This is a genomic window from Mesorhizobium sp. WSM4906 (assembly GCF_029674625.1).
In the GTDB taxonomy this organism is placed as follows: domain Bacteria; phylum Pseudomonadota; class Alphaproteobacteria; order Rhizobiales; family Rhizobiaceae; genus Mesorhizobium.
Genome location: NZ_CP121355.1, coordinates 899,555 through 954,179 on the forward strand (window position 1 = coordinate 899,555; position 54,625 = coordinate 954,179).

Sequence of the window (54,625 nt, forward strand, 5' to 3'; positions counted from 1 at the left end):
CCGACGACAGCGTCCCTCTCCCCGTCACTATACGGGGAGAGGATGCCGGCAGGCAGGTGAGGGGCAGCGCCAGCAGTCCGGCAAGTTGCTCCTGTATCCGACCTTGCGGCATCGACGTCATGCTCACTTGACCGGCAGGCCGGTCGCCGAGGCGATCTGGCTGGCAGCGTCGTCGAGCGCGGCCTTGGCATCGGCGTAGCCGCCGGCCAGATATTTGGTCTGCACGGCGCGGACGATGATCTCGGCGTCGCTCTGGAACTGGGTGCCGCGGCTCGGAACAACCTTCGGCAGCGTGGCGAGGATGTCCTTCCACACCGCCTGGTCGCCCCAGTAGGGCTGCCCCTGCGCGACGTAGGGATCGTCGAGCGCCGAGATCAGCGACGGCACCAGGCCGAAATCCTTCAGCATGGTGATCTGGCCCTCATTCGTCTCCAGCGTGTATTTCAGATAGGCGTAGGCGGCTTCCTTGTTCTTGCTGGCCGAAGTGATGGCCAGGGAGGAGCCGCCGAGATTGGCGGCGCGCGGGCCGTCGGCAGTCAGGCTCGGCATCAGATAGACGCCCCATTTGCCGCTTTCCTTCGGCGATTCGGTGCGGATGGTGCCCTCATACCAGCCGCCATAGACCTGGGTGGCGACGGTGCCGGCCGTGTTGTTGGTGATCTTGGTCGACCAGTCGGCCGAGGAGACGATGCCGGCGTCCTTCATCTCCTTCACCTTGGTCATGGCGTCGACGCATTTCGGCTGGTTGACCGTGATCGACTGGCCGTCCTCGGCGAAATAGGCGCAGCCCTGCTCGTTGGAGATCATGCGGAAGAATTCGGTGTCGCCGTTGAAGTCGGCATTGGTCATGGAGACGCCGGGATTGGCGGCCTGGATCTTCTTGCCGGCGGCGATGAAATCGTCCCAGGTCTTGATCGAGGCGGGATCGACGCCGGCCTTCTCGTAGAAGTCGCGGCGATAGAAGACGGCGACCGGGCCGGAATCCCAGGGCATCGCATAGGCCTTGTCGCCGACCTCGAGCTCGGTGCGCTTGAAGTCGGGGAATTTCTTCTGATCCTCGGCGGTGTAGCCCAGCGTGTGCAGGTCGACGAAGCAGTCGGGGAACTGGCTCCAGTAGTTCTCGGCCTCGCCGTTCTCGATCGAGACGATGTCGGGCAGGCCGACGCCGCCGGCGGCGCAGCCGGCGATCGACTTGTCGTAGGTCGGCTGGTTGCCGAGGTCCTGAACCGTGACCTTGATGTCGGGGTATTTCTTGTTGAAGCCCTCGACGGTCGACTTCAGCGACGAAGCGGCGATGTTCCAGCTCCAGATCGTGAGTTCGCCGGATTGCGCGAGGGCCGGGCCGGAGCCCAGGGCAAGCAAAAGCGCGGCGCAGGTCAGTGTGGTGCGCATTGAAATCCTCCCATTTCGTTTGCTCTCTCACCGTGAGCATGGGTAGATTATGCGGCGCGGAAGGCTTGTCCCCGACAAAGGGAATAAGAAGTTGGCGGAAAGTAAGATGCCCGGGCGTCCGTTCTACCAGCCAGGCGCGAGCAGCGTCGAAGGCCTGCCGCTGGCTTTGCAGATGTTCCACAACCATCCGTTGATGATGCTGAAGCCGCACTGGCACGCCCAGGTCGAGGTGAATTTCATCGTGCGCGGCAGCGTGCATTACCGCATGGCCGAGCATGAGATCGCGCTGTCGGCCGGCGAGATGTGCCTGTTCTGGGGCGGGCTGCCGCACCAGATGGACGACCTGACCGACGACGCCATCTATGCCGGCGCGCATCTGCCGCTGGTGCATTTCTTCCGGCTGCATCTGCCGGCCGATGTCCGGCATCGGCTGATGACCGGCGCGACGCTGGTGACGAATGCCACCGACCAGTCCGACAACGACAATTTCAAGCGCTGGAACGATTATGCGCGCTCGGGCGATGCGGCCAAGGCCGAACATGCCGTCAACGAGCTGCTGCTTCGGCTCGAGCGGGTGCGCTTCGAGCCCTACCGGCTGGTGCCGGAGACCGCGTCGGGGCACGGGGCGGGCAGCCCCTTCGACCAGCAATCCTCGCGCAATGTCGGGCGCATGTGCGATTTCATCGCCGAGAATTTCCTCTACGACATCGACTGCGTGAACATAGCGGCGGCGGCCGACATCCATCCCAAATACGCCATGAGCCTGTTCAAGAAATCGACGGGCATGACGCTCAACGAATATGTCAATCTGCTGCGGCTGAGCTATGCGCAGGCGCTTTTGATGCATGAGGGCGCCAACGTGCTGAAGGTCGCAATGGACTCGGGCTTCGGCTCGCTCAGCGCCTTCAACAAGTCGTTCCGCAAGCTTGCCGGCATGTCGCCTTCCGACTTTCGCAAGGCGGGCGTCGCGCGGTAAAACTGATCAACGGTCGCCCACCCGTCGTCATTCTAGGGCGGAGCGGGAAGCGAAGCGTACCGCGTAGACCCTAGAATCCATGCCATGACTTCCGCCAGGGAGCGCAACCGTGCAGAATATTCTGTAACCGCTGCAACGCCTTAACGTCACGGCATGGATTCTAGGGTCTGCGCGCGTCGCTCCGCTCCTTGCTCCGCCCTAGAATGACGATGTTGGGGCGCCTGCAACCTTTCAAAATTCCTGTGTCGGGGAACTGTCTCAGGCTTCTGGGTCTCGCACAGCCGGAAAGCTGACGGTCACGCCGAGACCCGGATTGCGGTCCTCGAGCGTTATCGCGGCGCCATGCAGGTCGGCGACGGCCTTGACGAGGCTGAGGCCAAGGCCGCTGCCCGGCGTCGTACGGCTGGTATCCAGACGGTAGAGCCGCTGGAAGACCTTTTCGCGCTCCCCGGCCGGAATGCCGGGGCCGTTGTCGCTCACGTGGACGAGGATGCGGTCGTCCTGCCGCGTCACCGACAGCTCGATCGCCGTGCCCGCAGGGCAATGCCTAAGTGCGTTCTCGACAAGATTGGCCAGCATCTGCATCAGCAGGTCGCGGTCGCCGTGGATATACCATTTCGTATCCGGAACAAGCTTCGTCGACAGCGACTTTCCGTCGTCCTCGGCAACGTCGGCATAGACGTCGCCGATGGTGTCGACGACAGTGCCGACATCGAGATCGACGAAGCGCGCCTTGCGCGCGCCGGCCTCGATCTGGGCGATGCGCAGAAGCGCGTCGAAGGTCTCGTTGATCTGCGAGCTTTCGGCGCGCGCGTCGGCGAGCTCGTCGGTCACATCCTCGCCCGAAACGGTCTTGTCGGCGGCCTGCTCGAGGATCATCTGCAGGCGGTTGAGCGGCGTCTTCAGGTCATGCGCGATGTTGGCGCTAACCTCCCGCATGCCGTCGACCAGCGCCGACAGGCGGTCGAGCGCGGCGTTCACCTGGGTGGATACGGCATCGATGTCGTCGCCGTTGCCGGTCAGCGCGATACGCGTGTCGAGCCGTCCGTGCGAGACGTCGACCATGGTGGCGGCGATGCCGTCGAGCCGCCGCTGGACGCGCGAGGCAAGCAGGGCGCCGCCGGCGATCGCGAGGCCGGTGATGAACAGCGTCCCCCAGCCGAAGCTCATCAGCACGATGGTCTCCAGCTCGTCGGTCTCGGCGAGCGAGGCGGCGACCGTCAGGCTGTTGCCGCCAACCTCGCCGGTATAGGCGCGATACATCGTGTCGGGCGGCACGCCCGGCAGTCTGGCGGCGAACATCGAGAAACCGTCGGGCAGGCCTGAAGCGGTGAAGTTTCCCGCCAGATGGTTGCCGTCGGGATCGGTCAGCGAGAAAAGTTGATCCTTGTCGGGGCTGAGGTCGGCGTTGTTGTTGACCGAGGCGATGAGATCTTCCTTCTCGTTTCCCGCATAGGTCAGAGCCACGACCGTATAGGTCTCCTTGATGGATTGATCGAGCCGTCTCGCCAGGTCGGCGCTCATCAGCTGGTAGACGACCGCCCCGGACAGGATGAAGGCAAGCACGAACAGGAAGGCAAAGGCCAGCGCCAGCCGGAACGGCGTGCTGCGCAGCAGGCTAGGGGGCTTGTCCTTCATCGCACCAATTCCCTAGCACAGAAATTTTGGCCGGTCGGATGTGTTTGCCTTGGCAGGTCGCATCCCTTGGAGATCGACCACTGACGCCCCTCGCTTCGTCATCCTCGGGCGGAGCAAGGAGCGAAGCGACGCAGCGCAGACCCGAGGATCCATTCCGTTACATATGAGCGCTGCGGCGGTGCAGAATTCTGCTCCGCTGCACCCTACGATCAAAGTCACGGAATGGATCCCCAGGGTCTCCGCGACGGAGCTTCGCTCCTGCTTCGCCATGGGATTGACGAGGTTGGAGGGCCTCCGCCACTTGCAAACGCTTATGATGGTTCGGCGAGACGAACAATAAGGCTACCTGCCGACAAGCCTGCAACCTTTCAAAGTCCTTGTGTCGGGAGCTAGACGGACTTCGGCCATAACAGCCACAGCAGCGCCAGCGCCGCCGCTATCCAGACCGCGATCATGAAGATCAGGCCGGTCCGGCTGACCGGCCTGGTGCTGCGCGTGGCAGTGTCGCGGAATTCCTGCATGAGGCCGGGCGGAACCAGTTTGACCGCAAGCAGGATGCCGAGCGGAACGATAACAAGGTCGTCCAGATAGCCGACGATCGGAATGAAATCCGGAATGAGGTCGACGGGGCTGAGCGCATAGGCTGCAACCGCGCCGGCCATGACCTTCGCGTACCAGGGAACGCGTGGATCGCGGGCAGCGAGCCACAGGGCCACAACGTCGCGCTTCATGCGACGCGCCCATTGCCTTGCGGAGTCCAGCATCGACATGTCGCTCATATACGGACAGCCGGCCGGAGACGCGAGATGCGGTTGGGCATGGATCGTCAACCCGGCACGTGCAGGCTGTAGCCGGTGTTGCGCACCGTGTGGATGAGCGCCACGTCGAACGGCCTGTCGACCTTGGCCCGCAGCCGGCTGATATGGGTCTCGACGACGCTGGTCTTGGGATCGAAATGGAAATCCCAGACGCGTTCCAGAAGCATGGTGCGGGTAATCACCCGGCCCTCGCCGCGCATCAGCACCTCGAGCAGGCTGAATTCCCGGGGCTGCAGGTCGATCGCCTGTCCCTGCCTGGTCACACGGCGCATGATCAGGTCCATCTCGAGGTCGGCGACGCGCAGACTGGTTTTCTGTTCCTGCGCCGCCGGCCGGCGGCCGAGCGCGTTGATGCGGGCCAGCAGCTCGGAGAAGGCGAAGGGCTTGACCAGATAATCGTCGCCGCCGGCCTCCAGTCCTTCGACCCGGTCGTCGACGCCGCCGATCGAGGTCAGGAATATGGCCGGGGTCTTGATCCCCGCGGCGCGCACCGCCTTGATCATCGACAGGCCGTCGAGGCCCGGAACCATGCGGTCGGCCACGATGACGTCATAGGCATCGCGGGTCGCCGCAACGAGCGCGTCATGGCCGTTGCGCAGCAGGTCGCAGGCGTGCCCGGCCTCGCTCAGCCCCCTGACGATGTAGTCGGCGGTCCTTGGATCATCTTCAACCAGCAGAAGTCGCATTTTCGCGTTTTGTCCGGGCTCCATTGCGAACGCCATGCTAACATCGGCGGTGCACCATTCCCACAAGCCGGGGCTTACCCAGGCCTGTCCCGGTCCTTACAAATTCGTAAGAATGACCGAAAATACTCTTCAGGCCTCGCAATCCCACAGGAGAGAGGCTAGAGCGTGGCGTCCCTGACTGGGCCGGAGTGACTGAACCCGAATGGCTTACACATCGCTCAAATCAGCGCCGAAAGCGTTCGACCAGCACAAGCGCCTGATCGTCGTCCAGGTCGCCGCGGTGGTGGCCATCGTCCTGCTCTTGTTTTCCAAGCCGTTTCTCGGCGAAGGCTCGAGCGGGCACGAGCTGGTGGAGACGGCCGGCTTCGGCTTCGTGCTCGTCTGCTTCCTTGGCCGGCTGTGGAGCATCCTCTATGTCGGCGGCAAGAAGAACGACGAGCTGATCGTTTCGGGTCCGTTCTCGATGACCCGCAACCCGCTCTATTTCTTCTCGACCATCGGCGCGGTCGGCATCGGGCTGATGTTCGGATCGGCGCTGGCGGCCGCGATACTGGGTCTGGCAAGCTTCCTCGTCTTCCGGTTCACGGCCAATCGAGAGGCCGAGTACCTGTTCGGCAAGTTCGGCGCCGTCTACACGGCCTATGCCGGGCGGACGCCGCGTTTCTGGCCGAACCCGATGCTCTACCGCGACCAGGACCAGCTGGTCTTTTCCACCAGCGCGCTGAAAAGCACGTTCCGGGACGGGCTCTATTTCCTGGCGCTGTTTCCACTCATCGAGACGGTGGAGTATTTCCGCGCGGCCGGCGTGCTGCCGACCTTGTTCACCGTCTACTGATCAGTTCCTGGAACCACCGCCCATGCGCGGCGCGGCGCGTGCTTTCCAGAAAGATCGCCAGGCAGCCGTCTGGATCCGGATCGATTGACGGTCTGTATCCGGTCGCGTTCCGTTGAATAGCCGCGCGGCCTTGACTATTTGCCTTGCGCAATTCCGAAGCGGAAAGCCGTCGTATGCTCTTCCCGGCATTGCGTCGGAGCAACACAAGAGTTCGAGCGGCTCAGCGGGCCGCTCCGAACCGGAACGGAGCACATGAAAAAGATCGGGTTTCTGTCGTTCGGGCATTGGTCGCCCTCGCCGCAATCGGGCACGCGCTCGAGCGCCGACGCGCTCTTGCAGTCGATCGACCTCGCGGTCGCGGCCGAGGAGCTCGGCGCCGACGGCGCCTATTTCCGCGTCCACCATTTCGCCCGCCAGCTCGGCTCGCCCTTCCCGCTGCTTGCGGCGGCCGGAGCCAAAACCAAGCGCATCGAGCTCGGCACTGCCGTCATCGACATGCGTTACGAGAACCCGCTCTACATGGCCGAGGATGCCGGCGCCGCCGACCTCATCGCCGGCGGGCGGCTGCAGCTCGGCATCAGCCGCGGTTCGCCCGAGCAGGTGATCGACGGCTGGCGCTATTTCGGCTACGTGCCGGAAGAGGGCAAGACCGACGCCGACATGGCGCGCCGCCACGCCGAGATATTCCTCGATCTCTTGCGCGGCGAAGGGTTCGCCCAGCCCAATCCGCGGCCGATGTTTCCCAACCCGCCCGGCCTGCTCAGGCTGGAACCCTTCTCTGCCGGCTTGCGTGAGCGGATCTGGTGGGGCGCCGCTACTGACGGCACCGCGGTGTGGGCGGCCAAGCTCGGCATGAACCTGCAGAGCTCGACGCTCAAATTCGACGAGAGCGGCGAGCCGCTCCACGTCCAGCAGGCCAAGCAGATAAGAGCCTTCCGCGCCGCCTGGAAGGAAGCCGGCCACGCCCGGGAGCCGCGCGTCTCGGTCAGCCGCAGCATCTTCGCCCTGGTCAACGACATGGACCGAGCCTATTTCGGCGGCAGCGAGGGCGAGGATCACTTCGGCTATATCGAGCCGGAAAAGCGCGCCGTGTTCGGCCGCACCTATTCCGCCGAGCCGGACGTGCTAATCGAGCAGCTCAAGGAGGATCAGGCGATCGCCGAGGCCGACACGCTGCTGCTCACCGTGCCCAACCAGCTCGGCGTCGACTACAACACCCATGTCATCGAGGCGATCCTGAAGCACGTCGCGCCGGCGCTGGGGTGGAGGTGAGGTCGCGGCGGGGAATCATGCCGATGTGACCCGCTCCGAGCAATTTGATGTGGCCTGCCGTCGCCAATAGCCGAATGCTGGCGCCGCCCCTCATCCGCCTGCCGGCACCTTCTCCTCGTATAGTGACGGCGAGAAGGAGGCTGGCCGCAGCCTCGGCGCTCGTCCGCAACGCTGGCGATTGGCGAAATCGCCGATGACAGCGTTTTTCTCCCCGTCACTATACGGGGAGAAATGCCCGGCAGGGCAATGAGGGGCGGCGCTGCCCTCTCAAGCAGAAGCCGCAGGCAGCATCTCAAATGATGCACCCCCGGCAGCTCGCTTACGATATTGACAGCTGATAAAATGTCGTGCGTAATCGGTTACGTAACCGATTACGACCGGTTAGGAAAGCATCGGTTGCTGTTCAGCGGCGGCGACAATTTCAATCCGTTCATGATTGGTCTTGTCATCATGCTCGCCGTCATCATAGACGCCTATCGGGAGAGGCTGTTGCGGAGGATTCGCTAGAGCAATTCCAGCAAAGCGAGTAAGCGTTTCCATCCGAAATTGTGCAGGAGCGTGTAGAAAACCAGCGGGGGCCAAGGAGCCATGACGACGATTGCCGATGTCGCGCGCTTTGCGGGGGTATCCGTCGCAACGGTCTCGCATGTGATGAACCGCACGCGCCATGTCGAGCCGGAAACGGCCGAGCGCGTGCGCGCGGCGATCGCCGCGCTGCGCTACAGCCCGAACTCGCTGGCGCGGAGCCTGCGGCGCGGCGAGACCAAGACCATCGGCCTGCTGCTGCCCGACAATTCCAATCCGTTCTTCGCCAGCGTGGCGCGCCAGATCGAGGATGCCGGCTTCGTCGCCGGCTATACGGTGATCCTGTGCAATTCCGACGGCAATGCCGAGAAGGAAGAGCGCTATCTGTCGGTGCTGTTGGCAAAGCAGATCGACGGGCTGATCTTCGCCGGCTCGTCCGACCATGCGCGGGTGTTCTCGCGCCTTTCCGCCGCCGTGCCGGCGGTGCTGCTCGACCGCGAGATTCACTCCGTCAATGTCGATTCCGTGCTGGTCGACCACGATCACGGCGGCTATCTCGCCGGGCGCCACCTGGTCGGGCTCGGCCATTACAAGATCGGCGTCATCGGCGGCCCGCGCGATTCGAGCTCCAGCCCCGCCCGCCTGCGCGGCTTTGTCCGGGCGCTCGAGGAGATGGGCCTCGAGCTGCCCGCATCGTCGGTGGTCGATTCCGACTATCATTTCGCCGGCGGCCGCCTGGCGATGGAGCGGCTGATGGAGCAGGCGCCGGACATCACGGCGGTGTTCGCCTGCAACGACCTGATGGCCATGGGCGCCATCACCGCGCTGCGTTCGCGCGGCTTGCGCGTCCCCGACGACATGTCGCTGGTCGGCTTCGACGACATTCCTTATGCCGTCACCACATGGCCGCCGCTGACGACGATCGCCCAGCCGGTCGAAAAGATCGGAACGCGGGCGGTGAACCTGCTGCTCGAGCGCCTCGGCGAGCCGGCAGCGCCCTCGCGCCGCGAGGTGCTGGCGCCGGTGCTGGTCGAGCGGGAAAGCTGCGCGCGTCTGCGTGGGTAGTGTTGGCAATTGTCGACGTCGGCGCTGCCCCTCATCTGTCTGCCCGTCCTCCGCAGCAGCTGCGCTGCAGCTGCGGAGGGTGGACCGGCATCTTCTCCCCGTGAAACGGGCTACGGTATGCACACATTTCCAAGCTGCTGGTCTTTGGCGATAGCGTGCATGGCAGCTTGGCGCATGCATTGTCTTATGTAGCGCTGGTCGACCCCCACTCCGTCTCGGCTTCGCCGAGCCACCTCTCCCCCGATCGACGGGGTAGAGGAAAGGCGCCAAGCCTTTTGCCGTCAACGCTCGTCCAGCAAGGCTCCCTTCCTTTCCCTCCGGAGGGGGGAAAGGTGGCGCTGCGAAGCAGCGACGGATTGGGGGACCCACTTGGCAATCAAGCCCAGGTCGATCAGTCACGCCAGTCACGGAAGATGTGTGCATCCCCTAGCGCGAAGCGGGGAGAAGGGGTGATTGGCGAAAGCGGCGATGACAGTGTCTTTCTCCCCGTCACTACACGGGGAGAAATGCCCGGCAGGGCAATGAGGGGCAGCGCTGACTTAGCAAGCAGAGTGATACTCTGAGAAGCTCCGATAGACTGGGCTATCTCAACGAAGTTCCCTCAAGCGGCCGGCTGCATGGCGGCCCTGAGCAGCATGCCGAACAGGTCGCGCGGCTCGTCGGGGTCGGCGAGCAGGTCGAGCTCCTCGTAGAGGCCGGTGGCCTTGAGCTGGTCGCGGACATAGCGCAGCGCGGAGAAATCCTCGGTGGCGAAACCGACGGAATCGAACAGCGTGATCTGCTTGGCCGACTTGCGGCCTTCGGCCTGGCCGGTCATCACCTGCCACAGCTCGGTCACCGGATGGTCGGGGTCGAGCTGCTGGATCTCGCCCTCGATGCGCGTCTGCGGCGGGAACTCGACGAAGATGTCGGAGCGCAGCAGGATGTCGCGATGCAGCTCGGTCTTGCCTGGACAGTCGCCGCCGACCGCATTGATGTGGACGCCCGAGCCCACCATGTTGTCGGTGAGGATCGTGGCGTACTGCTTGTCGGCCGTCACCGTGGTGATGATGTCGACGCCTTCCACCGCGTCCTGGCCGGTCGAACAGATGGTGATGTCGAAACCCTTGCCGGCGAGGTTGCGGGCGCATTTTTCCGAGGCCTGGCGGTCGATGTCGTAGAGCCGCAGCCGGTCGATGCCGATGAGCGCCTTGAAGGCGATGGCCTGGAACTCGGACTGGGCGCCGTTGCCGATGATGGCCATGGCGCGCGATCCCTTCGGCGCCAGATATTTGGCCGCGACGGCGGAGGTGGCCGCCGTGCGCAGCGCCGTCAGGATGGTCATCTCGGTGAGCAGCATCGGATAGCCGGAGCCGACATCGGCGAGCACGCCGAAAGCGGTGACCGTCTGGCGGCCCTCGCGCATGTTCTTCGGATGGCCGTTGACATATTTGAAGCCGTAGAGGCGCCCGTCGCTGGTCGGCATCAGCTCGATGACGCCGTCATGGCTGTGCGAGGCGATGCGCGGCGTCTTGTCGAACAGCTCCCAGCGGCGGAAATCGTCCTCGATGTAGCCGGCAAGCTCGGTGAGAAACCGCTCGACGCCGATGGCGAGCACCAGCTTCATCATGCGGTCGACGCTGACGAAGGGGACGATGGCAAGGCGGGAAGGCTGGGTCATGATCAGAGGCTTCCGGAATGGCTGCGGGTCGGCCGGTCCATGATGCGGCGGCCCATCAGGCTAGCGGCGAGGTCGACCATCAGGGTCGCGGTGCGGCCGCGCTCGTCGAGGAACGGGTTGAGCTCGACCAGGTCGAGGCTGGAGACAAGGCCGCTGTCGGACAGCATCTCCATCACCAGATGCGCCTCGCGGAAGGTGGCGCCGCCGGGCACGGTGGTGCCGACGGCCGGCGCGATCGACGGGTCGAGGAAGTCGACGTCGAGGCTGACATGCAGCAGCCCGTTTTCCGCTTCGACGCGACCCAAGAAGACGCGCAGCAGCGGGGCGATGCCATGCTCGTCGATCGAGCGCATGTCATGCACGGTCACGCCCGCCTCCTTCAGCGCCCGGCGCTCGGCCGGATCGACGCTGCGCAGGCCCATGGTGCAGATGCGGGCCGGCTCGACCGCGGCCGGCAGATCCGGGAAATAACCGCTGAAGCCGGGGCGGCCGCTGGCATAGGCGAGCGGCACGCCGTGCAGATTGCCGCTGGTGGTGGTGTCGAGCGTGTGGAAATCCGGATGCGCGTCGAGCCAGAGCACGAAAAGCGGCCGGCCGCGTTCGGCGGCGCGGCGCGCCACGCCGGATACGGTGCCGGCGGAAATCGAGTGGTCGCCGCCGAGGAAGATCGGCATGGCGTCCTTCGAGGCCGTGTAGGCGGCCTCGGCGATCGCCGATGTCCAGGCGGAAATCTCCGGCAGCGCCTTGAGCGCGAGATTGCCATGGACGACGGCGCGCGCCTGAGCCGGCTGCACCGCGCCCCAGTCCTCGAGCTCGTGGCCGAGTTCCGACAGCACCGAGATGAGCCCCGCGGTGCGCAGCGCGCTCGGCCCCATCTCGCATCCCATCCTGCCCGCGCCGTCCTGCACCGGCGCGCCAACGATCCTGCAGCGCATGATTCTTTTTTGGCCCTTGCGATTGACTGCTTGGAGTGAACCACCGCCGCCTGGCGGTTTGAACAGGGAAAATTGGCATTTCGAAAAGGTTGATCTATCATATTGCACATATCGCCTGATCGAAATGGACAACCATGGACGCGCTCGACGAAAGACTGGTGACGCTGCTCAGGCACGACGCGCGGCGCAGCGTCTCCGATCTCGCGCTCGACCTCGGCGTCTCGCGCGCCACGGTCAGGGCGCGCATGGAGCGGCTGGAAAAATCCGGCGAGATCATCGGCTACACGGTGGTGCTGCGCGCCGACGCGGTCGATCAGAAGATACGCGGCGTCATGCTGATCGAGATCGAGGGCCATGCCGCCGACCGCGTGATCAGGGCGCTCGGCGGTTTTCCCGAAGTGTCGACTATCCACACCACCAACGGCCGCTGGGACCTGGTGGTCGAGCTCGGGACCGCCTCGCTGACCGATTTCGACGCCGTGCTGCGGCGGATCCGGCTGATCCCGGGGATTACCGGGAGCGAGACCAGCCTGCTATTGGCGACGCCAAGGACGACGCGGGCGAGGCTGGGGTAGGAGGCGGAGCGATCACTGAATGGCAAAAGCGTAACCGAACATGGCGCCAAGCCCTTCTCGGTGATCTACCGCGTTCTGGGCGAGGGCGGTGACCGAAAGCGGAGGACCGCTCGCCGGCAAGCAGCACCGCATCACGCTGGGAAAGTGGCCGGTAGTCGGCCGGGCAGAAGCGAGAGAGCGGGCGCGGGCAATTCTTGCTGCCGCTTGGAGGCCGCGCGAAACGGTAGAGCCGCTCGCTCGCTTTGCCTCTACCCTGTGGGAACGCCGGCGCAAGGGCCGGACACGCACTGAGATCGCTTCCATACTACGTGGCGGCTCTGCGGCTGGCGGCCGATCAGGGCCGCCGCGGCCGGCAGGAGTTGTTGCGCTGACGTGCGACAGCTCGCGCATGTGTACGGCTAAAACTCTTTCAGTCCTGCCAGCCGCAAGCCCTCGAAGACTGCTGCCATGCGAGATGGATCGTATTCCGGCAGTCCCGCCCTGATGCTCGCGATCGTGACGTCCGGCGCGAGCGCCTGGAACTTTGCCAGATATCGTCGCGCCTCGTCCATTCGGCCGAGCTGCGCATTTGCCGCAATCAATGTCCAGTAACTCGGATCGAGCTCTGCATTGACCGCCATTGACCGCTCCGCGAACTTCAGCGCCTCGGCATAGTTGCCGAGCGCCATGTGTACGAGTGCGATGTTGGTTATGGCCCATGGCGCCGTCGGATCACCCGGGCTCATCACGATCGCGCGCTGACTATGGGCGAGCGCGTCCTGCAGATTCCCGCAATGGATTTCGGCGATACCGGCGGTCATTAGCACAAACTGGCTGTTAGGGTTCGCCTCGAGGGCATTGGCGACGATCTGCATGCCCCGATCGTACTCCCGCAGGGTCACCAGCGTCAGGCCGCATTGCGCCAGCACGGTCGCATCGCCTTGCGGATCGGCAAGTGCGCGGCGCACTAGATCGCGACAGGCTGCCCGATCGTCGTCGGTGAGCGCCGGCCAGCCCATGGCAACGCGGAATTCAAGGGCCAAACAAGCGCCGGTCAGAAACGGCGCGTAGTGCGGCTCGAGTGCGACTGCTTCCATCATGAGAGCAAAGGCCTGAGCATTGTCCTCGGGCCGCGAACTGTGAGTCTTCGACAGCGCCCTCAGGTAGAGATCGTAGGCATCGAGGCTTCCCGGGCGCTTTCTACGAGAACGTTCGATTTCAGCCCGTCGGATCTGTGGTTCAATTACTCCGATGACGCTTTCGGTTATCCGATCCTGAACGTCGAACACGTCTGCCACAGCACCGTCGAATCTGTCTGCCCAAAGATGGGCCCCGCCTGTCGTCTCGATGAGCTGTGCGGTGATGCGCAGCCGCTCGCCCGAGCGTCGCACGCTGCCTTCGAGTACGTAGCGGACTCCGAGCTCCCTGGCGACCTGTCGAACGTCGATTGCCTTGCCCTTGTAGACGAAGCTCGAGTTGCGGGCGATCACCGCAAACGACCTGAAGCGACTGAGGGCGGTGATTATGTCCTCAACTATGCCGTCGGCAAAATAGTCCTGCTCCGGGTCGCCACTCATATTCTGAAATGGCAGCACCGCAAGCGCCGGCCTGTCCGGCAAGCGCTCCGTCGCACCCGACGGGCCTAACTGCTCGGCTCCGCCCGGGCGCAGTCGATAAGCTCGGATCGGCCGAACGATGTTCTTCAGCACCTGTTCGCCGATGTCCTCGAAGCGAAGGTCTATCTTTCCCGCTGCATCCTCCTGAACTCGTGCGGACACACAGATCCCGCCCGGCTCAGCGATGCTCTCCAGACGCGAGGCGATGTTAACCCCGTCGCCGAACACGTCGCCGTCCTGCTCGATAATATCGCCGACATTGATGCCGATCCGGAATTCGAGCCGGTCATCGTTGCTCGTCGCGGCATTGCGTTCGGCCATGCCGGCCTGCACCTCGACCGCACAGCGCACTGCATCGACGACACTGACGAATTCCGCCAATAGCCCGTCGCCCGTCGTCTTGACGATCCTGCCTCGATGCCTGGCGATGCATGGATCGAGGTGCTCGCGGCGATGGCCGTTCAAGCGGGCGAGAGTTCCTTCCTCGTCGGCGCCCATGAGTCGACTGTATCCGGCGACATCGGCCGCAAGGATCGCCGCGAGCTTGCGCTCTATACCGCCTGCTTCCATTCGAGTTCCTCCGAGGCCTTTGGATCATATTGGGTTAGGTTGATTGGTCCAACAGCCTCTGCGTAAGCGGCCGGCAGTTCCCGGCCGGGCGCGTGACACGCAGGCCCATTTTGCGTTCGCGAATTCCGACCTAGGCCCATCGTCGACCGACGGGACCGGGTTTCGGCTGACTGGGCTTAAACAGAACCAATCGGAGGTCTGGGCGGGATGCCCGGCAGCAGGTCTGAGGGAAATAAGCGCGAAAAAGCCGCGGCGAACCGCGGCTTTTCGTTGCTTGATCCCTGGAGGGAAACTGGAGCGGGTGAGGCGATTCGAACGCCCGACCCCAACCTTGGCAAGGTTGTGCTCTACCCCTGAGCTACACCCGCTCGCGCGGCCTTGGGCCGCAAGCCGCGCCTATATGGCCGAAGAGCGCGGCGATTGCAACAGGGAAATGACGGTCTTTTTGGCCGCAGCCCGCCAGCGCCGACGAGATCGCCCGAAGCGGCGATTTCTTCGCCGCCCTCCGCCACCCTTGCCCCGAAGGCATCATTGGCCGTAAACGGCATGACCGCGCCTGCCGGACGATGCGAGGACCGATGCCGAAGACCGAAGCCGAGCTTTACGCCTTTCTTGCCGATCTCGGCATTTCCGTCTCGACGGTGCGCCATCCGCCCCTGTTCACGGTCGCCGATTCGCAGGCGCTGCGCGGCGAGATCCCGGGCGGGCACACCAAGAACCTCTTCCTCAAGGACAAGAAGGACAATTATTTCCTCGTCACCGTCGGCGAGGAAGCGGTAGTCGATCTCAAGCAGATCCACCATCTGATCGGCGCCGCCGGCCGCGTCTCCTTCGGCAAGCCGGAAATGCTGATGGAACTGCTCGGCGTCATCCCCGGCGCGGTCACCGTCTTCGGCCTGATCAACGATACGGGTGGCCGAGTGAAGGTGGTTCTCGACCAGGAGTTGATGAGCCACGAGGTCATCAACGGCCATCCACTGACCAATGAGGCGACGACGACCATCGCGGCCGCCGATCTCATCAGATTCGTCGAGGCAACCGGCCACGATCCTGTTATCTTGAAAGTCTCATTATCTTGAAAGTCGGGGCTTGATCGCCACATGGAGGGCGAACCGAAATCCGACAATGACGCGCCGCGCCTTCATGCCGGCGGCGGCGCGACCGAAAGGGCGACGACATGAGTGACAACAATCCGTTCAGCGGCTCATTTGGCGGCAATGCCGGCCAGTACGCCCAATCGGTCCAGTATGGCGGGGCCGACCGCGCCAAGGTGGCGCTTGCCGAGGCGCCGGCCGCCGCGGATCTCATCAAGGACACCACGACCGCGACATTCGCGGCCGACGTCATCCAGGAATCGCGCCGCCAGCCGGTGCTGGTCGACTTCTGGGCACCGTGGTGCGGTCCTTGCAAGCAGCTGACGCCGCAGCTCGAAAAGGCGGTCAAGGCCGCCGGCGGCAAGGTCAAGCTGGTCAAGATGAACATCGACGACCATCCCTCGGTCGCCGGCCAGCTCGGCATCCAGTCGATCCCCGCGGTCATCGCCTTCAAGGACGGCCAGCCGGTCGACGGCTTCATGGGCGCCATTCCCGAAAGCCAGATCACGCAGTTCATCCAGAAGGTCGGCGGCAAGGGCGGCGGCGCGGCGTCGCAGATCGCGGATGCGTTGGCGGCGGCCAGCGAGGCGCGCGAGGCCGGCGACGTCCAGACCGCGGCTGACATCTATGACGCGATCCTCGGCCAGGCGCCCGAAACCATCGAGGCGATTGCCGGGCTTGGCGAGATCCTGTTCGAGGCAGGAGACAGCCAAGCGGCCGAGGCGGTGCTTGCGAAGGCGCCGGAGGACAAGAAGGACGCAGCGGCGCTCGCGGCGCTGCGCGCCAAGATGACGCTGGCGGCGGAAGCGGCCACGCTCGGCAATCCGGCGGAGTTCGAGCGTCGGCTCGCCGCCAATCCGAACGATCATCAGGCGCGGTTCGACCTGGCGATGATCCAGAATGCGCATGGCGAGCGGACGCAGGCCGCCGACAATCTCCTGGCGATCGTCAAGGCCGACCGGACATGGAACGACGACGGCGCGCGGGCGCAGCTGTTGAAGTTCTTCGAGGCATGGGGAATGACCGACGAGGCGACGCTGGCGGCACGGCGCAAACTGTCGTCGCTGCTGTTCTCGTGAGCGCTTTGCCGGCTTTGTTGCCGTTTGCCAGGTAAGGGGCTTGCGCAGGGCGGCAGCTGCGCCAGATAGGGGGCAGTGGCTCGCCCTGCCGATAAACGGGTGAACAAGCCGGGCTGCGTCGATCGCAGATTTGACCGCTGCCGGGCGACGTGTGCGGAGGGTTGAAGTGCAGGTCGGAAACGCCCGCTATCGGCTCGCGAGGGATCTGCCGTCGACGATCCCGGTGTTCCCGCTCGCCGGAGCGCTGCTGCTGCCGGGCGGCCGCATGCCGCTCAACATTTTCGAGCCGCGCTATCTGCAGATGATCGACGAGGCGATGGCCGGATCGCGGCTGATCGGCATGATCCAGCCCAGTCTCGACGGCGCGCTGCGCAACGACGGCGAGCCCGAGCTTTGCAGCGTCGGCTGCGCCGGGCGCATCATCTCGCTCGCCGAGACCGGTGACGGCCGCTACCTGATCTCGCTGCAAGGTGTCTGCCGCTTCCGCGTCACGCAGGAACTGGCGGTGAAGACGCCGTTCCGGCAATGCCGGATCGCACCCTTCCTCGCCGATCTCGAGGAGGACCAGGCCGCCGCCGAGGTCGACCGGCCGGCGCTGCTCAAGGCGTTCCGCGCCTATCTGCAAGCCAATGACCTCGAAGCCGACTGGGAAAGCGTCAGCCGCGCCGAGAACGGAATGCTGGTCAATGCGCTGTCGATGATGGCACCCTACGGGCCGGCCGAGAAGCAGGCGCTGCTCGAAGCGGCGGACTTGAAGACGCGTGCAGAGACGCTGATCGCCATCACCGAAATAACGCTCGCGCGCGAGGATGAGGATTTTGGCTCGAGCCTCCAGTAAAGTGTATTGATATTCAGGTGAGGCCGGCCTGCAAATGGCGGGTTACTGCGCTTCCGGTGCTCACGTACTTCAAGTACGCTCCGCTCCGGTTCTCGAAACCCACCACTTTCGGCTCGGCCTGACCTGAATCTCAATACACTTTGGCCCGTGGCAGTTGGACAATGGAAGAGTGAGATGGCGGCGGACAGACGTGACGGACGGAAGGCCACGGTCGACCCGAAGCTGCTAGAACTGCTCGCCTGCCCGCTGACCAAGGGGCCGTTGACCTGGGATCCCGAGCGCAGCGAGCTGATCTCGCGCGTGGCCAAGCTCGCCTACCCGGTGCGCGACGGCATCCCGATCATGCTGCCCTCGGAAGCGCGCACGATCTCGGCCGATGACGTGTTGCCGCCGCAGCCGCGGTTGAGCGGGCCGTCGTGAACGCGCTTGCGCCGCCACGCGGCCTTCGAAGTTGGCGGGACGTTCCTTATGTCGTCATCCCAGGGCGGAGCAGCCGCGAAGCGGCGTCGCGGAGACCCTGGGATCCATGCCGTGACGTTGGTCGCGAAGCGCAACGGGGTAGAATTCTGCCCGTAGCGGCGCTCGCAGGTAACGGCATGGATCCTCGGGTCTGCGCTGCGTCGCTTCGCTCCTTGCTTCGCCCGTGGATGACGAAGGCGTTTTTCGCTCCCGCTGCGTTCCTTATTGTGCTGGAAATCGCCGCTACTGAAAATTCCGCCCTTTCGGCATGACCTGTTGCGCGGTACTCGACAGGGCTTCGGCGTCCTGGCGGACCGGCAGACCGCGGTTCGCCGGAGCAGACCGGTTCGCATCCGGCCGATGCTCGATGGCGGGCGGCCGCAAGAGCACGCCCAGCCAGGATGTCAGGTCCTCGATCCTGTCGGCGACGATGTGGATGACACTCGATTCATGCTGCAGCTTGCCGGTGACGCGGATGAAGCGCGCGCCCATCACGATAGGGCGGAAGCGGTCGAAGACACGCGGCCAGATGATGACATTGGCGATCGCCTTCTCGTCCTCGAGGGTAAGGAAGATGGCATTGCCCTTGCCGGGACGCTGGCGCACCAGCACCAGGCCGGCGACGGAGACGCGGCGGCCGTCGCGCACCGACGGCAGGTGCGCATTGGGCGTGATGCCGGCGCGGGTGAGCCGCTCGCGCAGGAAGGCGACGGGGTGCTCCTTCAGCGACAGGCCGAGCGAACGGTAGTCATGAACGACATGCTCGCCGAGCGGCATTTTCGGCAGCTTCGTTTCGGGTTCGAGCTCACGCAGGCGGAGCATGGGCTGGTCGAACAGCGGCAGCTTTTCGGCGGCGCTCCTGCCGTCGAGCGCGCGCACTTCCCAGAGCGCTGAGCGGCGGTCGAGGCCGAGCGAGCGGAAGGCGTCGGCCTCGGCCAGCCTTTCGATCTCGCCGACATCGAGGCCCGAACGCAGCCAGAGATCCCTGACCGATCGGTAGCCATTGCCGCGCCGGGCGACGGCGGCTTCCATCCGCTCTGCGGAAAGTCCCTTGATCTGGCGGAAGCCGAGCCTGACGGCATGCGCCGTCTCGATGACGCCGCGCATCGAGGCATGGCGTTCGAGGATGCGCGAAGGATCGAAGTCGGTGGCCTCCAGCGTGCAGTCCCAGACGGAATGGTTGATGTCGACCTCGCGAATCTCCACGCCGTGGTCGCGCGCATCGCGAACGAGCTGGGCCGGCTGGTAAAATCCCATTGGCTGGGAATTCAGGATCGCGGCGCAGAAGACGTCGGGATAGAAGGTCTTGAACCAGCAGGAGGCATAGACCAGCAGCGCGAAGGAGGCGGCATGGCTTTCCGGGAAGCCATATTCGCCGAAACCCTCGATCTGCTTGAAGCAGCGCTCGGCGAAGTCCCTCTCGTAGCCCTTGGCTACCATGCCGTCGATCATGCGTTGGCGGTAGTTGCCGATCGTGCCGGTGCGCTTGAAGGTCGCCATGGCGCGGCGCAACTCGTCGGCCTCGCCCGGCCTGAAGCCGCCGGCGACGATGGCGATCTTCATCGCCTGCTCCTGGAACAGGGGCACGCCCAGCGTCTTGCCGAGAATCTCTTCCAACTCGGGCTTCGGGTATTCGGGCTTCTCCTTGCCTTGCCTGCGGCGCAGATAGGGATGCACCATGTCGCCCTGGATCGGGCCGGGCCGCACGATCGCAACCTCGATGACGAGGTCATAGAAATTTTCCGGCTTGAGGCGCGGTAGCATCGACATCTGCGCGCGCGACTCGATCTGGAAGACGCCGAGCGTGTCGGCCCGCTCGATCATGGCATAGACGCGCCTGTCCTCTTCCGGGAGGGTGGCGAGCACATAGGGTTGTCCAAACGGATCCCGCGCTCGTGGATAATGATCGGTTAGCAAGGTGAAGGCGCGCTTTAGGCAGGTCAGCATGCCGAGCGCCAGCACGTCCACCTTGAGGATCTTCACCGCATCGAGGTCGTCCTTGTCCCACTCGACCATCTTGCGCTCTTCCATCGCCGTCTTGACGATGGGCACGACCTCGTCGAGCCGGTCGCGGGTGATGACGAAACCGCCGACATGCTGGGAGAGGTGGCGGGGAAAGCCCATGATCTCGTTGGCGCGCTCCAGCACCTGCCGAGACAACGGGTCGGTGCGGTCGAGGCCGCCGGCATTGGCCTCCTTTTCGCCGAGCTCCGAGGTCGACCAGCCCCAGATGGTGCTCGACAGGGCGCTGCGGACATCCTCCGACAGGCCCATCGCCTTGGCCACCTCGCGCAGGGCAGAACGGCCGCGATAGCTGATGACGGCGGCGGCCAGAGCGGTGCGCTTGGCGCTGTACTTCTCATAGATGTAGGCGATGACCTCGTCGCGCCGCTCGTGCTCGAAGTCGACGTCGATGTCGGGCGGCTCGTTGCGCTCCTCGGAGATGAAGCGCTCGAAGAGCGTATCGATCCGCTCGGGGCCGACTTCGGTGATGCCGATGCAGAAGCAGATGATCGAATTGGCGGCCGAGCCGCGGCCCTGGCAAAGGATTCCCTTGCTGCGGGCGAATTTGACGATGTCGTAGACGGTCAGGAAATAGCGTGCATAGTTCAAGCGCTCGATCAAAGCGAGCTCGCTGTCGATGCGCTGCAGCACATTTTCGGGGACGCCGGCCGGATAGCGCACGGTCGCCCCTTCGCGCGCCAAACGCTCGAGCTCGGCTTGCGGCCCCAGGCCGGATTCGGTCGGCTCGTCCGGATAGTTGTATTCGAGGTCGCTGAGCGAGAAGGTCAATTCGTCGGCGAAGCGCAGCGTCTCCGCCAGCGCCTGGGGATGCCGGCGGAACAGACGCGCCATCTCCAGCGGCGGCTTCAGATGGCGCTCGGCATTGGCGGTCAGCTCCAGCCCGACCTCGGAAACCGGCGTGTTGAGGCGGATCGCGGTCAGCACGTCCTGCAGCGGCCGGCGATCGGCGGCGTGGTAGAGCACGTCGTTGGTCGCCATCAGCGGGACGCCGGCATGGTCGGACATCGCCGCCGCCTGCTCGATGCGGAAGCGGTCGTTGCCGCCATAGTCCGGCGCCACGGCCAGCCGGAGTGCGGCGCCGAAACGATCCTTGAGCCGGCTAATGAGCGCCAGATTGTCTTTCGCGCCTTCGGACAGATCGGGCAGGATCGCCAGCGACATCAGATCGCCCCATTCGAGCAGGTCGCTCAATTCAAGCAGCGTCGCGCCCTTCTCGTTCTCGTCGCGCAGATTGGCTTGCGTCAGCATGCGGCAGAGATGGCCCCAACCCTTGCGGTCGCGGGGATAGGCGAGAATGTCCGGCGTGCCGTCGCGGAAAACCAGGCGGCAGCCGGGGTGATAGGCCAGCTTCTCGACCTTGGCCTGCTGCCAGGCGCGCACGACGCCGGCGACGGTGTTCCTGTCGGCAAGGCCGATCGATGAAAAACCATAGAATTTCGCCGTCACCACCAGCTCCTCGGGCTTGGAGGCGCCGCGCAGGAAGGAAAAGTTCGACTGGATGCCGAACTCGGCATAGGGGGTGACGGTCAGCGCGTTCATGCGAAGACCCCATGCATGAACCAGCGCGGCGCGGCTTGCGGGGCGCTGCCGTAGAGGCCCTGGCGGTAGAGCCAGTAACGACGCCCCTCGCTGTCCTCGATGCGGTAATAGTCGCGGGTCGGCGCCTCTTCCTCGCCGGGCAGCTGCCGCCACCATTCGGCGGCAATGCGCTCCGGCCCTTCGGCGCGGGCGACGCGGTAAAGCGCGCGCCGCCAGCGGAAGTTCATCGGCGGCCCTTCCGGGATTTCGGTCGCCGGCACCTCGATCGGCTCGGGCGATCGGAACAGCCGCACCGGCCGTTCCGGCGGGTAGATGGTCATCGGCGGCGCGACGCGGTCGGATTGTTTCGGCGGCATGCGCCTTCGCGGCGCTTCCGCGAAGGGAACGACCGCGACGGCGCGCTCCGGCAGATGGCTTTCGACGACGACCGGCTTCAGCACGGCGGCCTCGCCGAGGCGGGCGCGGATGCGGTCGGCGAACAAAGCGATGTCGGCGTCGTCGTCGCTCGCCTCGCCGGCAAGGTCGCCCTGCAGCATGTCGAAGGCTGCGACCGAAAGCACCGACAGCCGCACGAGGTCGAAGCCGAAGCCGGCGTCGATGTTATGTTCCAGCGCGGTCAGCCGTTCGTGGAACAGTTTGCGGATCAGCTGCGGCTCGCGCATCGGGCGCGAGGTGCCGACCGCGATGCGGCTGACGGCACCGTCGACGCGGAAGAGAAGAAGGGCGAGCGCCCTCGCGCCCTCGCCGCGGCGTTCGAGGTCGGCCTTCAGAGCGACGGCAAGCCGGCTCACCAGCCGCTCGATGTCGTCGGTGAGCATGATCGGCTCGGCAAGGTGGCGCTCGACCGAGAGCGGCGCCACCGGAAGGCGCGGCGACACGGCCTCGTCGAGGCGGCCGAGCGCCTGGTCGAGACGCAAAAGCAGCGTCGCGCCGAAGCGGCGGGCGAGCGGCGCGCGGGGTGCTGCCATCACCGCGCCCGCCGTGCGCAGGCCGACGCTTTCCAGGCTGATGCGGGTTTCCGGCGCGATGCGCAGCGCCGAAAGCGGCAAGGGTGCCAGAAGCGCCTCCTCCTCGCCGAAGGCCACGATGCGGTCGCCATGGAAGCGCGCCGCCGCCCAGGCGGCGCCCGGCGTCGAGGCGAGGCCAGTGCGGACATCGAAACCCTGCTCGAAGAAACGGGTGAGGATCTCGTCCTGCATGGCGCGCTCGCCGCCGAACAGATGCGTGCAGCCGGTGACGTCGAGGAACAGCCCGTCCTCGCCGTCGATCGCCACCAGCGGCGTGTAGCGGTCGCACCAGTCGGCGAGGCCTTCGAGCAGGCGGCGGTCGGCTTCCGGGTCGGCCTCCACCACATCGATCGAAGGGTGCATGGCGCGCGCATCGGCAATGCCCATGCCGCGCTTCAATTTGAGCGCCTCAGCCCGTTCGTCGAGGGCTGCGATGCGCTGGGCGTTGCTGTCGCGATGGCTGATCACCAGCGGTGGATGAGATGGCGGCAGGTGATGCGACGGGCGGGAACGCCAGGATCGCCCCAGACGCTGGCGCAGGATCCGCTCCGCGGCCAGATAAGGAAACCACAGCGACAGAATTCTCTGTTCTTTCGGCAAAAGCGTGCTCATCGGGGTTCCACTCCAGTGTGAATTGTCCGGGCAGGGCCGTGCGGCTCTTGCCGATATCGACGGTGAAGGCGGGCCGGCCGATCGAGCCGGCGAGCGGGCCGGCGAGCGTCTCGCGGCTCGCCGCCGGCGCCGCCGAAACGATGAGGCGCACCGGTGCCGCCGTGGGTTCGGCCTCGCCGGCCTGGCGCAGCAGCAGCACCGGCCGGCCGGCGGCTTGGGCGCGGGCATGCAGGCGGCGCGTGGCGGTAAGGTCGAGAAGCCGCGGGCTGCCGCGGATCTCCAGGATGACGGCGGCGAAGGCCGTCATGCGGGCGGCTTCCTCGGCGATCCACAGCGCGTCGAGAAGCTTCGGCGCTTCGGAAAACAGCAATTGTTCCGGCTCGATGCCGAAGAGGGCGTGAAGCCCCCTGGCATAGGGAAAGCCGGCCTCGCGGAAAATCTCCGCCGTGCCGATCCAGAGGACCGGCAGGCCCTGTTTCCGCTTGAGGATCAGGCTGGCGAGCGAGAGCGCGAAGCCGGCAACAGTGCCGGCATCGCGGGTTTCCAACCCATGGATTTCACTGAGCGCCGCCTTGGGCAGGCCGCCGCCGAGGGTGGTATCGAGGCGTTCGATGCCGCTGTACAGAAAGGCATCCGGCGAGGCCACGGCAAGGCCGCGCCGGACGATGGTGACGTCCGGGCCTGTGGGTTCCGCAATTCCGGACGGAAAACCGCTTCGCACTTTTCCTGGAATTGCTCGTCCTGAAATTGTTCGGGGCGCGCCAGTCACCGGCGCCTCCAGGCGCTCGGGCAGCGTTCCCTCGATCTTCGCGATCTGGCGGCGCAGGGCAAAAACAGTGTCCCGCGCCACGGCGCTCATCGCCATGACGTTCACTTCCGGCAGCAATTGTTCCTGTTATGTTCCTATAGATTCCAGAGGGCTTAGGAAGAGTCAAGCGGAGTCGCAAGGAATTTATTCCTTAACCCTTTGCCCTGGGAATGACCCGCCGGCCGGCTCATTTGCCTCCATCGGCGCGAAAGCCTATATGCCGGGATCAAAGGAAACTTCATGGCCCGTATCTACAAGACCCGCACCTGGCACGACCAGCTCTCGCCATCGATGGACGAAATGGAGCTTCTGGCGCTGGAAGCCTATGCCCATCTGCCGGAAGAGTTCCGCCAGCTCACCGGCGAGATCGTCATCCAGATCGCCGACTTCCCGACCGACGAGATCATGGACGACCTGTCACTGGAGACGCCCTTCGACCTGCTCGGCCTGTTCGAGGGGCGCGGCATCGCCGAGCGCTGGAACCCGCAGACCGGCGAGGGTCCGAACCGCGTCACGCTCTATCGCCGCGCCATCCTCGACTACTGGGCCGAGAACGAGGAGACGCTGGGCGACATCGTCACCCATGTGCTGATCCACGAGATCGGCCACCATTTCGGCCTCTCGGACGACGACATGGAGCGGATCGAGGAAGCGGCCGAGCAAGCGGCGGCGGGGTGAGAACCACATCGCCATCCCAGGCAACTCGTCATCCTAGGGCGGAGCAAGGAGCGAAGCGACGCGCGTAGACCCTAGGATCCATGCCGTGACATGCGAGCGTTGCAGCGGTTCAGAAGCCGCGCTGCCTTTCAGCGAGAGGACACAAGTTCTGCAGAGTCGCACTTTTCGGCTCAGGTAACGGCATGGATCCTAGGGTCTGCGCTCCGCTTCGCGTCGCTCCGCCCTAGGATTGACGAAGCCCTAGGGCGCCGCCCTTTCTACCCTACCAATCGCTGAGCTTGGTGTCGGGTCCGTATTCCTGGCCCTCGACATCCTTCACCACCGCCTGGCCGCAGCGCATCGTCTTGCTTTCCTGGTCAAAGCCATAGGTCGGCGAGCCAAACAGGTGCCAGCCCTTGTTCAGGGCCGCCGTCACCTTGTGGCAGAAAGTGGAATCGTCCGGACCGGACAGAAAGCGGTAGAGCTTCATTTTTCGACCCTGTCGTGAATATCCGCGCATCATGCGCCGATGATTGCGGCCTTCGCCAGAAGTTTCTCGGCCTCGGCCAGATGCAGCCGCTCGACCATGCGGCCGTCCAGCGCGATGACGCCCTTGCCGGCATTTTCAGGCCGCGCGAACGCGTCCCTGATCGCGTGCGCCCTGGCCAGCGTCTCCGGCGCCGGCGAAAAGGCGCGGTTCGCCGGCTCGATCTGCGCGGGGTGGATCAACGACTTGCCGTCGAAGCCCATGGCGGCCGCCTCGGCGCATTCGTGGGCAAAACCGTCGAGGTCGCGAAAATCATTGGCGACGCCGTCGATCACGTCGAGGCCGCCGGCACGAGCAGCAAGCACCAGCTGCAGCAGCCACGGCATGAGGTAACGCCGGTCGGGCGTGGCGAGAATGCCGGTCGCCTTCACCAGATCGTTCGTTCCGGCAACGAAACAAGAAAGCCGCGAGGCAGGGTCGCGGCCAAGCTCGGCGATGGCGCCGATGTTGAGCAGCGCCTTCGGCGTCTCGATCATCGCCCACAGCTTCAGGGTGTCCGGCGCGAAATCGTCGTCCAGCCGATCGCCGGCCTCGAGAATGTCGCGCGGTGTGCCGATCTTGGGCAGAAGGATGCCGTCGGGTTCTGCCTTGGCGACGGCCAGCAGGTCGTCGATGCCCCAGTCGCTGCCGAGCGGATTGATGCGCACCACCATCTCGCAGCGCCGCTGTGGCCGGGCGGCGAGGATGCCTGCAAGTTTGTCGCGTGCGGAAACCTTGTCGGCGGGCGCCACGCCATCCTCAAGGTCGATGATGACGGCATCGCAGGCCAAGGACGGGATCTTGGCCAGCGCCTTGTCGTTCGAGGCAGGCATGTAAAGCACCGAGCGGCGCGGGCGGTAGGTCTCAACGGTCATTAGCGATCTATGCAGGCTGGAGGCGAGCGAGGCAAGGCGCGGAGCAATCTCCCCCCTTGAGGGGGAGATGTCGCCGAAGGCGACAGAGGGGTCGCCGCGCGTGGAGCGCCAGCCTCGTCGGCAATGGAGATGGCGTTGGCGCTTTATGTGAGACGACCCCCTCTGACCGCTTCGCGGCCATCTCCCCCTCAAGGGCCCTCAAGGGAGGAGAAGACGCTGGCGCCAGCCTGAAGCGATTTACCCTGCACGAAATCTGCAAATCATTGCTGAAATTCTTGGCCAATCCGCCCCGAGCTTTTCGCGTCCGCCGGCGAAACAGGCGGCATGAGAACACGCGAAAACCTCCGCTGGTCCTTGCCGCGCCGGCTGCGCGACGACGGCTGGTGGCTCGTCGAGCCGCAAAGGCTGCGCCCGATGCCGATCGTCCTGCCCTTCGTCGCGAGATCGCAATTCCGGCCAGAAAACCGTCTCACACTTTTCCCGGAATTGCTCTAATCCTGCCGTTTCATCGAACCCCACACGCTTGGCCGCCGATCAATGCCGCACAACATCCTCGTTGCCGACGACGATCCGCATATCCGCGAGATCATCTGCTTCGCCTTGGAAAAGGCCGGCATGAAGACGCATGCCGTCGCCGACGGCGCCGCGGCGCTGCGGGCGGTCGAGCACCGCGCGCCGGACCTCATCGTGCTCGACATCGGCATGCCGGAGATGGACGGGCTGGAGGTCTGCCGCAGGCTCAGGCAGAAATCCGACGTACCGGTGCTGTTCCTGTCGGCGCGCGATGAAGAAATCGACCGCATCCTCGGGCTGGAGATGGGCGGCGACGACTATGTGACGAAACCGTTCAGCCCGCGCGAGCTGGTCGCCCGCGTCAACGTCATCCTGCGGCGCGCCCGTCCGGCGGTGGCGGAGGAGGAGGCGGACGACCGGCAGTTCACGCATGGCAAGCTGATGCTCGTTCCGGCCAGCCACGCCGCGAGTTTCGAAGGCAAGCCGCTCACCTTGACGGCGATCGAGTTCGCGATCCTGAAAGGCTTTCTCGCCCGCCCGCAGCATGTGCTTGGCCGCGACGCGGTGATGGCCAACGCCTATCAATCGAACATCCATGTCTCGGAGCGCACGGTCGACAGCCATATCCGCAACATCCGCGCCAAGCTGGCGGCGGTCGGCTGCTCGGATGCGATCGCGACCGTGCATGGCGTCGGCTTCCGGCTCGGCCGATGCGGTGGTTGAGCAAGGAGAAATGGCGGCCGCGGCTCGCCACCGTCGTGGTCGCCATCCTGATCGTGGTGATGGCGCTGCCGCTGGTCGGGCTGTTCTTCTTCCGGCTTTATGAAAACCAGCTGATCCGCCAGACCGAGGGCGAGCTGATCGCGCAGGGCGCGGTCGTCGCCGCCGTCTATGCCGACGCGGTGCGCGCGGCCGGCATCGCTCCGGAGCGGTTGGGGGCGCCGATCTCGGCTGACCCCGCAAGGGACAATAACTATCCCTATCAGCCGATCGAGCCGCAGCTCGATCTTGCCGCCGACGATGTCATGCCGTCGCGACCGGCGGCCGTTCCCGCCACCGCCGATCCTGCCTTCGCCGCCGTCGGGGCGCGGCTCGACGGCATTCTGGACGAGACGCAGAAGACGACGCTCGCCGGCTTCCGGCTGCTCGATCCGCACGGCGTGGTGATTGCCGGCGGCGGCGAGGTCGGACAGTCGCTCGGCCAGGCCGAGGAGGTGCGGCGGGCGCTTGCCGGCGCCTATGCAAGCGAGCTGAGACTCAGGATCCCGGACCAGCCGCCGCCGCCGCTCTATTCGGTGAGCCGAGGCACCAAGGTGCGCGTCTTCGTCGCCCTGCCGGTCGAGGTCGCAGGCCGGGTCGCCGGCGTGGTCTACCTGTCGCGAACGCCGAACAACATCGTCAAGCACCTCTATGGCGAACGCGGCAAGGTCACGCTCGCCGCCATCGCCATCGTCGGCGGCACGCTGCTGATCGCGCTGGTGTTCATCCGTACCGTAAGCCGGCCGATCTACGCGCTGATCGAGCGTACCAAGCGGATCGCGGCGGGCGATCGCGAGGCGATGCGGCCGCTCGCCCATCACGGCACGCGCGAGATGGCGGCGCTGTCGGCCGCTTTCCTCGACATGGCGCAAAAACTGCAGTCACGCTCCGACAGCATCCAGACCTTCGCCACCCATGTCTCGCACGAGCTGAAATCGCCGCTGACGGCGATCCAGGGGGCGGCGGAATTGCTGAGGGATTCCGACGGGACGATGGACGAGGCCGAACGGCGGCGTTTTTCCAACAACATCGTCACCGATGCCGGACGGCTCAATCTCTTGGTGCGCCGGCTGCTCGAGCTGGCGCGCGCCGAAAACCTGGCGCCGAGCGGTGAAAGCACGACGCTCCATGCGGCGCTGGCACTGCTGCCGGTCGACACCAGGCTGGAGGCGCGCATCGGATCGGGTGGCGATATCGGCCTCGGCATCTCAGGCGAGAATCTCGCGATCGTGCTCGCCAACCTCATCGACAATTCCGCCAGGCATAGCGCGAAGCAGGTGACGATTGATGCCGCGGCTGCCGGAGACAGAGTAACGGTGCATGTCGGTGACGACGGCGACGGCATTTCGGCCAGCAACCGGACAAAAGTATTCGAGCCGTTCTTCACCACGAGGCGCGAGGCCGGCGGCACCGGCATGGGCCTCGGCATCGTGCTGGCCCTCCTGAAAGCGCATGATGGCACGATCAGGCTGGTTGACTCCGAACGCGGCACGCGCTTCGAGATCGATCTGCCGGTAGCTTGAGTCTGAGCATGATCTTGTCCGAAAACCGGCTCCCACTTTTCGGGATCATGTCCTAAGCCGGAGAGCTGAAAGAAGTGCGCTACGACATCGTCATCATCGGCGGGGCCATCGTCGGGTCCTCGGTCGCCTATTACCTGCGCGAAGAGGGCTTTACCGGCTCGATCGCGCTGATCGAGCGCGATCCGCAATTTTCCCATGCGGCGACGACGCTGTCGCTGGCCTCGATCCGCCAGCAATTCTCCATCCCGGAAAACATCCGCCTGTCGCAATTCACGCTGAAACTGTTCCGGCGGCTGAAGGAAACGTTCGGCGCCGACGCCGATATCGGCTTCCGCGAGGGCGGCTATCTCATCCTTGCCGGCGAGGCCGGACTGCCGATTCTGAAGGCCAATCACGAGACGCAGATCGCCGAAGGCGCCGACATCGTGCTGGAAGATGCCGATCAGCTGACGCGCCGTTTCCCGTGGCTGTCGGCCGAAGGTATTTCCGCCGGGGCCTATGGCCGCAGCGGCGAAGGCTGGTTCGACGCGCATGCGCTGCTGATGCTGTTCCGCAAGGCGCTGCGCGACAAGAAGATCGATTTCATCGCCGCCTCGGTCACCGGCATTGCGCGCGAGGGCAACCGCGTCACCGGCGTCAGCCTCGACAATGGCGAGCGGCTCGAAGCCGGCATCGTCGTCAACGCCGCCGGACCGAACGCCGGCAAGGTCGCGGCTTTTGCCGGGCTCGCGCTGCCGGTCGAGCCGCGCAAGCGCAACGTCTTCGTCTTCGAGGCGCGCGAGAAATATGCCGGCATGCCGCTGCTGGTCGATCCCTCCGGCATCTATGTGCGGCCCGAAGGCTCGGTCTACCTCACCGGCGGCGCCGAGCCGGAGGAAGGCGATCATGCTCCCGATCCCGGGGATTTCGAGGTCGAGTGGCCGCTGTTCGAAGAGGTGATCTGGCCGACCTTGGCCACCCGCATCCCCGCCTTCGAGGCGATCAAGCCGACGCGCGCTTGGGTCGGGCACTACGACTATAACACGCTCGACCAGAACGCGGTGATCGGGCCGCACCCGGAGGTCGGGAACTTCCTCTTCGCCAACGGCTTCTCCGGCCACGGCCTGCAGCAGGCGCCGGCGGTCGGCAAGGCGCTTTCGGAGCTGATCGTGCATGGCGGGTATCGCACGATCGACTGCTCGGCGTTCGGGTATGGGAGGGTGGCCGAGGGGCGGGCGTTCCGGGAGCTGAACGTGATCTAGGCCAGCGCCCCCTTCCCCCCTTGTGGGGGAAGGTGTCGCCGAAGGCGATGGATGAGGGGTGTTCCAGGGAATGCCAGCGTCTCACTCCGCTGGAACACCCCTCATCCGTCTCGGCGCTGCGCGCCGATCCACCTTCTCCCACAAGGGGAGAAGGGGAGGTGCTAAGCCGCCCGCCGTCCTTCGCCAAAATATCCCTGCAGCCACCCAAGCACCCGCGCCCAGCCCTCGGCATGCTCGGCCGCTGCATCGGCAAACCCTGCAAACCCGCCGTGACAGATGGTGAGCCGGGTGCCGGCGGCGGTCGGCTCCAGCAGATAGGCGACCGTGGTCTCGTGGCGGCCGAGCGTCGGGTGATTCCAGTCATAGCGCCTCGTCTGCACGATGCGGCGCGGCATCTCTATCTCGAGGAACGTCCCGCCGGCGGGCAGGCGCCTGCCGTCGGGAGTCCGTACCGTGACGGTCCAGGCTCCGCCGACGCGAAGATCGGCGGTCCAGCCGGTCATCCGGTAGGTCTCCGGTGAACCCCACCAGCGCTCGACGTCAGTGGTGACCAGCGCCGCAAGGACCTGCTCCGGCGACGCGAGGATTTCGGCCGCGGCCATGACCGTCTCGGCGTTCGCCATGGCTCGCGGCCAGTTATGCGGCAGCATCATTGCAACCTCCTCAGCGGTTGTTCGATATCGAACGAGGCTCAGCCCTTTGACGGCGGGCGCTCGAAACCCTTGCCGGTCTCGAGCAGGCTCTTCAGGCTCGCCAGCACCAGCGGCCAGCCCTTGGCGACATTCGCGATCAGCCGGTGCGGGCCGTCGGCCTCATGGGTGACGGCAAGCTTCATCAGCTCGCCATCCTGCTCGATGGTGAAGGTGCAGCGGGTGTAGCCGTCCTCCTTCACCTCAGGCATCCATTCGTTGCGCCATTTGATGACCAGACGTCTGGGCGGGTCGATCTCGAGGATCTCGCCCGAGTCGGCGACGCGGCCGTCGGGGAAGACCAGCTTCCAGCTCGAGCCCACCTTCCAGTCGCTCTCCTGGTAGGAGCAGAGGAAGAACTGCCGGTTGAACTCAGGGTCGGTCAGCGCCGTCCAGAGCTTTTCGGGCGTGGTGCGGATATAGGTGACGTAGACGAAGGTGTTGTCGCTCACGGCTCTTCCCTTTCAAGTCGTTTCTTCAGGTCGCTCAATGCATCCAGCCGATGGCGCTCGAACTTGCCGATCCAGCGCTCGGCGATCTCGTTGATCGGAACGGGGTTGAGGTAGTGCTCCTTTTCGCGCCCGTTGCGGACGGTGGTGACGAGGTTTGCTTCTTCCAGGATCGCCAGGTGCTTGGTCACCGCCTGGCGGGTCATGTCCATCCGTTCGCAGAGCGCGTTCAGCGTCTGCCCGTTCCGGGCATAGAGGCTGTCCAGCAATTGCCGGCGGGTCGGGTCGGCCAAAGCGCGAAAGACGGCATCCATGCTCATGGCTTTAATATGCAACCATTTGGTTGCATGTCAAGCGTCGTGACAAACCAAGCAATCACTTGCCGGTGAATGGAGTCAGTGCTTGCGGGAGAACCAGAAAGCGTCGGTCATGCGTTGCATGCCGATGCGCTCGTAAAAACCGACGGCGTCGGGCACCGAGATCAGGCCGATGCCGACCGCAGGGCCGAGCTGGCGGCGCGCCTCGTCCATCAGGCCCTTGCCGATGCCGAGCCCTTGCGCCGAGGCGGACACGGCGAGCTCGGAAATATAGCAGACCCAGGAGAAGTCGGTGACGCCGCGGGCGACGCCGACAAGCGGCTTGCCTTCGACATCGAGACGCGCCGTCAGAACCAGGCTGGCGTTGCCCAGCATCGTCTTCAGGCGGGCCTCGTCATCGATCGGCCGCGTTTCGCCAAGGCGGGATTCCACCAGCACGCGGCGGAATTCGGCCACATCGAGCGTGGGCTCGCTTGCGTAGAGGATCTTGGGAGTCGGTGCCATGCCGCCACGGTGCCAGATCGATCGGCGTTTTGAAAGCAGGCGCTGCCGGTCTTGCGTCCAATGGCCCAAACTCAACTGCCAACAGCTGCCTTTCATTTGCCAGCCGCTTTGTGTAAACCGTGCGCCAGCAATTCCCGCAGAACCGAGACGGGCAAGGACCATGGACAAATTCACCAAGCTCACCGGCGTCGCCGCGCCCATGCCGATCGTCAACATCGACACCGACATGATCATCCCGAAGGACTACCTGAAGACGATCAAGCGCACCGGCCTTGGCACCGGCCTCTTCGCCGAGATGCGCTACAAGGAAGACGGTTCGGAGAATCCAGATTTCGTGCTCAACAAGCCCGCCTACCGCAAGGCGCAGATCCTGGTCGCCGGCGACAATTTCGGCTGCGGCTCGAGCCGCGAGCATGCGCCCTGGGCGCTGCTCGATTTCGGCATTCGCTGCGTGATCTCGACCTCGTTCGCCGACATTTTCTACAACAACTGCTTCAAGAACGGCATCCTGCCGATCACCGTCAGCCCGGAAGACCTGGACAAGCTGATGGACGACGCCTCGCGCGGCTCGAACGCGACGCTGTCGGTCGATCTCGAGGCCAAGGAAATCCGCGGGCCGGATGGCGGCGTGGTCAAGTTCGACCTCGACGACTTCAAGCGCCACTGCCTGCTCAACGGCCTCGACGACATCGGGCTGACCATGGAGAAGGCCGGCGCCATCGCTTCGTTCGAGAAGAAGAACGCCGAGCTGCGCCCCTGGGCCTGAGCGGCACAGAGCGTTTCACCGTTTCGCGGAAACGGCGAACCGCTCTATCTCTTTGTTTTGACGCAATTCCAGGCGGAAAACCGCTTCACACTTTTCCTGGAATTGCTCTAGTCGATAGACCCGGCCATTTGATCTTACGCATGTCTCCCGAAACCGGTTCCCACTTTCGGGAGACATGCTTCGCCGGCCGGGTTCGTGGCGGCTGAATGGGAGGGACAGTCATGACACGCTCGCTTCTGGCCGGCGCCTGCGTCTCGGCGGCAATCCTTCTGGCCCTGGCCGGCGCCAATGCGCAGACGCAGGCGCCGGCCACCCAGCAGGCGCCCGCGGCGTTCGACCAGTCCACCGCCGGCCAGGGTGCCGCCGATCAGGGATCGGCTGACGACCAGGCCGCGTCGGATGAGGAAAAGCAGGCGCCAATCCCGTTCGAGGACGGGCAATTCACCATCACCCAGCAGGAACAGTATGGCGAGAAGGTGCTGGCCTATGACGGCAAAGAGCTCGCCAGCAATTACGACGTCTTCTTCGAGAAGATCGTCGAGGTCGGCGGCATCAAGGTGGCGCTGTTCGATGTCGGCGATGGCGGCAATCAATGCGGCCCGGCGAGCGTCATCGCCTGGAAGACGGAGGGCGGCGAGATCCAGACCGTCACCGTCGAGCAGGACGAGTGCGGCGCGCCGCCGCTCGCGGTCTCCGACAGCGCCATCTACTACGTGCCCTATCTGCTGCCGGGAGAGACGAGGCCGGCGCTGCAATGGTCGCCCACCGGCGGGCTGACGACGTCCGGCAACCTCACCTACACGCCGGAACCCGGCACCGACTGGAAAGATGTCGATCCGTCGAAATACGACAACATCATCGACGCCTTCCACAACGAGGCCGTCTACAAGGCGGCCGAAGCGCTGCTCGGCAAGGACATGCCCGACGTGGCGACCAGCCTGCTGGTGGGCGGCGGCACCGAAAAGACGGCGTCGGGCGCCTTCTACGCCAGCGGCTGCGTGCCGCATGATTGCGGCGGCAACGACGGCTTCATGGCGGTCGACCCGGCAAAGCACCAGGTCTATTTCGCCCGCCGCGGCGACAATGGCGAGCCGCAAGCCTGGCCCGACGTCAAGAGCTGGCCGGCGGATATCAAGAAGGCGCTGGACGAGGCGCAGGGGTCGGGGAATTAGGTTCGCGGCAGTGGTGCCGGCCATCGCGGCTTCGTCATCCACGGGCGGAGCGACGCGCAGCGGAGCGCAGACCCGAGGATCCATTCCGTGACCGCTGCCGAGGAATGCATCCGCGGAGAATTCTGCACCGCTGGGCGGCGCCTTGGCGTAACGGCATGGATTCCAGGGTCTGCGCGCGTCGCTTCGCTCCTTGCTCCGCCCTGGAATGACGACCGGAGGGATGGTTCGGCGAATCTCTGAGGCTCGCGTTTGCCTTCGTGACAACAGTCCGCCCGGCTTGGCCCACGACCGCTCCGCGCTTCTCCTGCTAAATGCGTGCCAACCAACCTGTGAGGCTCCCCATGCGCAAGCTCATCTCCACCGGCTCCCCTTTCGAGAAGACCGCCGGCTATTCGCGCGCGGTGGTGCAGGGCGACTGGTGTTTCGTGTCCGGAACGACCGGCTATGACTATGCCACCATGACGATGCCTCAGACGGTCGAGGCCCAGACGCGCAATTGCCTCGCCACCATCGCCAAGGCGCTTGCCGACGGCGGCTTCGACATGGCCGATGTGGTGCGGGCGCACTATTATATCACCGACCAAGCCTATGTTGACGTCGTCTTCCCGATCCTCGACGAGACCTTCGGCGACATCCGTCCCGCGGCGACGATGATCGTCTGCCAGCTCAACAAGCCTGAGATGAAGATCGAGATCGAGGTGACGGCGCTCAGGCGCACGGCTTGATGCCGGACGCGCCAAGGCGCGAACTGCCGGGACGACATGGATAAATCAAGGATCGGCGCATGGTGAAGGTCAGGCGCATTGTCGCCAACATCGAAACGCCAGACGTCGCGGCGGCGAAACGCTTCTATCAGGACGTTCTCGGCCTCGACGTGCTGATGGATCAAGGCTGGATCGTAACCTACGGTTCCGGGGAAACGATGCAGGTGCAGATGAGCTTCATGGCCCAAGGCGGCTCTGGCACGCCGGTGCCGGATCTGTCCATCGAGGTCGACGATGTCGACGACGCGCTCGACCGCATGCGCAAGGCGGCCTTTATCATCGAATATGGTCCGGCCGACGAGCCCTGGGCGTGCGGCGGTTCTATGTGCGCGACCCGTTCGGCCGGCTGGTCAATATTCTCTCGCACCGGTAGGCGCACACATTTCCAAGCGGCTGGCGCACGCATTGTCCAACGCAGCGCTGGTCGACCCCCACTCCGTCTCGGCTTCGCCGAGCCACCTCTCCCCCGATCGACGGGGTAGAGGAAAGGCGCCAGGCTTCTTGCCGTCAACGCTCGTCCAGCAAGGCTCCCTTCCTTTCCCTCCGGAGGGGGAAAGGTGGCGCTGCGAAGCAGCGACGGATTGGGGGAACCACGTTGGCAATCAAGCCTCGGCCTGATCAGTCACGCTGACGAGTCTCGCAATGCCCAGTCATCCTCTTGCGCCCAGCCCGCTTGGCGTTTAGCAAGGCCGCGGTTTCTCTAAATACTATTGGGACGGTTCTCCATGGCTTCGAAAAATCTCTTCCTGCTCGCCGGCGACGGCATCGGCCCCGAGGCCATGGCCGAGGTGAAGAAGCTGATTGGCGCCATGAATAAGAAGCTCGGCAGCGGCTTTGCCACCGACGAAGGGCTGGTCGGCGGCTGCGCCTACGACGCGCACGGCGCGGCGATCTCCGACGCCGACATGGAAAAGGCGATGGCCGCGGACGCGGTGCTGTTCGGCGCCGTCGGCGGGCCGAAATGGGACAAGGTGCCTTACGAGGTACGCCCCGAGGCCGGGCTTTTGCGCCTGCGCAAGGACATGGAGCTGTTCGCCAATCTGCGTCCGGCGATCTGCTATCCGGCGCTCGCGGCATCCTCGTCGCTCAAGCAGGAGGTGGTCGAAGGCCTCGACATCCTGATCGTGCGCGAGCTCACCGGCGGCGTCTATTTCGGCGAGCCGAAGCAGATCATCGATCTCGGCAACGGCCAGAAGCGCGGCATCGACACCCAGGTCTACGACACGTTCGAGATCGAGCGCATCTCCGGCGTCGCCTTCGAGCTGGCGCGGACGCGTAAGAACCACGTCACCTCGATGGAAAAGCGCAACGTCATGAAATCGGGCGTGCTGTGGAACGAGGTGGTCACCCAGACCCACAAGGCCAAATACAGCGACGTCAAGCTCGACCACATGCTGGCCGACGCCGGCGGCATGCAGCTGGTGCGCTGGCCGAAGCAGTTCGACGTCATCGTCACCGACAATCTGTTCGGCGACATGCTTTCCGACATCGCCGCCATGCTCACCGGCTCGATCGGCATGCTGCCTTCGGCCTCGCTCGGCGCGCCGGATGCCAAGACCAAGAAGCGCAAGGCGCTCTACGAGCCGGTGCACGGCTCTGCGCCCGACATCGCCGGCAAGGGCATCGCCAATCCGATCGCGATGATCGCATCCTTCGCCATGTGCCTGCGCTATTCCTTCGGCATGGTGGCGGAAGCCGACAAGCTCGAGGCGGCGATCGCCGCCGTGCTCGACGACGGGCTGCGCACCAAGGACATCATGTCCGAAGGCATGACCGAGGTTGGCACGGTCGAGATGGGTGACGCCATCATCGCCAAGTTCCTGGGGTGACTCAAATGGCGGTCGACGTCCACTGGGCGACGACCGAAGACGCCGAGGCGCTCGCCACCGTGCTTTGCGAGATGGCGACGCACTATCGGCAGGCGCCGCTCGATCACGGCCGGGCGGTGGCCTCGGCAAGGCAGTGGCTCGGCGACGAAAGCCCGGCCTATCCGCATTTCGCGCTGGCCTTCGCGGGTGGCGAGGTGGCCGGCCTTGCTTCGGTCGCGATCGCGCATCCCGGCATCGATCTCGGACGGCTGATGTTTTTGAAGGACCTGTTCGTGCGTGAGAGCGCCCGCAATAGGGGCGTCGGCCAGGCGCTGGTCAGCTTTCTTGCGGGCCATTGCCTGGACAAGGGCATCGGCCGCATCGACCTCACCACCGAGGACTGGAACGAGGGTGCGCTGCGCTTCTACGACCGGCTCGGCGCCGAGCGCCACGGGCAAAAGATCTTCCTCAGGCTGTCGGGCGAGGCGCTGAGGACGGCTGCTAAACTGTGACTCCGGCCGGCATCGGTCCCCAACGGTTCTCTCTGAATTGAGAGGGAAGAAGGCCGAAGACGAGAAAGGCCACGGCCCCCAAAGCCGGAATGTAGCAAAGCAAGACAAGCCAGCCGGTCAGACCGATGTCATGCAGACGCCGCACGACGACTGCGATCGACGGCAGGATCGCTACCAGCACGAAAAGCAGGACTGGAATGTAGCCGATCGAGGTTCTCGGACCGTCATCGAAACCGCTGATCGCCAGGTTGAGCAGAATGCCGAAGCCGAACAGCGCGACGAGCACGACGTTGAACCAGAGATAGAACGCCCAAAACTCCTTGCGGCGGGCGCGACCGGTGAAATTGCGGTAGTCGTCGATGAGTGCGCGCAAGAAATAGCCCCACAGTCCCATCGACCTGGCGGAGCGGTTTTCGGCGGTGCGGCCGCGCTGCTGAAGATTGCCGTCCAAGGATGGCGCGGCAGGCCCCGCGGCGATGATATCATGCGCCGTTCCGTCATCCGGGGTGAACTCGACCAGCATGCCTCTGGCAATGTTCATATCCTGGGTCAGGTCGCCACGGCTGAAGATGTAACGCTTGCCGTCAACGCCGTTGATGTAGCCGTAGTGTTTTCCTCGTCGTAGTGAAATACTGAACCGCGCACTGCCTTCCCCCTCGTTGCGGGCCACTATACAAACCTATCTATGGTTGCAGAAAATTGCAATGCGCACGCTTAACGTTAGAATTTCACCCCGGCCGGCACCGGTCCCCACTTGTTGTCGCCTGCCTGGGTGGGGATCAGCGCGAAGACGAGCGTGGCCAGCCCGCCGACATAGGGCACGAAGCAGAGGATCGCGAGCCAGCCGGTCAGGCCGAGATCGTGCAGGCGGCGCACGATAAGCGCGACCCACGGCAGGAACGTCAGCAGCACGTAAAGACCGAAGAGGCCGAGCATGACGATCGGCGCGTCGCCGCCGCCCTCGACATCGCCTCGCGACAGGTCCACGGACAGCCCGACGCCGATGGCGACGACGAGGCCGATCGTCCAGAACAGGCAAAAGCCCCAGAACTCCTTGCGCCGGGCCCGGCCGGAGAAGTTGACGTAATTCGTCGTGAGACCGCGCCAGAAATAGCTCCACATACTGGTGGATTCCGCCGATCCGCTCTCGGCGTTGCGGCCAAAATGCGCAGGCACCGCCGGTGCGCTGCCCGGCAGCTGAACCGCTGCCGCCGTGGCAGGAGCTGTGCTCTCCGCCGGGCCGGTCATGCGGGCACGGACGGAAAAGATGTTGCTCGCCCGGTCGCCGTCCGGCTGGAATTCGACCTCGGCGCCCCTTGCCAGCGCCATGTCGCGGCGCAGGTCCTCGCGCGCGAAGCTGTAGCGCCTGCCGTCGGCACCGGCGATGAAACCGAAGCCCTGCTGCTCGTCATAGTGAAGAACTTCGCCGCGCATTGCCTGTCCCCCAAAGTTGCGCCTTGCTCAGACTGTTTAAAGTCGGCGCGGATCGCAAGAGGGTTGCGATGAAGCGTTCGAACTTCGTCATCCACGGGCGGAGCGGGAGCGAAGCGGACGCGTAGACCCGAGGATCCATGCCGTGACCTCGCGCGAAGGGAAAGGCGGTGCAGAACGAAGGCCTTTCCTGCACCGCTGCAACGCTTGTAGGTAACGGAATGGATCCTATGGTCTGCGCTGCGTCGCTCCGCTCCTTGCTCCGCCATAGGATGACGAATGCGTGGTGGCTCCCGGTCGTGCTTCGGCTAATCTTGAATGTTGCGATTTGCGACCGAAGAAAGATGCAGGCCTTCGCCGGGTCGCCTTCCAGCTCGATCGCGAATCTCAGCCAGGCCGCTTCGCCTTCTTGTGCTTTGCCGGCTTGTCGAACTTCGCCTTGCTGGGCTTCTTCGCCCAGGGCTTTGACTCCGCCGTGCCGACGGGCCGATGCTCGCCCGGCGCGCGCTTCTCGAACTTGGGCGCGTTCTGATCGAAAGCACGCTTGCCGCGATGCGGCTTCTTCTCCGGCTTCGGCGGCTGGTAGCCGGCTCTCGAAAGGTCCGGCGTGCCGTCCAGCCGCTTCACCGCGATGCTGCCCTGCAGTTTGCGGTCGGGGCCGATCGCCGCGAGGAACCGGTCGGCCCAGTCGGCCGCGACCTGCACGAAGGTTTCCTCCGGCTGCATCTTGATGGCGCCGATCTCGCGCTTGGAGATGTTGCCGGTGCGGCACAGCATCGGGATCAGCCAGCGCGGTTCGGCATTCTGCCGGCGTCCCACCGACAGCGAGAACCAGACGCTGTCGCCGAAATCGTCGCGGCGGCCGGGTGCTTCGTCCCTGCGCGCGAACTTTTCTTTCGACGGCGCGAACGGCGCGACGTCGAGCAGGTCCTCGGGCGCCGAGCGGCTGCCGCGGCAGAGCCGCACGAAGGCGGCGGCCACCAGTTCGGCGCCATGCCGCTCGAGAAGCGCCGTGGCGAAGTCACGCTCCTTGTCCTTCACCGGCTCGTCGAAAGCCGGGTCGGCCAGGATGCGTTCGTCGTCGCGCCTCAGCACCTCGTCGGCCGAGGGCGGGCTCGCCCAGGTCGCGGTCAGGCCGGCATTGGCAAGCAGCCGCTCGGTGCGACGGCGGGCGTTGCCCGGCACGATCAGCGCGCTGACACCTTTTCGTCCGGCGCGCCCGGTGCGGCCGCTGCGATGCAGCAGCGTCTCCGGATTGGTCGGCAGGTCGGCGTGGATGACCAGGTCGAGATTGGGCAGGTCGATGCCGCGCGCTGCCACGTCGGTGGCGATGCAGACCCTGGCGCGGCCGTCGCGCATCGCCTGCAGCGCGTGGCTGCGCTCGTTCTGGCTGAGCTCGCCGGAAAGCGCCACGACGGAGAAATTGCGGTTGTTGAAGCGCGCGGTGAGATGGTTGACGGCGGCGCGGGTGTTGCAGAACACCATCGCGTTGGTGGCCTCATAGTAGCGCAGCACGTTGATGATGGCGTTCTCGCGATCGGCCGGCGCGACGGAGAGCGCCCGGTATTCGATGTCGAGATGCTGCTTTTCCGCACTGCCGGCGGAGATGCGAACGGCGTCGCGCTGGTAGCTCTTCGCCAGCGTGGCGATGGAGCGCGGCACGGTGGCGGAAAACATCAGCGTGCGCCGCTCGGCGGGCGCGGCGTCGAGGATGAATTCGAGGTCCTCGCGGAAGCCGAGGTCGAGCATCTCGTCGGCCTCGTCCAGCACCACGGCCTTCAGCGCCGACATGTCGAGCGCGCCGCGACTGATATGGTCGCGCAGCCGGCCGGGCGTGCCGACGACGATGTGGGCGCCACGCTCCAGCGCGCGCCGCTCGCCGCGCATGTCCATGCCGCCGACGCACGACGCTACGGTCGCGCCGGTCAGCGCGTAGAGCCATTCCAGCTCGCGCCGCACCTGCAGCGCCAATTCCCGGGTCGGCGCCACGACCAGCCCCAGCGGCGCGCCGGCGGCGGCGAAGCGTTCTGCGCCGCCGAGCAGGCTCGGCGCCAGGGCAAGGCCGAAGGCAACCGTCTTGCCGGAGCCGGTCTGGGCCGAAACCAGCGCGTCGGCCGCGCCCAGCCCTGGCGCCAGCACCGCCTTCTGGACGGCGGTCAGCTCGACATAGCCGCGATTTTGCAGCGCCTCCGCCAGCGCAGGCACGATCGTTTCGAAACTGGACATCTTGTTCTTTCGGAATTCGGGGTTCTGCGCTCGTCGTGGAGCACAAGGCCGGCACTACGCCAGCCGAACGAATTTGGGCGTTCGTACTTCCTGCAGCCGCCGTTGTACAGAGCAAGCGGCGCCGCTTCTCCCTTCTCCCCTTGTGGGAGAAGGTGGCCGCGAAGCGGCCGGATGAGGGGTGTTCCAGGGAAAGCCGGCGTCTCACTTCGCTGGAACACCCCTCATCCGTCTCGGCGCTGCGCGCCGATCCACCTTCTCCCACAAGGGGAGAAGGAGAGGCGCTACGCCGATTGACTCTTTTACCAAAGCGCGTAAAAGCCGGCACCGAACGGGATCGTCTTCGATGCGCGGCCTTTTGATGGCTCTTCTTGCATTCGATACCCCCAGCCACGATGCGCGGCATCGGGCCGGGCGCTTCGGCGCGTCCCTCCGTTCCAGCAAGATTCTGGGTTCCAGCAAAACTACGGCCAAAACCACCACCAAAACGGTGTGATTCCCTTGGCCTAACCACCCTCTCCCGGGTTCGGCCCGGGGGACGGAACCCGCATGAGGCCGGCGGGTTTTCTCCAACAACCAAGCGGAGAGGGACAGGAGATATCGATGAGTTTCAAGGTTGCGGTAGTCGGCGCCACGGGCAATGTGGGCCGCGAAATGCTCAACATTCTGGACGAGCGCGGCTTCCCGGCGAGCGAAGTGGTGGCGCTGGCCTCGCGGCGCAGCCAGGGCACCGAAGTATCCTTCGGCGACCGCACGCTGAAGGTCAAGGCGCTCGACACTTATGACTTTTCCGACACCGACATCTGCGTCATGTCGGCCGGCGGCAACGTCTCCAAGGAGTGGTCGCCCAAGATCGGCAAGCAGGGCTGCGTCGTCATCGACAATTCTTCGGCCTTCCGCTACGACCCGGACGTGCCGCTGATCGTGCCTGAAGTGAACCCGGACGCGGTCGAGCTGTTCTCGCGCAAGAACATCATCGCCAACCCGAACTGCTCGACGGCGCAACTGGTCGTCGCGCTGAAGCCGCTGCATGACGTCGCCACCATCAAGCGCGTCGTCGTCGCCACCTACCAGTCGGTTTCCGGCGCCGGCAAGGAAGGCATGGACGAGCTGTTCACACAGACCCGCGCTGTCTTCGTCGCCGACCAGGTCGACATCAAGAAATTCACCAAGCGCATCGCCTTCAACGTCATCCCGCATATCGACGTCTTCCTCGACGACGGCTTCACCAAGGAAGAGTGGAAGATGGTCGCCGAGACCAAGAAGATGCTCGACCCCAAGATCAAGCTGACGGCGACCTGCGTGCGCGTGCCGGTGTTCATCGGCCACTCGGAAGCGGTCAACATCGAGTTCGAGAAGCCGATCACCGCCGACGAAGCGCGCGAGATCCTGCGCGAGGCGCCGGGCTGCCAGGTGTTGGACAAGCGCGAGAACGGCGGCTACATCACGCCGCTCGAATCGGCCGGCGAGGACGCTACCTTCATCTCGCGCATCCGCGAGGATTCGACCGTCGACAACGGCCTGTCGATGTGGGTCGTCTCCGACAATCTGCGCAAGGGCGCGGCCCTGAACGCCGTGCAGATCGCCGAGCTCCTGGTCGAGCGCGGCCTGATCCAGCCGAAGAAGAAGGCGGCCTGACGGTAGTTTTGTTATCGCTCACGGGCCATACCGCCGCTGCCGCGGCGGGCCCTCCGCGGGGGCGCCGGACGACCGGCGGCCCGCAGTCGCGGGCTCGGCCTTCGGCCGTTGGGTTTTCGCTCACGGGCCGCACCGCCGCTTCGCGGCTGGCCCTCCGCGGGGCGCCGGACGACCGGCGGCCCGCAGTCGCGGGCTTCGGCCTTCGGCCGTTGGGTTATCGCTCACGGGCCGCACCGCCGCTTCGCGGCTGGCCCTCCGCGAGGGCGCCGGACGACCGGCGGCCCGCAGTCGCGGGCTTGTAGCACCTCCACCTTCTCCCACAAGGGGAGAAGGGAAGGCGACCTGCTTTAAACCTTTGATTTCAAGATTGTCTTTGTCCCGAAACCGGTCCCGCTTTCGGGATACATGCTTAGCCGCCACTTTCCGCAGCCAGCTTTGCCAGTATCGCCAGCGCCTCCTGCGCCCGCTCCGCCGGCACGAACAGATGGTCGTGATAGAAGGCCGAGACCGGATTTCGCCCATGCCGGCCGCGGCAAGACGGGCCGTGATGGCAGCAAGGAAGCCGACAGCCTCCAGCGAGGAATGGATATTCAGCGTGATCATCCGGCAGCGGAACGTGCCGGCGAGGCCGGCTGATTTCGCCGCGTCCTCCGTCACGATCAAGGTCAGGCCTTCCCGCTCGCGAAAGCTCATCACCGGATCGAGTCCGTCCGGCATAGCTACGCCCGGCGCCAGCGTCGCGAAGACATGGACGTCGGGCAGCAGTTGCGGCGTCATCGACGCCAACAGTCTTTGCAGGTCGGTCTCGCCGATCATGGTGTCTCCTTCCCGTCCATACCTCCATTGAACCACGCGTTTGGGAAAAGTGCATCGACCCTTGTAGGATAGCCCCGCTCTCCCCCGTCCTTGGCTCGAAGCTGGCAAACGGCCAGGGGCTCGAACCAACCGGAGGGAACGCCAATGAGCATTTCAGCAGCCGCGCCCGTCTCGAACGGCGCCTTGTGGACCGGGCGCGTGCTCAGCGCCATCGTGGTCCTGTTCATGATCTTCGACGGCGTCATCAAGCTGCCGCCGTTCTCAGTCGTCACCGAGACGATGGGGCAGCTCGGCTGGCCGGCCGATCCAAACATTGCGCGGCTGCTCGGCATCATCGGGCTGGTCTCGACGGCGCTTTATGCCTTGCCGCGCACGTCCGTGCTCGGCGCCATCCTGCTCACCGCCTATATGGGCGGCGCCATTTCCACGCATGTGCGCATCGGCAATCCGCTGTTCTCGCATACGCTGTTCGGCGTCTATCTCGGTGTTATGCTGTGGGGCGGGCTCTATCTGCGCGATGCAAGAGTGCGCGCGCTGATCCCGTTCAGCCGGTAAGTGAGAGGGAAACGATGCTTGCCACCATCCTCGTCATCCTGGTCGTGATCGTCGCCGCTGTGCTCGTCCTTGCCGCGACGCGGCCGAACGATTTTGTCGTCAGCCGCTCCGCCGTCATCAAGGCGCCTGCGGAGGCGATCTTCCCGCTGATCAACGACTTCAAGCACTGGCCAGCCTGGTCGCCCTTCGAAAAGCTCGATCCGAACATGCAGCGCACGCTTTCCGGCGCCGACAGCGGCAACGGCGCGGTGTATGCCTGGGAAGGTAACAGCAAGGCCGGCAAGGGACGCATGGAGATCACCAACTCGGTGCCGTCGTCGCTGGTCTCGCTGAAGCTCGACTTCGAAAAGCCGTTCCGGGCCAACAACACGGTCGACTTCACTTTGTCGCCGTCGGGCGACGGCACCAACGTCACCTGGTCGATGCGCGGCGCCCGTCCCTTCATCGCCAAGCTGATGGGCCTGTTCATGAATTTCGATGCGCTGATCGGCAAGGACTTCGAGGCCGGACTCGACAATCTGAAGCGCGCCACCGAACGGTAAAAAGTCAGCAGGTTCAACAATATAGCTGACAGCCGGCGCAGGTTGCGCCGGCAATCCTCATTGCCCTCGGGATCAAATTAGCCGTCTGCGAGTTAAAGACATGGCGGCGAGGACGGCGATCCGCGTGAGAGAGGAACCGCAATGAAGAAAGCGATGGTCATTCTGGTGTTGGCGACGGCGCTGGGCGCTTGCTCGCAAACGGAAAAGGGTGCTGCGATCGGCGGGTTGGGCGGTGCGGCTGTAGGCGCTGCCGTGGCCAACAACCCGACCCAAGGGGCCATTGTCGGAGGCGCCGTCGGCGCGGTCGCCGGCGCATTGATCGGCCATGCCAGCGAAAGCGGCCAGTGTCGCTACCGCGACCGGTACGGACGCGTCTATATCGCGCGTTGCCCGTCAGGTTACTGACGAATCACGGCCGAATCCAAAGACGGAACGGCGGGCCTTCACCCGCCGTTCGTTTAAGTGAGATAAGCCGCGAATTACTCGGCGGTGGCGGCTTCCGCCTCGGCGGGTGCCGCGGATGCGGCGGCAACGGCGGCGGCGGCGTCTTCCTGGGCCTTCTTCAGCAGGGCGGCGCGTTCCTGCGCCTTCTTGCCGGGCAGGGCCTTGGTCGGGTTCGAGCGGGCCGGACGCTTGGCGATGCCGGCTTCGTCGAGGAAGCGCAGCACGCGGTCGGTCGGCTGGGCGCCGTGCGACAGCCAGTGCTTGACGCGATCGGCGTCGACCTTGACGCGTTCGCCGTCCTTCGGCAGCAGCGGGTTCCACGAGCCGAGCGCCTCGATGAAACGGCCGTCGCGCGGCGAACGGGCGTCGGCGACGACGACGTGGTAGTAGGGACGCTTCTTCGAGCCCGCGCGGGCCAGTCTGATCTTCAGTGCCATTCTTTATCTCCTAAAAGCTCTGATTTCGTTGATCGGGTTTGTGGCTTTTGTCTTGTGCAAGTCGTTGTCCCAAAACCGCTGCGCACTTTCGGGCGACATGCACTTGATTAGCCGGCTTTCGTCACGCCGTTGTTCGCGGCGATCTGTTCGTGGTGGCGGATCACTTCGCGGATGACGAAGTTCAAGAACTTCTCCGCGAAATCCGGGTCGAGATGCGCATCCTTCGCCAGTTGGCGAAGGCGGGCGATCTGCTGCTGCTCGCGCGCCGGATCGGCGGGCGGCAGGCCATGCTCGGCTTTCAGCACGCCGACCGCCTTGGTGCAGCGGAAGCGCTCGGCCAGCATATGGATGAGGGCGGCGTCGATGTTGTCGATCGAAGCGCGGTAGCCCGCCAGAACGGCGCGTGCGTCGGCCATGTCCTTCTCCTCGTTCATCGCCCCCTCACTTCTTTTTCCCAAGACCGGGCAGCCTGCCGCCGCCGAGGCCGGGAAGACCCGGCAGCTTCATGCCGCCGGGCAGGCCCGGCAGGCCACTGCCGCCAAGTCCGCCGGGCAGCCCGCCCGGCAGGCCCTTGCCGAGACCGGCTGCCTGGGCCTGTTTCTGCAGGGCTTCGAGCTGCTTCGGATCCATCTTGGAAAGATCCGGCATGCCACCGCCAGGCATCATGCCGCCGAGGCCCATCTTCGAGGCGAGGCCGCCCATCATGCCGCGCATCATGCCGCCGCCTTTGCCCTTGCCGCCCATCGCCTTCATCATGTCGGCCATGCCGCGGTGCATCTTGAGCAACTTGTTGATCTCGGCCGCGTCGGTGCCGGAGCCGGCGGCGATGCGCTTCTTGCGCGAGTGCTTCAGGATATCGGGGTTCGCCCGCTCGGCCTTGGTCATCGAGGAGATGATGGCGAGCTGGCGGCGGAACATCTTGTCGTCGAAGCCGGCCGCGGCAAGCTGGTCCTTCATCTTGCCCATGCCGGGCATCATGCCCATGATGCCGCCCATGCCGCCCATTTTCGACATCTGCTGAAGCTGCTGGGCGAGATCGTTCAGGTCGAACTTGCCCGACTGCATCTTCTTGGCCATCGCCGCCGCCTGCTCGGCGTCGATGGTCTCGGCGGCCTTCTCGACGAGCGAGACGATGTCGCCCATGCCGAGGATACGGTCGGCGATGCGCTTGGGGTGGAATTCCTCCAGCCCGTCCATTTTTTCGCCGGTACCGATCAGCTTGATCGGCTTGCCGGTGACGGCGCGCATCGAAAGCGCGGCGCCGCCGCGGCCGTCGCCGTCCATGCGGGTGAGCACCAGGCCGGTGATGCCGACGCGCTCGTCGAAGCTTTTCGCCAGGTTCACAGCGTCCTGGCCGGTCAGCGAGTCGGCGACCAGCAGGATCTCGTGCGGCGACGACACCTTCTTGATGTCGGCCATCTCGACCATCAGCGGCTCGTCGATATGGGTGCGGCCGGCGGTGTCGAGGATGACGACGTCATGGCCGCCGAGCTTCGCCGCCTGAACGGCGCGCCTGGCGATGTCGACCGGGCTCTGGCCGGCGATGATCGGCAAGGTCGCCACCTTGGTCTGCTCGCCGAGCTGGCGCAACTGCTCCTGCGCGGCGGGGCGCCGCGTGTCGAGCGAGGCCATCAGGACCTTCTTGTTCTGACGCTCGGTCAGCCGCTTGGCGATCTTGGCCGAAGTGGTCGTCTTGCCGGAGCCCTGCAGGCCGACCATCATGACGACGACGGGCGCCGGCGCGTTGAGGTCGATGGCGACGCCCTCGGCGCCGAGCATCTCGACCAGCTCGTCATGGACGATCTTGACGACCATCTGCCCGGGCTTGATCGACTTCAGCACCGCGGCGCCGACCGCCTTCTCGCGCACCTTGTCGGTGAAGGAACGCACCACCTCCAGCGCGACGTCGGCCTCGAGCAGCGCGCGGCGCACCTCGCGCAGCGCCGCCGAGACATCCGCCTCTGACAGCGCGCCGCGGCCGGTCAGGCCGTTCAGGATGGAGCCAAGGCGCTCTTGCAGAGACTCAAACATTGATCAAACCGCCCTCTATGAGCGCCTTGGATTCATGTTGATCCCTGTCGGGCCGTTGGCCCTCCACGCCTCTTGTGCGTTCCTGCAGTGATTCAAACATTCTTCTTCCTTTTCTCTGGCACCCGTGGATGCCCGAGAGGTAGTGCGTTCGCGTCGGGTCGCCAAGCAAAAGCGCAAAGCCAAAAAACACCCGGGGGCGCATTGCGCTGCCGGGTGTTGGCCTCCAGGATCGGTTTACAGCTCCTGCCTCGAAGAGGCGTCGGCGTCCTGGTCGGCTTTCGCGAAGGTGTACTCGTCGCGGAATTCGTGCGCGTCTAGACAGGAAATCGGCGGCAGAGTCAAGCTTGGGCCGAGCGCGCTCCTCCTTCTCCCCTTGTTGTCTACGGCATGCACACATTTCCAAGCGGCTGGTCTTTGGCGATAGCGTGCATGGCAGCTTGACGCATGCATTGTCTAAGTAGCGCTGGTCGACCCCCACTCCGTCTCGGCTTCGCCGAGCCACCTCTCCCCCGATCGACGGGGTAGAGGAAAGGCGCCAGGCGTTTTGCCGTCAACGCTCGTCCAGCAAGGCTCCCTTCCTTTCCCTCCGGAGGGGGGAAAGGTGGCGCTGCGAAGCAGCGACGGATTGGGGGAACCACGTGGCAATCAAGCCTCGGCCCGATCATTCACGCCTGTCACATAGGATGTGTGCATCCCCGAGCCCTTGTTGTGGGAGAAGCTCGGTCGGACGAGGGGTGCTGGACGGATCGCTGCCTCAAAGACGTAAGCACCTAAAATGGTTGCCTATTTAAGCGCCGCGTTTCTTCCAGCACCCTCATCCGTCTCGGCGCTGCGCGCCGAGCCGCCTTCTTCCATAAAGGGGAGAAGGAAGGGTCACCGCAAGCTTTCGCCGTCCAGGATGCGCCTGTAGAGGTCTAGATATCCTTGTGCCGTCCGGGCGATGGGAAACCGGTCGGCGGCGGATTCCCGGCACCGCTTTGGCGAAAGCGCGGCGATGTCGGCGAAGGCTTCAGCGAACTCGGCATCGGTATCGAACAGGCGTCCGGTCGCATCGTCGACGATTTCAGGCAGCGCGCCGCGCGGCGTCGTCAACACCGGCGTGCCGCAAAGCATCGCCTCGACCGGCGCCATGCCGAACGGCTCTTCCCAGGCGATCGGGTTGAGGAAGGCCTTGGCCTCTCCCAGCAGGCGCAGCTTTTCGTCGCCGTCGACAGTGCCGTGGTAGCGAAAGCGAGGCCCCAGGCTCTTGAAGAAGACGCCTTGGCGCCGGACCTTCGAGCGCAGCAAAAGCTGCCAGCGCGAGCCGCCGGCAATGTCGAGCCGGAAATCGAAGGTCTTGGCGAGATCGACCGCCCGGTTGAGATTCTTGCCGACGCGGGCAATGCCGGCCAGGAAAAGCAGCCGGTCCGTCTTGGCAGCGGACAAGCGATAGGCGTCGACCGGAAATCCGTTATAGACGAAAGCTTCCCGCCCGTGATTGCGCGCGTGGCTGGCGCTGACGAAGCTCCAGTTCTGGTCCCGGCGCGGGAAGTCCGGGGCAAAGCCGTGCATTGTGTAGAGCGCCGGGCGCGGAGTCTCGATATACCAGCCGTTGAAATGCACGATGTCGGCGTCGGCCGGGATCGCGGCGCGGCATTCGGCTGCCGAGGACACCTGCCGCACCTCGCAAAGCGGATGGCTCGAGCCGCGACCGGCGATGAGGACGACCTTGTGGCCGAGGCGGGAAAACTCCTTAGCCAGCCAGTCGACCTGCCGCTCGGTGCCGCCATAGCCTTTGCAGGGAATGGCGCGTTCCGCCACCAGCGTGATGCGCATCAGAAGAGCCCGCCGGATCGCGGATCGGCCGGCCCGACCTTCAGGGGCGAGCGGCGATGCAAAAGCAGAAGCATCGTCAGCAGCGTGCTCGCGATGCCGATCGCGGCGATGAGAGCGGCGTCCCAATTCGTCCAGCCGGGGCCTTCGAGCGGCTTGGCGTTGAACAGAGCGAAGGAATTGTAACTCTGCTGGTGCGAGATCAGCAGGAAGCCGGTCAGGTTGTTGCCGAGATGGGCGCCGAACGCGGCGCCCAGATTGCCGGTCACATAGACCAGCAGCGTCAGCAGCAGCGCGAAGGCGGTGATCGAGACCAGCACGCAGGCATTGATGGCCAGCGTCGAGGCCGGGCTCCAATGCAGCGCGGTGAACAGAAGCCCCGGCAGCACGGCCCAGATCAGCGGGCTGCCAAACCGGCTGGCGAGGCCGCGCAGCAGGTAGCCGCGGAACAGAGCCTCTTCCGAGGAGGTCTGCAGAAAGGCGAGCGGCACGATCGCCACGAGGGAGAGCAGCCAGGACGAGAACGCCATCGATCCGCGGGCGATTTCCGGCTGCAGAAAATAGAGCAGGACCTCGGAGAACAACGAGGTGATCAGAACCGCGACCAGGCCCTTGAGAAAACCGCCGCGCGAGATGCGGCGATCGGCGCCGATCAGCGCCGACAGCGGCTCGCCATGCACGAAGCGCATCGCCGCCCAAAGACCGATCCAGATGCCGGCAAACGACGCCAGCGCGGTGAGGATGCCGACAGGCGAGGCCAGGAAATCCTGGACCGGCTGTCCGGTCGCCGGGCCGGGAAGACGCAAGACGATGAAGGCGTAGGTGCCGGCGACGAGCACGACAAGTGTCGCGGCGAGCCAGAAGACAACGACGATCCCCGTTCCCATGAGGAGCCGGAGCAAGGTGGTTTTCCGGTTGGGCGAGCGCCGGTAGCGCTCGAAGGCGGTACTGTCGATGATCACGCGGGTCCCCCTGCCGGACGCTTTCGGGTCGCATGATCTAGGAGATCGGCGGTTTTGGCGCAATCGCTATGGGCGGCAATCACCCAGTTTGCGGTGTAAGACAACGCGACTACCGTATTCCATATTCGATTCGACTGGTCATTATCGTGATCCGGGACATAGAGAACCGAAAGGACGTGTACCGATGGAAGGCCAACAGGCGAAGCCCGTTGACGCCCGAAATGAGCCGACTAAGGCGATCATTGCCGACAAGGACTTGGGACGGTATTGGCAACAACATGATTCGCTGTTGGCCTTTCATAAGCTGTTCAACGAGCGGGAAACGGTAGACGAGCGCGCTGTCGCAATAGTAGGTGCGACGTTTCTCGATAACATCTTAGAACATATGCTCGTCAATTTTATGGTGGAGGACGATGAGAAAGAAGCGAAGAGGCTGGTTGGTGTCGATTGTCCGTTGGGCACTTTTTCAAGCCGCGTAACGGCATGTTACTGTCTCGGACTAATCTGCAAGACGGTGCGAGACGATCTCCGCGCCGTCGGTAAAATTCGCAACAAGTTTGCACACCAACTTGAAGCAGCGTTTGACATAGAGCCAATTCGCAGTTGGTGCCTTTCGCTCAGATGGCACGAATTTTCTATGATGATGAAAGCTCCCGCTGACGCCACGCCGAGAGATGTTTTTAAGGTGGGCGTCAACCAACTAATCACTCACCTATACGGCATCTTGAGCGTAGCCCGCTTGGAGCGCCGTAGGATGCGTGACGAAGACAATGGCGGGCCAACATTGCTGAGATAATCCGCGTCAATCCATAATCACGAGATTATTGGAGTTGTGCGGCGGAACCGTATCGCGCAAGCTCTACAGTTTATGGACTAACCAGAAACACGTAATCGTCATCCTATGGCGAAGCAAGGAGCGAAGCGACGCGGCGCAGACCATAGGATCCATGCCGTTACGTCAGAGCGATGCCAGCGGTGCAGATTCTGCTCCGCTGCTTTCTTAGGCCGGGGTCACGGAATGGATCCTCGGGTCTACGCGTCCGCTTCGCTTCCGCTCCGCCCGTGGATGACGAAGTCCAGACGCTTCGGCCAATCCCAAATGTATGCGGCGCCGCATTGAACGGATGCAAGCCGGCTGAGCCACCAACGAGCAAGCAAAACGGCCGCCATCGCTGGCGGCCGCTCTTCTCATGGCAATCAAGCCTGGTCAGCGCATCACATAGACGATGCGCCGCGTGCCGGGATCCACCAGCGCCGGCTGGTTGTTCACATAGACATAACGATAGTTGTAGTCCGGGATCTCGCGCAATTCGACCGTGTCGGGCAGGACCGCGCCGGTCACCACTTCGCCCTCGAGATAGACCGGGTCGACCCGATGCGTGGTGACGTAGGTGCCTACTTCGGCCGGCGGCCTGGCGATCGGATCAACCGGATCGCTCGCAACGATGGCGCCGGTGTAGTCGTCCTGCGAATAGACATCGTCAGCCGGCGGCGACACGACGGCGATGTCGGCATCGGCCGGCCGGCGCGTGAGCACCACGCGGCTGCCGCCGAAGTCGCCCGTCACATAGTCGGAATAGACCCAGCCGTTGCCGCCGGCCTCGGCGATGGTGCACCATTTGCTGTTTGCGATGCAGCCCCTGAGCGTAGCCGACTGGCCGGCCGCCAGCACGCCGATCACAGGATATTGCGGGCCTGGGCCGGCGCGGACGTTCAGATCCGTCAACGCCGAGACCGGCGTGTCGGCAAGGGCCGCACCCGACATGGCGAGCAGCGCACCGGCAAGCGCCGGAAACAATACGCTTTTCATGGCTTTTCTCCGTTTTCAACGCTCCCTCGGGCTCGAAAACGAAACCAGGCCTTATGCGTTCCGGCTAAAGCGCTTGCCGCCCGCTCACGAATTGTTCCATGTCCTGCAGCATCTTGGGCGCGGATAAGCCAATCTCGCCATAATAAATGCTTGATCGTGGGCAAATTCCCCGGCATTCGCCAGCGTCGAGCGCCGCGCAGCCCCGCGTGGGCGGTGACAATCGGGCGTTTCGCTGGCAGATTTGCAACCGGGACGTGATTCAGGCAACCAGGAGAACGACATGGCATTTTTTGCCAAGGGAAGGATTTTCATGGCCGCTGTTGTGGCGGCACTTGGGCTGGCGACGGGCGCGCAGGCGGCGGCCAGCTGCGGCAAGAATGGCGCCGGCTTCGATGCCTGGAAGCAGCAGTTTGCGGCGGAAGCACAGGCCGAGGGCGTGGGGCAGAGGGGTCTGTCCGCGCTGGCCGGCGCCACTTACGCAACAAGGACGATCGCCGCCGATCGCGCCATCCACAAGGCTTTCAGCGGCTCGGTGGAGGCGTTCATGAAGCGCCGAGGCGGGGCTGCGATCATTTCCAGGGGCCGTGCGCTGAAGAAGCAGAACGCGGCGATGTTCGACAGGATCGAACAGACCTACGGCGTGCCGCCGGGCGTGCTGCTCGCCATCTGGGGCATGGAGACCGGCTTCGGTGCGTCCATGGGCAACCAGAACACGGTCTCGGCCATTCTGACGCTGGCCTATGATTGCCGCCGCCCGGACTATTTTACCCCGCACGCCATCGCGGCGCTGAAGCTGGTCGATCGCGGCGCGCTGAGCGCCTCGTCGGTGGGCGCCATGCATGGCGAGATCGGCCACACCCAGTTCCTGCCCGGAAACGTCTTGAAGTACGGCGTCGGCAGCGGAAATCTGCGCGACCGGAACACCGCGCTCGCCTCCACCGCCAACTTCCTCAAGGGTCATGGCTGGCAGGCCGGCGCGAGCTATGAGGCGAACATGGGCGCGATCGCCGGCTGGAACTCGGCGAGCGTCTATCAGCAGGCCATCGCCCGCATCGCCGAGGCGATCGACGCCGACTGACCGAATATGCCCATTCCAACGAAAAGCCCGGCCACGCGCCGGGCTTTTCCTTGTTGGGCTTGAGATCGGCGAAAGCCGGGAAGCAGGAATCTCCCTCTCGGGTGCCCCGGCGGAGATGTCGCCAGAAGCGACGGAGAGGATCCTTGCGCGTGAAGGCTGCAACGTATCCTTCGTCATTCTAGGGCGAAGCAAGGAGCGAAGCGACGCGCGCAGACCCTAGAATCCATTCCGTTACCTCAGCCAAGAAATGCAACGGTCGAGAATAGCCGCCGATGACTGCGCCAACTAAGATCGCGGCATGACAGGCTATGTTTACATGACCGCAAGCCAGAAAGGCGGCACGATCTACATCGGCGTCACCAATGATCTCGGCCGTCGAATGCCCGAGCACAAGACCGGCCAAAGCTCCAGCTTCACCAGCCGCTACGGTGTGCAGCGTCTCGTCTGGTACGAGGAGTATTTCGACATCGCCGACGCGATCCAGCGTGAGACGTCATTGAAGCGCTGGCCACGCCGATGGAAGGTGGAATTGATCGAGAAGAGCAATCCGGAATGGTTCGAGTTGTTTCGCGGAACTGGCTGGTGAACGTTCTGCACCGTGGCGGCTCTCAACCGTCACGGCATGGATTCTAGGGTCTGCGCGCGTCGCTTTCGCTCCTTGCTCCGCCCTAGAATGACGAAGGATGGGCTGCCGGGACAGCACTCCCCTTGCGGGGGAGATCAGCAGCGTCAACCCTTGCGGTTCCTCGCCGCCAGTGTCCGCAGCCTCAATCCATTCAGCCGGATAAAGCCTTCGGCGTCCTTCTGGTCGTAGGCGCCGCGATCGTCCTCGAAGGTGACCAGCGCGTCGGAATAGAGCGTCTTCTTCGACTTGCGGCCGGTGACGATGACATTGCCCTTGTAGAGCTTCAGCCGCACCGTGCCTTCGACGTCTTCCTGGCTCTTGTCGATCATCGCCTGCAGCATGACGCGCTCGGGCGAGAACCAGAAGCCGTTGTAGATGAGCTCGGCGTAGCGCGGCATGAACTCGTCCTTGAGGTGGGCGGCGCCACGGTCGAGCGTGATCGATTCGATCGCCCGGTGGGCGGCGATGAGGATGGTGCCGCCGGGGGTCTCGTAGACGCCGCGCGACTTCATGCCCACAAAACGGTTCTCGACCAGGTCGAGGCGGCCGATGCCGTTGTCGCGGCCGAGGTCGTTGAGCGCCGCCAGCATGGTGGCCGGCGACAGCTTCTTGCCGTTGAGCGCGATCGGATCGCCCTTCAGGAACTCGATCTCGATCTCGGTGACGACATCGGGCGCGTCCATCGGCGAGACGGTGCGCTGGTGGACGAATTCCGGCGGCTCGCTCCACGGATCCTCCAGCACCTTGCCCTCGGAGGAGGAGTGCAGAAGGTTGGCGTCGACCGAGAAAGGCGCGTCGCCGCGCTTGTCCTTCGGCACGGGGATCTGGTGCTGCTCGGCGAAGTTGATCAGGTCGGTGCGCGACTTGAACGACCAGTCGCGCCACGGCGCGATGACCTTGATGTCGGGGTTGAGCGCGTAAGCCGACAGCTCGAAACGCACTTGGTCGTTGCCCTTGCCGGTGGCGCCGTGGGCGATCGCGTCGGCCCCGGTTTCCTTGGCGATCTCGACCAGATGCTTGGAGATCAGCGGGCGGGCGATCGAGGTGCCGAGCAGATAGGTGCCTTCATAGACCGCGTTTGCGCGGAACATCGGAAAGACGAAGTCGGAAACGAATTCCTCGCGCACGTCGACGATGCGGATG

At 64.7% G+C, this 54,625-nt stretch carries 53 protein-coding genes, 1 tRNA gene and 2 pseudogenes (1 of these 56 only partly in view); 27 read left to right on the forward strand and 29 right to left on the reverse strand.

Annotated elements, in window-relative coordinates; all coding sequences use genetic code 11:
• Positions 1 to 123: 123 nt before the first annotated feature.
• Complete coding sequence (locus tag QAZ22_RS04225; RefSeq protein WP_278205736.1) at positions 124 to 1,392, reverse strand: ABC transporter substrate-binding protein; 1,269 nt, start codon at positions 1,390 to 1,392, stop codon at positions 124 to 126.
• 106 nt (positions 1,393 to 1,498) lie between these two features.
• Here QAZ22_RS04225 and QAZ22_RS04230 point away from each other — a divergent pair, with 106 nt between their 5' ends.
• Positions 1,499 to 2,368, forward strand: coding sequence for a helix-turn-helix domain-containing protein (locus tag QAZ22_RS04230; RefSeq protein ID WP_278205738.1), 870 nt, complete (start codon positions 1,499 to 1,501; stop codon positions 2,366 to 2,368).
• Positions 2,369 to 2,626: 258 nt separating this feature from the next.
• On the opposite strand, the gene QAZ22_RS04235 is transcribed toward QAZ22_RS04230, so the two are convergent.
• From QAZ22_RS04235 to QAZ22_RS04245, 3 genes are all read right to left on the reverse strand, one after another.
• Entirely contained in the window at positions 2,627 to 4,006 is a 1,380-nt protein-coding gene (locus QAZ22_RS04235; protein ID WP_278205739.1) for a HAMP domain-containing sensor histidine kinase, read from the reverse strand.
• Between the two features lie 389 nt (positions 4,007 to 4,395).
• Positions 4,396 to 4,776, reverse strand: a complete 381-nt coding sequence (locus QAZ22_RS04240) for a YkvA family protein (RefSeq protein WP_278207787.1) — start codon at positions 4,774 to 4,776, stop codon at positions 4,396 to 4,398.
• A gap of 56 nt (positions 4,777 to 4,832) precedes the next feature.
• Positions 4,833 to 5,510: a winged helix-turn-helix domain-containing protein gene (locus QAZ22_RS04245; protein ID WP_278205740.1), complete on the reverse strand. Its 678-nt coding sequence runs from the start codon at positions 5,508 to 5,510 to the stop codon at positions 4,833 to 4,835.
• A gap of 202 nt (positions 5,511 to 5,712) precedes the next feature.
• Here QAZ22_RS04245 and QAZ22_RS04250 point away from each other — a divergent pair, with 202 nt between their 5' ends.
• Both QAZ22_RS04250 and QAZ22_RS04255 read left to right on the forward strand, forming a co-directional pair.
• Complete coding sequence (locus tag QAZ22_RS04250; RefSeq protein ID WP_278205742.1) at positions 5,713 to 6,345, forward strand: isoprenylcysteine carboxylmethyltransferase family protein; 633 nt, start codon at positions 5,713 to 5,715, stop codon at positions 6,343 to 6,345.
• Positions 6,346 to 6,597: 252 nt separating this feature from the next.
• Positions 6,598 to 7,617: an LLM class flavin-dependent oxidoreductase gene (locus tag QAZ22_RS04255; RefSeq protein WP_278205743.1), complete on the forward strand. Its 1,020-nt coding sequence runs from the start codon at positions 6,598 to 6,600 to the stop codon at positions 7,615 to 7,617.
• Between the two features lie 381 nt (positions 7,618 to 7,998).
• Here the strand turns inward: QAZ22_RS04255 and QAZ22_RS04260 are convergent, their stop codons facing one another.
• The gene (locus QAZ22_RS04260; RefSeq protein WP_278205744.1) at positions 7,999 to 8,157 is read right to left on the reverse strand and encodes a hypothetical protein; all 159 of its coding nucleotides are present in this window, start codon (positions 8,155 to 8,157) and stop codon (positions 7,999 to 8,001) included.
• Between the two features lie 48 nt (positions 8,158 to 8,205).
• Here QAZ22_RS04260 and QAZ22_RS04265 point away from each other — a divergent pair, with 48 nt between their 5' ends.
• A complete protein-coding gene (locus tag QAZ22_RS04265; RefSeq protein WP_278205745.1) occupies positions 8,206 to 9,207 on the forward strand; it encodes a substrate-binding domain-containing protein in 1,002 nt (333 codons plus the stop codon).
• Positions 9,208 to 9,808: 601 nt separating this feature from the next.
• On the opposite strand, the gene QAZ22_RS04270 is transcribed toward QAZ22_RS04265, so the two are convergent.
• Both QAZ22_RS04270 and rocF read right to left on the reverse strand, forming a co-directional pair.
• Complete coding sequence (locus QAZ22_RS04270; RefSeq protein ID WP_278205746.1) at positions 9,809 to 10,867, reverse strand: ornithine cyclodeaminase; 1,059 nt, start codon at positions 10,865 to 10,867, stop codon at positions 9,809 to 9,811.
• Between the two features lie 2 nt (positions 10,868 to 10,869).
• On the reverse strand, positions 10,870 to 11,802 hold the full coding sequence (gene rocF / locus QAZ22_RS04275) for an arginase (protein WP_278205747.1): 933 nt from the start codon (positions 11,800 to 11,802) through the stop codon (positions 10,870 to 10,872).
• Between the two features lie 134 nt (positions 11,803 to 11,936).
• Between rocF and QAZ22_RS04280 the strand changes: the two genes are divergently transcribed.
• On the forward strand, positions 11,937 to 12,377 hold the full coding sequence (locus QAZ22_RS04280) for an Lrp/AsnC family transcriptional regulator (RefSeq protein WP_278205748.1): 441 nt from the start codon (positions 11,937 to 11,939) through the stop codon (positions 12,375 to 12,377).
• A gap of 398 nt (positions 12,378 to 12,775) precedes the next feature.
• Here the strand turns inward: QAZ22_RS04280 and QAZ22_RS04285 are convergent, their stop codons facing one another.
• Both QAZ22_RS04285 and QAZ22_RS04290 read right to left on the reverse strand, forming a co-directional pair.
• Entirely contained in the window at positions 12,776 to 14,542 is a 1,767-nt protein-coding gene (locus QAZ22_RS04285) for an adenylate/guanylate cyclase domain-containing protein (protein WP_278205749.1), read from the reverse strand.
• A gap of 293 nt (positions 14,543 to 14,835) precedes the next feature.
• Positions 14,836 to 14,910 (reverse strand) — tRNA-Gly (locus tag QAZ22_RS04290).
• A 210-nt stretch (positions 14,911 to 15,120) separates the two neighbouring features.
• Between QAZ22_RS04290 and QAZ22_RS04295 the strand changes: the two genes are divergently transcribed.
• From QAZ22_RS04295 to QAZ22_RS04310, 4 genes are all read left to right on the forward strand, one after another.
• Positions 15,121 to 15,621 (forward strand): prolyl-tRNA synthetase associated domain-containing protein, encoded by a 501-nt coding sequence (locus tag QAZ22_RS04295; RefSeq protein WP_278205750.1) that lies wholly within the window; start codon positions 15,121 to 15,123, stop codon positions 15,619 to 15,621.
• Positions 15,622 to 15,719: 98 nt separating this feature from the next.
• The gene (trxA, locus tag QAZ22_RS04300; RefSeq protein ID WP_278205751.1) at positions 15,720 to 16,715 is read left to right on the forward strand and encodes a thioredoxin; all 996 of its coding nucleotides are present in this window, start codon (positions 15,720 to 15,722) and stop codon (positions 16,713 to 16,715) included.
• Positions 16,716 to 16,881: 166 nt separating this feature from the next.
• The gene (locus tag QAZ22_RS04305; protein WP_278078003.1) at positions 16,882 to 17,553 is read left to right on the forward strand and encodes an LON peptidase substrate-binding domain-containing protein; all 672 of its coding nucleotides are present in this window, start codon (positions 16,882 to 16,884) and stop codon (positions 17,551 to 17,553) included.
• A gap of 174 nt (positions 17,554 to 17,727) precedes the next feature.
• Positions 17,728 to 17,973: a Trm112 family protein gene (locus QAZ22_RS04310; RefSeq protein WP_278205753.1), complete on the forward strand. Its 246-nt coding sequence runs from the start codon at positions 17,728 to 17,730 to the stop codon at positions 17,971 to 17,973.
• A gap of 282 nt (positions 17,974 to 18,255) precedes the next feature.
• Here QAZ22_RS04310 and QAZ22_RS04315 read toward each other — a convergent pair whose 3' ends face one another.
• The 3 genes from QAZ22_RS04315 to QAZ22_RS04325 are packed head-to-tail and all read right to left on the reverse strand — an operon-like array spanning position 18,256 to position 24,060.
• Positions 18,256 to 21,576, reverse strand: a complete 3,321-nt coding sequence (locus QAZ22_RS04315) for an error-prone DNA polymerase (protein ID WP_278205754.1) — start codon at positions 21,574 to 21,576, stop codon at positions 18,256 to 18,258.
• Positions 21,573 to 23,051, reverse strand: a complete 1,479-nt coding sequence (locus QAZ22_RS04320) for a DUF6504 family protein (RefSeq protein ID WP_278205755.1) — start codon at positions 23,049 to 23,051, stop codon at positions 21,573 to 21,575. Before QAZ22_RS04320 ends, QAZ22_RS04315 begins: the two co-directional genes overlap by 4 nt.
• Positions 22,993 to 24,060 carry a hypothetical protein gene (locus QAZ22_RS04325; RefSeq protein ID WP_278205756.1) on the reverse strand — a complete coding sequence of 356 codons (1,068 nt, stop codon included), beginning with the start codon at positions 24,058 to 24,060 and terminating at the stop codon, positions 22,993 to 22,995. Before QAZ22_RS04325 ends, QAZ22_RS04320 begins: the two co-directional genes overlap by 59 nt.
• 183 nt (positions 24,061 to 24,243) lie before the next feature.
• Here QAZ22_RS04325 and QAZ22_RS04330 point away from each other — a divergent pair, with 183 nt between their 5' ends.
• Entirely contained in the window at positions 24,244 to 24,681 is a 438-nt protein-coding gene (locus QAZ22_RS04330; RefSeq protein ID WP_278205757.1) for a metallopeptidase family protein, read from the forward strand.
• A gap of 262 nt (positions 24,682 to 24,943) precedes the next feature.
• On the opposite strand, the gene QAZ22_RS04335 is transcribed toward QAZ22_RS04330, so the two are convergent.
• Together QAZ22_RS04335 and QAZ22_RS04340 are read right to left on the reverse strand one after the other, a co-directional pair.
• The gene (locus QAZ22_RS04335; RefSeq protein ID WP_278205758.1) at positions 24,944 to 25,150 is read right to left on the reverse strand and encodes a DUF1737 domain-containing protein; all 207 of its coding nucleotides are present in this window, start codon (positions 25,148 to 25,150) and stop codon (positions 24,944 to 24,946) included.
• Positions 25,151 to 25,179: 29 nt separating this feature from the next.
• The gene (locus QAZ22_RS04340; protein WP_278205759.1) at positions 25,180 to 26,061 is read right to left on the reverse strand and encodes a CoA ester lyase; all 882 of its coding nucleotides are present in this window, start codon (positions 26,059 to 26,061) and stop codon (positions 25,180 to 25,182) included.
• Between the two features lie 324 nt (positions 26,062 to 26,385).
• Here QAZ22_RS04340 and QAZ22_RS04345 point away from each other — a divergent pair, with 324 nt between their 5' ends.
• The 4 genes from QAZ22_RS04345 to QAZ22_RS04360 all read left to right on the forward strand — a co-directional run bounded on the left by QAZ22_RS04345 (position 26,386) and on the right by QAZ22_RS04360 (position 30,097).
• Entirely contained in the window at positions 26,386 to 26,556 is a 171-nt protein-coding gene (locus QAZ22_RS04345; protein WP_278205760.1) for a hypothetical protein, read from the forward strand.
• A 42-nt stretch (positions 26,557 to 26,598) separates the two neighbouring features.
• Positions 26,599 to 27,297 (forward strand): response regulator transcription factor, encoded by a 699-nt coding sequence (locus tag QAZ22_RS04350; protein WP_278205761.1) that lies wholly within the window; start codon positions 26,599 to 26,601, stop codon positions 27,295 to 27,297.
• Positions 27,285 to 28,856 carry an ATP-binding protein gene (locus QAZ22_RS04355; RefSeq protein WP_278205762.1) on the forward strand — a complete coding sequence of 524 codons (1,572 nt, stop codon included), beginning with the start codon at positions 27,285 to 27,287 and terminating at the stop codon, positions 28,854 to 28,856. The genes QAZ22_RS04350 and QAZ22_RS04355 overlap by 13 nt, the downstream gene beginning before the upstream one ends.
• Positions 28,857 to 28,930: 74 nt before the next feature.
• A complete protein-coding gene (locus tag QAZ22_RS04360) occupies positions 28,931 to 30,097 on the forward strand; it encodes an FAD-binding oxidoreductase (RefSeq protein ID WP_278205763.1) in 1,167 nt (388 codons plus the stop codon).
• 161 nt (positions 30,098 to 30,258) lie between these two features.
• Here QAZ22_RS04360 and QAZ22_RS04365 read toward each other — a convergent pair whose 3' ends face one another.
• From QAZ22_RS04365 to QAZ22_RS04380, 4 genes are all read right to left on the reverse strand, one after another.
• Complete coding sequence (locus QAZ22_RS04365; RefSeq protein WP_278205765.1) at positions 30,259 to 30,750, reverse strand: SRPBCC family protein; 492 nt, start codon at positions 30,748 to 30,750, stop codon at positions 30,259 to 30,261.
• A gap of 38 nt (positions 30,751 to 30,788) precedes the next feature.
• Positions 30,789 to 31,238 carry an SRPBCC family protein gene (locus tag QAZ22_RS04370; protein WP_278205767.1) on the reverse strand — a complete coding sequence of 150 codons (450 nt, stop codon included), beginning with the start codon at positions 31,236 to 31,238 and terminating at the stop codon, positions 30,789 to 30,791.
• Entirely contained in the window at positions 31,235 to 31,555 is a 321-nt protein-coding gene (locus QAZ22_RS04375; RefSeq protein ID WP_278205768.1) for a metalloregulator ArsR/SmtB family transcription factor, read from the reverse strand. Before QAZ22_RS04375 ends, QAZ22_RS04370 begins: the two co-directional genes overlap by 4 nt.
• Positions 31,556 to 31,630: 75 nt before the next feature.
• Positions 31,631 to 32,056, reverse strand: a complete 426-nt coding sequence (locus QAZ22_RS04380; protein WP_278205770.1) for a GNAT family N-acetyltransferase — start codon at positions 32,054 to 32,056, stop codon at positions 31,631 to 31,633.
• Between the two features lie 160 nt (positions 32,057 to 32,216).
• Between QAZ22_RS04380 and leuD the strand changes: the two genes are divergently transcribed.
• The 6 genes and pseudogenes from leuD to QAZ22_RS04410 all read left to right on the forward strand — a co-directional run bounded on the left by leuD (position 32,217) and on the right by QAZ22_RS04410 (position 37,078).
• Positions 32,217 to 32,822 (forward strand): 3-isopropylmalate dehydratase small subunit, encoded by a 606-nt coding sequence (gene leuD, locus QAZ22_RS04385; RefSeq protein WP_278205772.1) that lies wholly within the window; start codon positions 32,217 to 32,219, stop codon positions 32,820 to 32,822.
• Between the two features lie 221 nt (positions 32,823 to 33,043).
• Positions 33,044 to 33,994: a hypothetical protein gene (locus QAZ22_RS04390; protein WP_278205773.1), complete on the forward strand. Its 951-nt coding sequence runs from the start codon at positions 33,044 to 33,046 to the stop codon at positions 33,992 to 33,994.
• Positions 33,995 to 34,335: 341 nt separating this feature from the next.
• The gene (locus tag QAZ22_RS04395; protein WP_278205774.1) at positions 34,336 to 34,719 is read left to right on the forward strand and encodes a RidA family protein; all 384 of its coding nucleotides are present in this window, start codon (positions 34,336 to 34,338) and stop codon (positions 34,717 to 34,719) included.
• 62 nt (positions 34,720 to 34,781) lie between these two features.
• A pseudogene (locus QAZ22_RS04400) lies at positions 34,782 to 35,131 on the forward strand (VOC family protein).
• Between the two features lie 352 nt (positions 35,132 to 35,483).
• Positions 35,484 to 36,587, forward strand: coding sequence for a 3-isopropylmalate dehydrogenase (gene leuB, locus QAZ22_RS04405; protein WP_278205775.1), 1,104 nt, complete (start codon positions 35,484 to 35,486; stop codon positions 36,585 to 36,587).
• Positions 36,588 to 36,592: 5 nt separating this feature from the next.
• Positions 36,593 to 37,078 (forward strand): GNAT family N-acetyltransferase, encoded by a 486-nt coding sequence (locus tag QAZ22_RS04410; RefSeq protein WP_278205776.1) that lies wholly within the window; start codon positions 36,593 to 36,595, stop codon positions 37,076 to 37,078.
• On the opposite strand, the gene QAZ22_RS04415 is transcribed toward QAZ22_RS04410, so the two are convergent.
• The 3 genes from QAZ22_RS04415 to QAZ22_RS04425 all read right to left on the reverse strand — a co-directional run bounded on the left by QAZ22_RS04415 (position 37,068) and on the right by QAZ22_RS04425 (position 40,735).
• Positions 37,068 to 37,748, reverse strand: a complete 681-nt coding sequence (locus tag QAZ22_RS04415; RefSeq protein ID WP_278205777.1) for a DUF805 domain-containing protein — start codon at positions 37,746 to 37,748, stop codon at positions 37,068 to 37,070. The two genes, QAZ22_RS04410 and QAZ22_RS04415, sit on opposite strands and share 11 nt — an antisense overlap.
• 50 nt (positions 37,749 to 37,798) lie before the next feature.
• Entirely contained in the window at positions 37,799 to 38,512 is a 714-nt protein-coding gene (locus QAZ22_RS04420) for a DUF805 domain-containing protein (protein ID WP_278205779.1), read from the reverse strand.
• Between the two features lie 384 nt (positions 38,513 to 38,896).
• A complete protein-coding gene (locus tag QAZ22_RS04425; RefSeq protein ID WP_278205780.1) occupies positions 38,897 to 40,735 on the reverse strand; it encodes a DEAD/DEAH box helicase in 1,839 nt (612 codons plus the stop codon).
• Positions 40,736 to 41,335: 600 nt separating this feature from the next.
• Between QAZ22_RS04425 and QAZ22_RS04430 the strand changes: the two genes are divergently transcribed.
• Positions 41,336 to 42,370, forward strand: a complete 1,035-nt coding sequence (locus QAZ22_RS04430; protein WP_278205781.1) for an aspartate-semialdehyde dehydrogenase — start codon at positions 41,336 to 41,338, stop codon at positions 42,368 to 42,370.
• A 409-nt stretch (positions 42,371 to 42,779) separates the two neighbouring features.
• On the opposite strand, the pseudogene QAZ22_RS04435 reads toward QAZ22_RS04430, so the two are convergent.
• Positions 42,780 to 43,186 (reverse strand): annotated as a pseudogene (locus QAZ22_RS04435) (ACT domain-containing protein).
• A gap of 144 nt (positions 43,187 to 43,330) precedes the next feature.
• On the opposite strand from QAZ22_RS04435, the gene QAZ22_RS04440 reads away from it, so the two are divergent.
• The 3 genes from QAZ22_RS04440 (at position 43,331) to QAZ22_RS04450 (ending at position 44,688) form a co-directional block, all read left to right on the forward strand.
• Positions 43,331 to 43,741, forward strand: a complete 411-nt coding sequence (locus QAZ22_RS04440; protein WP_278205782.1) for a DoxX family protein — start codon at positions 43,331 to 43,333, stop codon at positions 43,739 to 43,741.
• Between the two features lie 14 nt (positions 43,742 to 43,755).
• Positions 43,756 to 44,283: an SRPBCC family protein gene (locus tag QAZ22_RS04445; RefSeq protein WP_278205783.1), complete on the forward strand. Its 528-nt coding sequence runs from the start codon at positions 43,756 to 43,758 to the stop codon at positions 44,281 to 44,283.
• A 141-nt stretch (positions 44,284 to 44,424) separates the two neighbouring features.
• A complete protein-coding gene (locus tag QAZ22_RS04450) occupies positions 44,425 to 44,688 on the forward strand; it encodes a YMGG-like glycine zipper-containing protein (RefSeq protein WP_278077863.1) in 264 nt (87 codons plus the stop codon).
• Between the two features lie 74 nt (positions 44,689 to 44,762).
• Here the strand turns inward: QAZ22_RS04450 and rpsP are convergent, their stop codons facing one another.
• The 5 genes from rpsP to QAZ22_RS04475 form a co-directional block, all read right to left on the reverse strand.
• Positions 44,763 to 45,164 (reverse strand): 30S ribosomal protein S16, encoded by a 402-nt coding sequence (rpsP, locus tag QAZ22_RS04455; protein ID WP_278205784.1) that lies wholly within the window; start codon positions 45,162 to 45,164, stop codon positions 44,763 to 44,765.
• A 107-nt stretch (positions 45,165 to 45,271) separates the two neighbouring features.
• Complete coding sequence (locus QAZ22_RS04460) at positions 45,272 to 45,598, reverse strand: chorismate mutase (protein WP_278077860.1); 327 nt, start codon at positions 45,596 to 45,598, stop codon at positions 45,272 to 45,274.
• A 7-nt stretch (positions 45,599 to 45,605) separates the two neighbouring features.
• Entirely contained in the window at positions 45,606 to 47,195 is a 1,590-nt protein-coding gene (gene ffh, locus QAZ22_RS04465; RefSeq protein ID WP_278205785.1) for a signal recognition particle protein, read from the reverse strand.
• Positions 47,196 to 48,068: 873 nt separating this feature from the next.
• Entirely contained in the window at positions 48,069 to 49,010 is a 942-nt protein-coding gene (locus QAZ22_RS04470) for a glycosyltransferase (RefSeq protein ID WP_278205786.1), read from the reverse strand.
• Positions 49,010 to 49,969: a CPBP family intramembrane glutamic endopeptidase gene (locus tag QAZ22_RS04475; RefSeq protein WP_278205787.1), complete on the reverse strand. Its 960-nt coding sequence runs from the start codon at positions 49,967 to 49,969 to the stop codon at positions 49,010 to 49,012. Before QAZ22_RS04475 ends, QAZ22_RS04470 begins: the two co-directional genes overlap by 1 nt.
• Before the next feature lie 184 nt (positions 49,970 to 50,153).
• Between QAZ22_RS04475 and QAZ22_RS04480 the strand changes: the two genes are divergently transcribed.
• Positions 50,154 to 50,765: a hypothetical protein gene (locus QAZ22_RS04480; protein ID WP_278205788.1), complete on the forward strand. Its 612-nt coding sequence runs from the start codon at positions 50,154 to 50,156 to the stop codon at positions 50,763 to 50,765.
• A 411-nt stretch (positions 50,766 to 51,176) separates the two neighbouring features.
• On the opposite strand, the gene QAZ22_RS04485 is transcribed toward QAZ22_RS04480, so the two are convergent.
• Positions 51,177 to 51,779, reverse strand: coding sequence for a DUF1236 domain-containing protein (locus QAZ22_RS04485; RefSeq protein ID WP_278077856.1), 603 nt, complete (start codon positions 51,777 to 51,779; stop codon positions 51,177 to 51,179).
• A gap of 280 nt (positions 51,780 to 52,059) precedes the next feature.
• Between QAZ22_RS04485 and QAZ22_RS04490 the strand changes: the two genes are divergently transcribed.
• Positions 52,060 to 52,857, forward strand: a complete 798-nt coding sequence (locus tag QAZ22_RS04490; protein WP_278205789.1) for a lytic transglycosylase domain-containing protein — start codon at positions 52,060 to 52,062, stop codon at positions 52,855 to 52,857.
• Between the two features lie 298 nt (positions 52,858 to 53,155).
• Positions 53,156 to 53,443 carry a GIY-YIG nuclease family protein gene (locus QAZ22_RS04495; protein WP_278205790.1) on the forward strand — a complete coding sequence of 96 codons (288 nt, stop codon included), beginning with the start codon at positions 53,156 to 53,158 and terminating at the stop codon, positions 53,441 to 53,443.
• A 143-nt stretch (positions 53,444 to 53,586) separates the two neighbouring features.
• On the opposite strand, the gene QAZ22_RS04500 is transcribed toward QAZ22_RS04495, so the two are convergent.
• A protein-coding gene (locus QAZ22_RS04500) for an argininosuccinate synthase (protein ID WP_278205791.1) crosses the window boundary here: on the reverse strand, positions 53,587 to 54,625 show its 3' portion. Its footprint extends 185 nt past the window's final position; 1,039 of the gene's 1,224 nt are visible here — the last part of the coding sequence; its start codon lies off the right edge, out of view — the gene reads right to left on this strand; the stop codon is at positions 53,587 to 53,589.

Bases quoted from the DNA above. Each gene is read 5' to 3' on its own strand.
- QAZ22_RS04225 (WP_278205736.1), bottom strand. From the start codon at position 1,392: ATGCGCACCACACTGACCTGCGCCGCGCTTTTGCTTGCCCTGGGCTCC.
- QAZ22_RS04230 (WP_278205738.1), top strand. From the start codon at position 1,499: ATGCCCGGGCGTCCGTTCTACCAGCCAGGCGCGAGCAGCGTCGAAGGC.
- QAZ22_RS04235 (WP_278205739.1), bottom strand. From the start codon at position 4,006: ATGAAGGACAAGCCCCCTAGCCTGCTGCGCAGCACGCCGTTCCGGCTG.
- QAZ22_RS04240 (WP_278207787.1), bottom strand. From the start codon at position 4,776: ATGTCGATGCTGGACTCCGCAAGGCAATGGGCGCGTCGCATGAAGCGC.
- QAZ22_RS04245 (WP_278205740.1), bottom strand. From the start codon at position 5,510: ATGCGACTTCTGCTGGTTGAAGATGATCCAAGGACCGCCGACTACATC.
- QAZ22_RS04250 (WP_278205742.1), top strand. From the start codon at position 5,713: ATGGCTTACACATCGCTCAAATCAGCGCCGAAAGCGTTCGACCAGCAC.
- QAZ22_RS04255 (WP_278205743.1), top strand. From the start codon at position 6,598: ATGAAAAAGATCGGGTTTCTGTCGTTCGGGCATTGGTCGCCCTCGCCG.
- QAZ22_RS04260 (WP_278205744.1), bottom strand. From the start codon at position 8,157: ATGGAAACGCTTACTCGCTTTGCTGGAATTGCTCTAGCGAATCCTCCG.
- QAZ22_RS04265 (WP_278205745.1), top strand. From the start codon at position 8,206: ATGACGACGATTGCCGATGTCGCGCGCTTTGCGGGGGTATCCGTCGCA.
- QAZ22_RS04270 (WP_278205746.1), bottom strand. From the start codon at position 10,867: ATGACCCAGCCTTCCCGCCTTGCCATCGTCCCCTTCGTCAGCGTCGAC.
- rocF (WP_278205747.1), bottom strand. From the start codon at position 11,802: ATGCGCTGCAGGATCGTTGGCGCGCCGGTGCAGGACGGCGCGGGCAGG.
- QAZ22_RS04280 (WP_278205748.1), top strand. From the start codon at position 11,937: ATGGACGCGCTCGACGAAAGACTGGTGACGCTGCTCAGGCACGACGCG.
- QAZ22_RS04285 (WP_278205749.1), bottom strand. From the start codon at position 14,542: ATGGAAGCAGGCGGTATAGAGCGCAAGCTCGCGGCGATCCTTGCGGCC.
- QAZ22_RS04295 (WP_278205750.1), top strand. From the start codon at position 15,121: ATGCCGAAGACCGAAGCCGAGCTTTACGCCTTTCTTGCCGATCTCGGC.
- trxA (WP_278205751.1), top strand. From the start codon at position 15,720: ATGAGTGACAACAATCCGTTCAGCGGCTCATTTGGCGGCAATGCCGGC.
- QAZ22_RS04310 (WP_278205753.1), top strand. From the start codon at position 17,728: ATGGCGGCGGACAGACGTGACGGACGGAAGGCCACGGTCGACCCGAAG.
- QAZ22_RS04315 (WP_278205754.1), bottom strand. From the start codon at position 21,576: ATGAACGCGCTGACCGTCACCCCCTATGCCGAGTTCGGCATCCAGTCG.
- QAZ22_RS04325 (WP_278205756.1), bottom strand. From the start codon at position 24,060: ATGGCGATGAGCGCCGTGGCGCGGGACACTGTTTTTGCCCTGCGCCGC.
- QAZ22_RS04330 (WP_278205757.1), top strand. From the start codon at position 24,244: ATGGCCCGTATCTACAAGACCCGCACCTGGCACGACCAGCTCTCGCCA.
- QAZ22_RS04335 (WP_278205758.1), bottom strand. From the start codon at position 25,150: ATGAAGCTCTACCGCTTTCTGTCCGGTCCGGACGATTCCACTTTCTGC.
- QAZ22_RS04340 (WP_278205759.1), bottom strand. From the start codon at position 26,061: ATGACCGTTGAGACCTACCGCCCGCGCCGCTCGGTGCTTTACATGCCT.
- QAZ22_RS04345 (WP_278205760.1), top strand. From the start codon at position 26,386: ATGAGAACACGCGAAAACCTCCGCTGGTCCTTGCCGCGCCGGCTGCGC.
- QAZ22_RS04350 (WP_278205761.1), top strand. From the start codon at position 26,599: ATGCCGCACAACATCCTCGTTGCCGACGACGATCCGCATATCCGCGAG.
- QAZ22_RS04355 (WP_278205762.1), top strand. From the start codon at position 27,285: ATGCGGTGGTTGAGCAAGGAGAAATGGCGGCCGCGGCTCGCCACCGTC.
- QAZ22_RS04365 (WP_278205765.1), bottom strand. From the start codon at position 30,750: ATGATGCTGCCGCATAACTGGCCGCGAGCCATGGCGAACGCCGAGACG.
- QAZ22_RS04375 (WP_278205768.1), bottom strand. From the start codon at position 31,555: ATGAGCATGGATGCCGTCTTTCGCGCTTTGGCCGACCCGACCCGCCGG.
- QAZ22_RS04380 (WP_278205770.1), bottom strand. From the start codon at position 32,056: ATGGCACCGACTCCCAAGATCCTCTACGCAAGCGAGCCCACGCTCGAT.
- leuD (WP_278205772.1), top strand. From the start codon at position 32,217: ATGGACAAATTCACCAAGCTCACCGGCGTCGCCGCGCCCATGCCGATC.
- QAZ22_RS04390 (WP_278205773.1), top strand. From the start codon at position 33,044: ATGACACGCTCGCTTCTGGCCGGCGCCTGCGTCTCGGCGGCAATCCTT.
- QAZ22_RS04395 (WP_278205774.1), top strand. From the start codon at position 34,336: ATGCGCAAGCTCATCTCCACCGGCTCCCCTTTCGAGAAGACCGCCGGC.
- leuB (WP_278205775.1), top strand. From the start codon at position 35,484: ATGGCTTCGAAAAATCTCTTCCTGCTCGCCGGCGACGGCATCGGCCCC.
- QAZ22_RS04410 (WP_278205776.1), top strand. From the start codon at position 36,593: ATGGCGGTCGACGTCCACTGGGCGACGACCGAAGACGCCGAGGCGCTC.
- QAZ22_RS04420 (WP_278205779.1), bottom strand. From the start codon at position 38,512: ATGCGCGGCGAAGTTCTTCACTATGACGAGCAGCAGGGCTTCGGTTTC.
- QAZ22_RS04425 (WP_278205780.1), bottom strand. From the start codon at position 40,735: ATGTCCAGTTTCGAAACGATCGTGCCTGCGCTGGCGGAGGCGCTGCAA.
- QAZ22_RS04430 (WP_278205781.1), top strand. From the start codon at position 41,336: ATGAGTTTCAAGGTTGCGGTAGTCGGCGCCACGGGCAATGTGGGCCGC.
- QAZ22_RS04440 (WP_278205782.1), top strand. From the start codon at position 43,331: ATGAGCATTTCAGCAGCCGCGCCCGTCTCGAACGGCGCCTTGTGGACC.
- QAZ22_RS04445 (WP_278205783.1), top strand. From the start codon at position 43,756: ATGCTTGCCACCATCCTCGTCATCCTGGTCGTGATCGTCGCCGCTGTG.
- QAZ22_RS04450 (WP_278077863.1), top strand. From the start codon at position 44,425: ATGAAGAAAGCGATGGTCATTCTGGTGTTGGCGACGGCGCTGGGCGCT.
- rpsP (WP_278205784.1), bottom strand. From the start codon at position 45,164: ATGGCACTGAAGATCAGACTGGCCCGCGCGGGCTCGAAGAAGCGTCCC.
- QAZ22_RS04460 (WP_278077860.1), bottom strand. From the start codon at position 45,598: ATGAACGAGGAGAAGGACATGGCCGACGCACGCGCCGTTCTGGCGGGC.
- ffh (WP_278205785.1), bottom strand. From the start codon at position 47,195: ATGTTTGAGTCTCTGCAAGAGCGCCTTGGCTCCATCCTGAACGGCCTG.
- QAZ22_RS04470 (WP_278205786.1), bottom strand. From the start codon at position 49,010: ATGCGCATCACGCTGGTGGCGGAACGCGCCATTCCCTGCAAAGGCTAT.
- QAZ22_RS04480 (WP_278205788.1), top strand. From the start codon at position 50,154: ATGGAAGGCCAACAGGCGAAGCCCGTTGACGCCCGAAATGAGCCGACT.
- QAZ22_RS04485 (WP_278077856.1), bottom strand. From the start codon at position 51,779: ATGAAAAGCGTATTGTTTCCGGCGCTTGCCGGTGCGCTGCTCGCCATG.
- QAZ22_RS04490 (WP_278205789.1), top strand. From the start codon at position 52,060: ATGGCATTTTTTGCCAAGGGAAGGATTTTCATGGCCGCTGTTGTGGCG.
- QAZ22_RS04495 (WP_278205790.1), top strand. From the start codon at position 53,156: ATGACAGGCTATGTTTACATGACCGCAAGCCAGAAAGGCGGCACGATC.